Genomic DNA, 57,671 nt, shown 5'->3' on the forward strand with positions numbered 1-57,671 from the left:
GATTGTGCTGACGGTTCGGGGGTGCTTGTCAAGGCGGGAAAGATGCCTTGACAAGCACCCCCGAACCGCAGGGAGGCTTCGTATCGGGGTGCGGGGGAGGGGCTGGATGCCTCGAGTTTTGCGTGCACCGGTGCCGGTTGGGGGGCGTGAAGGGCTCCTTGAGGGAATCTAAGTACGTGAAGGGGTCCCTCACGGGCTCGGCTTGGTGCCGTTTTTCCGTGCTGTTGTGGGAAAGCCCGCCTAATGGTGCGGGCCGAACAGGTGATCATCTGTGCTCCGAGCGGCCTCACCTGCGGCTCTTGGCTGCCGGGGCGGCTCGTACTGAGACGTAAAACGCACACGCGCTGCGGGGGCTCCATGCGAAGCTGTTAGAGTCGGCGGCACGCTTCCGGGCCTGTTTGCCCTGAAGCGTTCCTGGCTTGCCAGTGAGTCAGACATCCCGCCGGTCTCGTACCGGCCAAGCCGATCGTCGGTTGGGACGACCGACGACGCCGAGGAGGTCCCCCGCGTGCTCAGCGCATTCCGCTCGGCTCTCGCGACGCCGGATCTACGCAAGAAGATCCTGTTCACGCTAGCCATCGTCGCGGTCTACCGGATCGGTGCAACCATCCCGGCTCCGGGGGTCTCGTTCGCCGCCGTGAAGGCCTGTACCGCACAGGCGGACCAGCAGGGCGTGTACCAGCTGCTCAACCTCTTCAGCGGCGGCGCGCTGCTGCAGCTGTCGCTGTTCGCGACGGGCATCATGCCCTACATCACCGCGAGCATCATCATCCAGCTGCTCACCGTGGTCATCCCGCGGTTCGAGGAGTTGAAGAAGGAAGGCCAGTCCGGCCAGAACAAGCTGACCCAGTACACCCGGTACCTCACGATCGCTCTGGCGATCCTGCAGGCCACCGGCGTGGTCGCGCTGGCCGACCGCGGCACGCTGTTCCAGGGCTGCTCGCAGCCGATCATCCCGGACAACAGCATCTACTCGCTGACGCTGATCGTGGTCACCATGACCGCCGGCACCGCGGTGATGATGTGGCTGGGCGAGCTGATCACCGAGCGCGGCGTCGGCAACGGCATGTCGGTGCTGATCTTCCTGAACATCGCGGCCCGCATCCCGGCCGAGGGCGCCAACATCATCAGCAACGGCGGCGGCATCGCGCTGGTCGTGGTCCTCGCCTTCGGACTGGTGATCATCGCCAGCGTCATCTTCGTCGAGCAGGGCCAGCGCCGGATCCCGGTGCAGTACGCCAAGCGCATGGTCGGCCGCCGGATGTACGGCGGCACCTCGACTTACCTGCCGATCAAGGTGAACCAGGCCGGTGTCATCCCGGTCATCTTCGCCTCGTCCCTGCTGTACCTGCCGCAGCTGCTCAGCCAGCTGATCGGCGACCCGAACAGCAACGCGGGCTGGCAGTCGTTCATTCAGAACTACCTGGTCAACCAGAGCAGCTGGGTGCACATCCTGCTCTACTTCCTGTTGATCATCTTCTTCACCTACTTCTACATCACGATCACGTTCAACGTGGACGAGCGTGCGGAAGAGATGAAGAAGTTCGGCGGCTTCATCCCGGGCATCCGGCCCGGCCGTCCCACCGCCGAGTACCTCAGCTTCGTGCTGGGCCGGATCACTCTCCCCGGCTCGCTGTACCTGGGCATCATCGCGATCCTCCCGAACTTCTTCCTGTCCCTCACCGGCAGCGGGAACAACCAGAACTTCCCGTTCGGTGGCACGGCTGTGCTGATCATGGTCGGCGTCGGGCTCGACACCGTGAAGCAGATCGAAAGCCAGCTGATGCAGCGCAACTACGAAGGGTTCTTGAAGTGACGCGACTGGTTCTCGTCGGACCGCCCGGCGCGGGCAAAGGCACGCAGGCGGTTGCCCTGTCCGAGCAGCTGCGGATCCCGCACATCTCGACCGGTGACCTCTTCCGGGCGCACGTCGGCCAGGAGACCCCGCTCGGCCAGGAGGCCAAGCGGTACCTGGACTCCGGCGAGCTGGTGCCGGACTCGGTGACCAACGAAATGGTCCGCGAGCGGCTGGCCGAGCCGGACGCGAAGGCGGGCTTCCTGCTCGACGGGTTCCCGCGCAACACCAAGCAGGCCGAGGTCCTCGGCGAGATGCTGAGCGAGGCCGACACCAAGCTCGACGCGGTCATCCAGCTCGACGTGGCCGAAGACGTCGTCGTCAACCGGCTCATGTCGCGCGGCCGCTCGGACGACACCGAGGATGTCATCCGCCGTCGCCAGCAGGTGTACGTGTCGGAGACTGCGCCGCTGCTCGAGTACTACGCCGACATCCTGGTGAAGGTCGACGGCGTCGGCGAGGTGCAGGAGATCTCGGACCGCGTGCTGAAAGCGCTGCGCGACCGCACGTGAATCTCGGAGGATTGCGTGTTCTGCAAGTGCTCCGCCGCGGGCGCATGATCGAGATCAAGACCCGTGGCGAGCTGGAGGCCATGCGGGCGGCCGGACTGGTGGTCGCCCGCACCCTGGCCGCCGTGCGCGAACTTGCCCGTCCCGGCGTCAGCACCGCGGAACTGGACGAGCTGGCCGAGCAGACGATCCGCGACGCCGGCGCGGTGCCCTCGTTCAAGGGCTACCACGGGTTCCCGGCGTCGATCTGCGCGTCGGTGAACGAGCAGATCGTGCACGGCATCCCGTCGGCCAAGCAGGTGCTCTCCGACGGCGACCTGATCTCGGTCGACTGCGGCGCGATCCTCGACGGCTGGCACGGCGACTCCGCGGTGACGCTGGAGATCGGCGAGGTCAGCGAGAAAGACCGGCAGTTGTCCGAGGCGACCAAGCGCGCCATGTGGGCGGGCATCGAGGCCGTTCGCGCCGGCTCCCGGCTCACCGACATCTCGTTCGCCGTGCAGACCGCCGCCCGCCAGGCGGGCGAGGACGACGGCCGCGAATACGGCGAGATCCTCGAGTACGGCGGCCACGGCATCGGCCGCCAGATGCACATGGAGCCGTTCCTGCCGAACGTCGGCAAACCCGGCAAGGGCCCGCGGCTCAAGCCCGGCATGGCGCTCGCGGTCGAACCCATGCTGACCGGCGGCAGCGGCGAAACCCTCGAACTGGACGACGGCTGGACGGTCGTCACCCTCGACGGCTCGCGCGCCGCGCACTGGGAGCACACCGTCGCCATCACCGAGGACGGCCCCTGGGTCCTCACCCTCCCCGAAGAGTCCTGAGCGGCCACTCACACGGGTCTTCTTGCCCCCCGGCCGACGGGGTACTGCACGGGTTGCGTACACTGTCAAGTCGGCGCGCTCATGCGCCGGTTCCAGCATGCTCGTGAATTCTCGCGAACCTCATGGACCCGGGGCCGAGTGTGGCCGAGCACCACCCAGTAAGCAAGGACTCGAGCTCAAAACCGATCACGCTGTGCACATCAAGCGTGCATCAGGGATTGCGGAGGACATGGCTAAGAAAGACGGGGCCATCGAGGTCGAAGGCCGCGTGGTCGAGCCGCTCCCCAACGCGATGTTCCGCGTCGAGTTGGAGAACGGCCACAAGGTCCTGGCACACATCAGCGGCAAGATGCGGCAGCACTACATCCGCATCCTGCCGGAGGACAGGGTTGTCGTGGAGCTGTCGCCCTACGACCTCTCCCGTGGTCGCATCGTCTACCGCTACAAGTGATCACGCCAGAGCCGAGCAGAGCAGGAAGCAGGAAGACGTGAAGGTCCAGCCGAGCGTCAAGAAGATCTGCGACAAGTGCAAGGTGATCCGCCGTCACGGCCGGATCATGGTGATCTGCGAGAACCTGCGTCACAAGCAGCGTCAGGGCTGAGAACCGCACTGCAGCAGGCCGCTTGACGGCTAACCCACCCTCCCCGTACCTGCCGGGCCGCGGAAGCGGTCCGGTGCACCCCCGGACTTCAGGCCGGGGCCGGGACACCCGGGGCGCAAGCCACGGGCACGACAGGCGAGTCGGTTCCGGAACCGGACGGGGAGCAGACCTGAAGACGAACCCGAAAAAGGAGCACCAGTGGCACGACTCGCTGGCGTCGACCTTCCCCGCGAGAAGCGGTTGGAAATCGCGCTGACTTACATCTACGGGATCGGCCGTACCCGCTCGAAGCAGATGATCGCTGCTGCCGAGCTGAACGCCGACACCCGCGTCAAGGACCTCAGCGACGAGGATCTCGTCAAGCTGAAGGACTACATCGACGAAAACTTCAAGGTCGAGGGTGACCTTCGCCGCGAGGTGAACGCCGACATCCGGCGCAAGATCGAGATCGGGACCTACCAGGGTCTGCGCTGGCGTCGTGGTCTGCCGGTGCGCGGTCAGCGGACCAAGACCAACGCCCGCACCCGCAAGGGCCCGAAGAAGACGGTCGCCGGCAAGAAGAAGGCTGGCAAGAAGTGAGCACCCAGGGCAAGAAGGTCGTTCGCATGGGCGGTTCCGTCCGTCGCTCCACGGCTTGTGTCTCGCCCAAGGCGCTCTACGCCCGCCCGATGGCGCTGCGGAACCTCTACACCGACGCCGGATCCATCATCCGCCGCGGGCAGCAGGAAGCCGTCGCCGCTCACCAGCAGAACGCGCGTTAACAGGAGAACCCTCAGAACATGCCACCCAAGAGCCGCACTGCGGGGGCCAAGAAGGTCCGCCGCAAGGAAAAGAAGAATGTCGCGCACGGTCACGCGCACATCAAGAGCACCTTCAACAACACCATCGTCTCCATCACGGACCCGACCGGCGCCGTGATCGCGTGGGCCTCGAGCGGCCACGTGGGCTTCAAGGGCTCGCGCAAGTCGACTCCGTTCGCCGCGCAGATGGCCGCCGAGAACGCCGCCCGCAAGGCGGCCGAGCACGGCATGAAGAAGGTCGACGTTTTCGTGAAGGGCCCGGGTTCGGGCCGCGAGACGGCGATCCGCTCGCTGCAGGCGGCCGGCCTCGAGGTCGGCACCATCCAGGACGTGACCCCGCAGCCTCACAACGGCTGCCGCCCGCCCAAGCGGCGCCGGGTCTGAGGAACGGGGAGGAGTACTAAGAAATGGCTCGTTACACCGGCCCCGCGACGCGTATTTCGCGTCGCCTCAAGGTTGACCTCATCGGCGGCGACCAGGCGTTCGAACGTCGCCCCTACCCGCCGGGCCAGCACGGCCGCGGGCGCATCAAGGAGTCCGAGTACCTCCTGCAGTCGCAGGAGAAGCAGAAGGCTCGCTACACCTACGGCGTGCTCGAGCGCCAGTTCGTCCGGTACTACAAGGAAGCCGTGCGGCGTCCGGGCAAGACCGGTGAGAACCTGCTGCAGATCCTCGAGTCCCGGCTGGACAACGTGATCTACCGCGCCGGCATCGCCCGCACCCGCCGTCAGGCGCGGCAGCTGGTGAGCCACGGCCACTTCCTGGTCAACGGCGTCAAGGTCAACGTGCCGTCCTACCAGGTGACCAAGTGGGACATCATCGACGTGCGGCCGAAGTCGATGGGCATGCTGCCCTTCGTCGCGGCCAAGGAGTCCTTCGGCGAGCGTCCGGTTCCGGCGTGGCTGCAGGTCGTCCCGTCGAACCTCCGCGTGCTGGTCCACCAGCTGCCGGAGCGCGCGCAGATCGACGTTCCGGTTCAGGAACAGCTGATCGTCGAGCTCTACTCGAAGTAACCGGTCTCTGCGACTGGTTACCGGGCGGCGGCGTCCCGTGCGCCGCCGCCACGCCATCCCTTCGACGTCATATGGCGGGCGTCGTCTGGAAAGGAAACAAGGAATGCTGATTTCCCAGCGGCCGGCTCTCAGCGAAGAGACGGTCAACGAGACCCGCTCCCGGTTCACCATCGAACCGCTGGAGCCCGGCTTCGGCTACACGCTCGGCAACTCGCTGCGGCGCACGCTGCTGTCGTCCATCCCGGGCGCGGCCGTGACGAGCATCCGCATCGACGGCGTGCTGCACGAATTCACCACCGTTCCCGGGGTGAAGGAAGACGTCACCGACATCATCCTGAACCTGAAGGAACTGGTCGTGTCCTCGGAAGAGGACGAGCCGGTCACCATGTACCTGCGCAAGCAGGGCCCGGGTGAGGTCACGGCTGCCGACATCGTGCCGCCCGCGGGCGTCACCGTGCACAACCCGGATCTGCACATCGCGTCGCTGAACGGCAAGGGCAAGCTCGAGATCGAGCTCGTCGTCGAGCGCGGCCGCGGGTACGTTCCGGCCCTGCAGAACAAGCAGGCGGGCGCGGAGATCGGCCGGATCCCGGTCGACTCGATCTACTCGCCGGTGCTGAAGGTGACTTACAAGGTCGAGGCCACCCGTGTCGAGCAGCGCACCGACTTCGACAAGCTGATCCTGGACGTCGAGACCAAGCCGTCGATCACCGCGCGCGACGCGGTGGCCTCGGCCGGCAAGACGCTGGTGGAGCTGTTCGGCCTCGCTCGCGAGCTGAACGTCGACGCCGAGGGCATCGAGATCGGCCCGTCGCCGCAGGAGGCGGACACCATCGCCGCCTACGCGATGCCGATCGAGGACCTGGACCTCACCGTCCGGTCGTACAACTGCCTGAAGCGCGAAGGCATCCACACCGTGGGCGAGCTGGTCTCGCGCAGCGAGGCGGACCTTCTCGACATCCGCAACTTCGGCGCCAAGTCGATCGACGAGGTCAAGCTGAAGCTGGTCGGCCTCGGCCTCGCGCTGAAGGACAGCCCGCCCGGGTTCGACCCGTCCGCGGCTGCCACCAGCTACGACGGCGAAGGCTGGTCGGAAGGGGTCGCCGGCATCGGCGGCGGGATTTCGGACGACGGCCACGATGATGGCCAGGACTACGCAGAGACCGAGCAGCTCTGAGGCCTCGTGCCCGGACGCTGTGAGCTGAACTAGGAGAAAGTCATGCCCACCCCTACCAAGGGAGCCCGGCTCGGCGGGTCCGCCGCGCACGAGCGGCTGATCCTGGCCAACCTGGCCACTCAGCTGTTCGAGCACGGCAAGATCACGACGACCGAGGCGAAGGCCAAGCGGGTCCGCCCGCTGGCTGAGAAGCTGATCACCAAGGCGAAGCGGGGCGACCTGCACAACCGTCGCCTGGTGCAGAAGGTCGTCCGGGACAAGGACGTCGTGCACAAGCTGTTCGCCGAGATCGGCCCGCACTTCGCGGAGCGCGCCGGCGGGTACACCCGCATCACCAAGACGATGCCGCGCAAGGGCGACAACGCCGCCATGGCCGTCATCGAACTGGTCGCGGAGAAGACCGTGACGTCCGAGGCCGAGCGGGCCCGCAAGACCAAGTTCGCCAAGGACGAGGTCGCCGCCGCTCCGGTCGCCGAGGAGGCCGCCGAGGCCCCCGCCGCGACCGAAGAGGCCCCGGCTGCCGAAGAGGCCGCCGCCCCGGCCGCGGACGAGGCCGCTGCTTCGGACGAGGCCGCTGCCTCCGACGACGCCGACGCCAAGAAGGACTGAGTCCTGCCGGCACTGTCTACATCGGACGAGCCCGCCGCTCCCCACGGGGAGGGCGGGCTCGTTCGTCTGCGTTTGGACGTGAGCTACGACGGCACGGACTTCTCCGGCTGGGCCCGCCAGCCCGGCCGCCGCACCGTGCAGGAGGAACTGGAGCAGGCCCTGCAGCGCCAGCCGCCGGGCAAGGCGGTGCCGAACTCCGTGGTCGTCGCGGGCCGCACGGACGCCGGGGTGCACGCGACCGGACAGGTCGTGCACGTCGACGTCGTCCCGTTCGAACCCGGTGCGCCGGGCCGGATTCCGGTGGATTCGCTGGGAATCCCGGACCTGACGCGGATGCGTGGCCGCTGGAACAAACTCTTGCCCGCCGATGCGCGGGTTTTGCGCGCACGCGTGGCGCCGACGGGTTTCGACGCCCGGTTCTCGGCCATCCGGCGGCACTACCGCTACCGCGTCTCAGATGCCCCGTGGGGAGTCGACCCGTTGCGCCGCAACGACACTCTCGCTTGGGGCCGTCCACTGTCGACAGAGCGGATGAACGCCGCCGCGCAGTCGTTGCTGGGCCTGCAGGACTTCGCCGCGTACTGCAAACAGCGAGAGGGCGGCACGACGATCCGCGAGCTGCAGCGCCTGGAGTGGACGCGGATCGACGAGTACCTGCTGGAAGTCCAGGTCAGCGCGGACGCGTTCTGTCATTCGATGGTCCGCAGCTTGGTCGGGGTACTGCTGCTCGTGGGGGACGGGCGGCGCGGAACCGACTGGCCTGGCCAGGTGCTGGCGAGTGGGACCCGGGACAGCGCGGTCGCCCCGGCGCACGGGCTGACGTTGACGGCGGTGGATTACCCCCCGGACGAGCTGCTGGCCGCGCGGGCGGAACAGACTCGGAACGTGCGGTCTTCGACCGAGCTTTAGGTCGAGGCTTCGTCGCTGAGCGCGGTGGCGCTGGTAAAGCCAGGGAGGGCCTACCTGTGGAGTTTCCGCAGGAAGGCCCTCCCGGACTATTCTCTGGCGAAAGCTCAGTCGCCCCGGCGAACCGGGCCGAGCAGTTGCTGTTCCTTCTGCGTCGTGACCAGCCGGAGCGGACGCCACAGGTTCGTGCCCAGCGCCACGATCTGGTCGTCCTTCAGCGTGGTCAGCTGACGCATCATCTGCGGCGGCAAGCGCCAGATCCGGGCGGCCAGTTCGGCCTGTCCGGCGGGCAGCCGCTGCATCAGCACGAGGTCCGCGGCGTTCGCCGTGGTGCCCGCCTGCGGGTGCAGGTACGGCAGCACGTACACCGTGGTCTGCCAGGGCGAACGGGGCGGGAACAGGTCCTGCGGGGTCGGGCCGCCGTCGGTCACCACGAGCAGCGGGGCGTCCTCAGACGGACGGGGCAGTTCGACCGGCGAGAGCCGGCGGATCTGCACCAGCGGCGACGGGCGTCCGTCGCGGCTTCCGGCGGCCTGCTGCAGCACTTGCCACGCCGCGGGACGTCCGGTCGCCACGACCACCCACGCACCGGTCGCCATGGCGCGCATCGCGACCTGGCGGGCCAGGTAGAGACCGCCGACGAGCACGATGCGGGTCGGCTGCGAGCGCAGCGCGGAGACGGTCAGCGGTTCGCCCTTGAGGCCGGAGCCGAGGACGACGCCGCCGCGGTCGCCGGACGGGCTGATCGCGTCGAGCATGGCCGGATCGACCGTGAATTCCGGCGCGATGCCCTGGTTCTGCCCGGCGTCGCGAAGTCGGGTGCTCATGCGGTCCCTCCGATCGGCAGCGTCGCGGAGAACGCCGAGATCTGCATGCCCTTCATCGGGGTCAGGTCGACGTCCAGCCGCTCCGCGATGCTCTGCAGCCGCTGGTCGGCGGCGTCCAGCTCGCGCGGGTTGCGGGCGCTGAGCCGCACCACGCCGCGCAGGCCGATGCGGCCCTCGTCCGCCGACGGAGAGATCGCCATGGCGACCGTCGCCGACAGCGCGCGCACGCTGGTCAGCCCGTTGAGGCTGCCGCTGATCTTGCCCTTGGGCCAGCCGGTGATCGCGTAGCTGGAGTGCCCGATGCCGGCCGCGGTGACGCCGGTCCAGCTCTCCTGCAGGCTGACCTTCTCGTTGGAACCGGCGACCGCGGTGAGCTCGGCCGCCGAGATGCTGGCGCGCAGCAGCTCGTCCGGGTCCAGCGGCCGGGTCGGCACGCCCTGCGACTCCAGTGCGTTGCGCACCCGCGACAGCGCACCGATCATCGCGCGGTGCGCTCCGACGACGCCGCCGCCGCGTTCCCGGATCGCGTCCGGGCAGCGCCGCGGGTCGAGCCGGACCGCGATCCACGTGGTCCGCCGGGCGGCCGCGGGCAGCGGGCCGAGCACCTCGAGGTAGGAGCTGAGCGCCGGGGCGTCCGCGGGCATCGCGGCCGAACCCGGGTAGCTGTGCCAGATCATCTGGATGGAGTCCAGCAGCACGCCGCGGTCTTCCAGGCACGGCGCGAGCGCGGAAAGCGGGAGGCTGGGCGCGCCGCCCGCCTGCGAGATCATCGCCGGCATCGGCTCGACGAGCAGGACCGCGGTCCAGGTGCCCTCGTTCCAGGCGATGCCGACTTCCTGCCGTTCGTGGTCGACGGCGTGCGCCACCACGAGATCCGGCACCGCCAGCCGCAACAGGCTGACGCGCGCGTCCTCCGGGCCGGTGATGGCGCTTTCCTCGGCCAGTTCCTCGATGCTGGTCGGCGGCGGAGGGGTCGCCACCCGGCCGTGCGAGCGGAACCGGTACCGCAGCGTCAGCGAGAGCCACTGGGTGAACCAGCGCCCGCCGACGCGCAGGAAGGCGAGGATGAGGCCGAGCACGGCGACGCCGATCGCGACGTACTTGAGCTGCGTGTTGATCGCCAGCAGCACGAGCCCGATCGCGACGCCGACTTCCAGCACGACGAGGTTGACCACGGGCAGCGGACCGAGCGAGATGCCGCCGGAGCGCCGCCGCGAGGGCGGTGCCATCCGGACCGCGGTCGCGGTGCCGCCGCCGGCCGGGGAGGGTTCGCTGCTTTCCGGGCCGCCGCCGCTGGGACCGCCCGGTCCGCCGGGTCCGCCAGGACCACCGCCGCTGGGACCACCAGGTCCGCCGGGGCCGCCACCGCCCGGGCCGCCCGGGCCGCCGGGGCCACCGCCGCCGGGGCCGCCAGGTCCGCCAGGTCCGCCGGGACGCGGACCGTTAGGCCCGCCGCCGGGACGGCCAGTCCGCGGGCCGGTGGGACCACCCGGTCCACCCGGCCCGCCAGGTCCGGCGGGGCCTCCGGGACCGCCCGGACCGCCGGGCTTGGGTCCGCCCGGACCGGGTTTGGGCCCGCCGGGACCGCCGGGTCCGCCCGGTTTGGGGCCGCCGGGTCCCGGAGCGCCGGGAACGCCGGGACCTCCGGGCTTGGGAACGCCGGGTCCGGGAGTGACCGGTCCGCCGGGTCGTCCGGGACCGCCCGGCACGCCGGGAGGGGGAGTGCGAGGGGGCAGGCCGGGGCCGCCGGGAGCCGCGCCGGGTCCGCCGGTTCTTCCGGGCCGCTGCGGCGGGCCCGGGGGACGTCCCCCGGGCGGCGGTGGCGGCCCCTGCGGACCAGGCGGACGTGGAGGCGTGCTGACGGACATCCGCGCGTTCTCTTCCCCTCGTGAGTGCTGCGTACCCGGAAAGCCGGTCCCGGGATGCCTGACCCTAACCGGAGTTGGTAGAAACCCCACACCAGACGGTCCCCGTACGGCTATCCTGCGGAACCGTACCGCGACGGGGAGGACTGTAGGTCGAGAATGCCATCAACACCCACGACTAAGTCTCAGGTTCAGGCATACAAGTTCGTCCTGCGCCGGATGCAGTCCGCGCTGGTCCGCCGCGACGCGGTGATGTTGCACGACCCGATGCGCTCCCACGGGCGAGCGACCGCGGTCGGCGTGATCCTCGGCGTGCTGGGCGCCGTCGTTTTCGTGCTGTGGGGCCTGTTGAGCCCCGCGCCCTCGGTGCCGTCGTCGGACAACATCGTGATCGGCGAGCAGTCCGGCACGGTGTATGTCGTCACGGGGAATCCGGCGCGGCTGATCCCGACGTTCAACCTCGCGTCGGCGCGGCTGATCCTCTTGGCGCAGAAGCAGCAGGGCGGCCAGGGACAGCAGGGCGGCCAAGGCGGCCAGCAGGCGACCGACGTGAAGAACCCGACTGTCGTCTCGGATGAACAGCTGAAGAACATGCCGCGCGAGAAGCTCACCGGCATTCCGGACGGCCCGCAGCTGATCCCGTCGGCGGATCAGCGGATTACCCCCAATTGGGCGGTCTGCGACGAGGTCGTGCTCGACCCGTCGCTGCCGCAGCCGGACTCGGTCAACAAGACCAACACGGACGTGATCGCCGGCGTCGACAAGCTCGGCAGCGAGCTGCAGGACAACCAGGCGCTGCTCGGCGACGCGGGCAACGGCAAGACCTACCTCATCTACCGGCTGCCCGCGACGCAGAGCCGGCCGAACGCGAACACCGTGCGCGCCGAGGTGTCGTCGAGCACCAGCGACCCGGTGCGGTCCGCGCTGCACCTGCCGACGAAGGCGCGCAAGGTGTCGCAGGCCCTTCTCAACGCGATCCCCGAGGTCACCAAGCTGATCCCGCCGCCGGTCGCGGGCGAGAACACGACGCCGCCGAGCAGCTTCGACGGCCTGACCGTCGGCGACGTCTTCTCGACCCAGCCCTCCGGTGGCGCGTTGGAGTTCTGGCTCATCGCCAAGAGCGGCATCCAGAAGGTTTCGCCCGCCGTCGCGGACATCGTGCGCACGGCCAAGAGCGGCGGCTCGGCCACCACCCCGACCTTGACTCTCGACAAGATCAACAACGTCAAGGTGCTGCAGAAGGACGACCCCGACTACGTCAAGGTCGACGACTACCCGAAGATCGTCCCGACCGTCCTCGACGCCACGCAGGGCTCCCCGGTGGCGTGCCTCGGCTGGTCGCTCAACGCCGACGGCACCCAGGCGCATACCTCGGTCTACATCAACAAGCAGATCCCGGTGGAGAAGAACGCCGACGGCACCTCGAAGATCCTCAGCGTCAGCAACACCGGCCCGAACGGCGTGCCGATCACCGGCTTCTACATGCCGACCGGATACGGCGCGGTGGTGCAGTCGGCCACCGAAACGGACAAGACCTTCGGCAAGGGCCCGATCCAGCTGATCTCCGACCGCGGCATCCGTTACGGCGTGCCGGACGTGGCGACCGCGGAAGCGCTGGGATTGAACAACCGGCTGCCCGCGCCGGAGTCGATCATCGGGCTCCTGCCGACCGGGGCGTCGCTGAACGTGCAGAACGTGATGAAGCAGTTCGATTCGGTGCCGATCGACCCGAACGCGGGCTCGTACAAACCGCAGGCGGCCGGACAGCAGCAACCCGCCGGGAACTGACGGCGGATTCCGTCCGTCACACTCGGACACGCACCGGGTGAGCGGAGGAATGAACGTGGCAGCGCCGGGAAGCAGTCCGGGAACCAGCGCCGTGCGGATCGACGGCGCGATCGTCGGCGGCTACGCGGCGAAGGTCGCGCGGGCCGCCGACGAACTGGAGACCGCAGCGGGCGGGGTGGGCGCGGGGGCGACTGCCGCCGAGGCGTACGGCGAGCTGGCCGAGCGACTCGGCGTGCCGGAGTCGTATGCACAGGCGGCGCAGGCGTTGCGCGGCCAGCTCGCCGCCGGGGTCGCCGCGCTGCGGTCGGTCACTGCGGCGCTGGAGCAGCTCACCGCCGGCCACACCGAGCGGGACGCCGACGCGGCGGAGCGGATCGAGCGCGCCGGGAGGATCTCGTGACCGAGCCGTCTTTGGCGTACGTCACCGAGCTGGCCCGCGAGCTGGGCGTGCCCGATCCGGTCGCCGCCTACTACCGGCCGCTCACCGGCCGCTGGGAGGAACTGGACGCGGAGGCCGGGAGGCTGCGCGGCGCGGCGCGCACGGCGGCCCGGGTGTCCGCGGACCTCGCGGAGGATCTCGGCCGGATCGACGCGTCGTGGTCCGGCCCGGACGCGGACGCGTTCGTCGCTTACCTCGGCGAAATCCGCGCCGCGAGCGAGGGGGCGGAGGACGCGCTCGACGCGCTCGCCGGCTCGGTCGACCAGCTCGCCGAATCGCTGCGCAAGATCGCCGGTGCGGCGGAAGAGGTGCTGGTCGACGCGGCTGATCTGCTGTCCGAATCGGCGATGCTGCCCAGCGGCGGCGCTTCCCGGGCCCGGTCGCAGATGCGGGAGACCGGACAGTCGCTGAAGTCCTTGCACGAGGCCGCGGAGGACGTGCTGCGCGAGTTCGGCCGGTTGTGCGCCGGAGTGGACGCACCGGCCGGGAGTCCGTCGAGCATCGAACTGCGGCACCACTATCCGGCGCGGCAATTCCGGCTGCACGACGCCGACGCGCCCGCGGGAACCAGCGCTGCCGGAGAGTCCACAGTGGCCTCTTCCGCGGCCGCCTCGGACGATTCGGTGCGCCCGTCCGCCGCGGAGGATTCCCACCACGGCAAGGAAACCGCCGCCGATCCGCGGCTGGAGCAAGGCCAGGCGGGCATTCCGCCCGTCGAACCCGCCGCTCCGGCCGGGCCGCCAGTGGCGGCGAACGAGGGCTCGGGCGCCTCGATGATGCCGATGATGGGCTTCGCCGGCATGGGCGGCGGAGGCGGTGGCGGCGGCGGTGCACAGCACAAATCGAGGCAGCGCACCCCGGCGAAGACATCCGAGATCTTCGGCGAGCCCCCGCAGGTGACTCCGCCGGTGATCGGTCAGGATCCGCCCGCGCGGCGGCCGGAGAAGGACGGTAAGCCGCCGAAATCCGCGAAATGACCAAGGAGGCCGCCGCCGCGACACCCGCGGCGAGCGGCCTTTTCCGCGCCGGAACCAAGAACGGAAAAAGGGCCGCTCTCGCGACGATCGCGGAGAGCGGCCCTTTTCGTGCTGGAAGTTATCGCGCCGGCGGCGACCCGGACCGGTTCCGCCGGATCGTGTGGACCACGAACAGCGTGATCAGCAGGGCCGCCACGCCGCCGCCGGTGCCGGCGAGCGCGACGATCATCGGGGTCGAGCTGATGCCGTCGGCGGGCGGCAGCTTGGCCTCCTGCACCACCGGCTTCGGCAGCGAGAGATTGCCGGTGTCGCCCGGCAAATTCGCGGTGAGCGCGGCCACCGGGTCGATCACGCCGTAGCCGACGAAGTTGTCGCGCCCGCCCGGAGCGGCGGGGTGCTGTGCGGTCGCCTTGAGCCGCTTGACCACGTCACGCGCGTTCATGTTCGGGAACATCGAGCGGACCAGCGCGGCGACGCCCGCCACGTACGGCGCGGCGAAGCTGGTGCCCTGAATCGGCGACGGGTTGCCGTTCGCGATGGTCAGGTTCGCGAGTCCGGTCGAGTGCTCCGCCGGGTCGAGCGACACGATCTTCGTGCCCGGCGCGGCCACGCCGACCCACGGGCCGTGCACGCTGAACGGCGCGACGCCGCCGTCCTCCTGGATGGCGCCGACGGACAGCACGTCGTCGGAGAACCACGGCGGGGTGACGATCGACTTCGGCTTGTTCGGGTCGGCCTGGTCGTTCTGCGGGCAGTTCTCCGAGACGTTGCCCGCGGCCGCGACGACCACGATGTTGTTCTCGGCCGCGTAGTGCACCGCGGCCTGGACCTTGCGCTCGCCCTCCTGGATGTCGCCGGGCGCGGTGCCGGCGCGGCAGTGGTCGACCGACATGTTGATCACGCCGGCCCGGTGGGTGTCGGCGATGCCGCGGATGATCTGCGCGAGCGTGTTCAGCGTGCCCGCGGTGCCTTCCTTCTGCAGCTGCCGGTTGTCGCCCTTGTTGTCCTGCTGGGGCGCGGTGCCGCTGCCGCCGCCGGTCCCGCCGCCCGAGGACGGGGGAAGCTGGTTGCCGCTGCTGGCCGGGGGCTGCTGGCTCTGTCCGCTCGCGGGCGGCTGGCTCGGGCCCCCGGACGGCGGAGCCGCGGGCGGCTGCGGGTTGTCGTCCTTGGCGTAGTTCTCGCTCAGCTGCCGGTAGGACACGATGTGCGCGTCCGGGGCCACGCCGATGAAGCCGACCTTCGGGTCCTGCGGGTTGCCCGCGATGATCCCGGCGACCTCGGTGCCGTGGCCGTCGCAGTCCTGCAGGCCCGGCTCCGCGCCGTTGTCCGGGGTGGCGACGTAGTCCCCGCCGCTTTCCACCCGGCCCTGGAACCACGGATGCGGCGTGACGCCGGTGTCGATCACGGCGACCTTCTGGTTGCCGCCGACCGATCCGGTCGCCGCGCGGACGATCTCCTGCGCCTTGTCCAGCTGCAGGTATTCCTGGCCCCACGGACGGAAGTTGATCTCGACGTTCTGCCCGAGACTCCGCTGCACGCACTCGTTTTTCTTTTTGTACGTGGTGTCCGGGCGGCCGGTGTCGGCGGGCGGCGCGTCGCCGGGACCCAGCGGCGGCGGGGTGGCCCAGGTGCCCGCGGGCGCGTCCGCCGTCTGCGCCGACGCCGGAGCGGCGGCGAACGGGGACATCAGCCCGAGCCCGGCGGCGAACAACGCCACCCCGGCCCGGCCGGGAAGGCCGAGCCGGCGCGGGAAAAGACGTCGGGAGCCCATCGCGGCGCTCACTTGAGGTTGAGGTGGCGCAGCGTCGAGTAGAGGTCCATCACGCCGAGGGCGAGCGGCAACACCACGGCGATGCAGATCGCCTCGATGATTTCCACGGTGCGCCGCAGCGGCGGCGAGAACCGCTGGTCCGGGAAGACCACGCCGACCACGAGGGCGGCCGCGGCGATCAGGATCAGCGCGCCGAAGACGTACAGCAGCCGCTGCTCCGCGGTGGCGGAGAAGAACAGCCAGCCGAGCAGGATGCCCGCCGCGGCGACCATGCCGGTGGTGAGCAGCGCGATCGCCTGCGCGCCGTTGGCGTAGGCCCGGGCGCGCAGCAGCAGGACCAGCGTGGCGATGACGCCGAGGATGATGCCGAAGGCGTTCGGCGCGGTGGCCGCGAGGATCGCCGCGACGGCCGTGGTTGCGCCGCAGCCGATCATCAGGCCGGTCATGTAGTCGTGCGCGACCGCGGTGCGCTGCTCGATCGCCTGGTAGTCCGGGAAGCCGGAGTCTTCCTTCAGTTCCTCGGCGGTGCTCGGCACGTACGGCAGCGGGAGCTTGGCGAGCCAGATGGTGGCGCGCGGCAGGAAGGAGATGCAGCCCAGCGCGACGGCGACCGTGCCCGCCGCGACCGACGCGGTGTCCGCGCTGGTCACGAGCGTCGCGACGAGGAAGGCGAGCGCGCCGAACACGCCCGCGGTGGCGGTCGCGATGAACACCCGGATGCCTGCGCCGACCACGAGGATGCAGACCGCCGAGACAATCAGCACCAGCACCGCGCCGAGCAGCAGGTTCGCCCGCACCGACAGTCCGGGCACGATGTAGAACCCGCTCACGAACGCCAGCGGGAGGCCGCCCGCGGAGGCGATCAGCACGCCGGTGGCCTCGGCCTGGTAGGCCTTGGCGAGCGTGGCTCCGACCGCGACGCAGGCGATCGCGCCGAGGCCGCCGGCGATCGCCGGGCCGAGCGCGGAGCCGCCGTAGAGGGAACCGCTGAAGAACAGGGCCAGCGCGGAGAAGAACAGGGCGAGCCCGCCCGCGGCGTGGCCGAACCGGCGCGCGGTTTCCTTCGTCCATGGGCGGAAGGTGTCCGGGTCGGCCTCCGCGATGGCGTCGACCACGTCGTCGTACATCGGCGGCGGCGGGTTCTCGTTCCGCTTGCGCAGCTGCAGCAGCTCGCCGTCGACCACGCCGAGGGACGCGAGCGTCCGGCTCGGGTCGAGCGGGGCGTCGCCGAGCTTGGCCAGCGCCCACCCGCCGTGCCGGGCCCCGCCGTCCGGAGTGACCTCCTTGGCCATCTCCAGAAGCATGGGCAGCAGGTCGGCGACCGCCACGTCGGCCGGAAGCGCGACGTCGATGCGCGTCGTCGGTGCGACCACCGTGACCCTGCTGAATACCGTCGTGCCCGTTGCCACTAGATCCCCCGCTCTGAAGAGTCAGCTCCCGGGGAACTTATACCGAACCTGGTGACAGGTTTCAGCGCGTCTCCGCAAATCGTCGGCGAAAGTACCCGTCCAGGCCGGGTTGGGCCAGTTCGACCAGCGGGTTCGTCCGGCTGGTCCGATAACTGTCGGTGGCGGTCCTTACACTCGGGCGCACTGGGAGGACGGGTCCGGCGGGGGCCCGGCGAGGGGAGTGAGATGCCGATCCTGGAGTTGGCCGGATTTCCGGGGCGACGTTCGATAGGTTGTCCCGCGCACCCGGGTGCAGGCGTCGAGCAGGAATAGAGGGGTCCTTCGATGAGCACGCTGCAGTTCAAGAAGTCGCCGCGGCTGGCCGCGCCGCGCCCGCCCGGCGGCGAGGTGCACCTCGAGCCGCCGCCCGAGGTGCCCCGCACGATCCCGGGAAACATCGTCGCCAAGGCGATTCCGGGCGTGATGATCTTCGCGTCGCTCGGGATGATGGTCTTCATGTTCACGGCGGGTGGGAAAAACCCGACCACGATCATGATGAGCGGCATGATGCTGATGGGCACCGTCGGCATGCTCGCCGGTGGCGGCGGCAAGGGCGGTGGCCAGAAGAAGGCCGAGATGGACGAGGACCGCAAGGACTACCTGCGGTATCTCGGCCAGATGCGCGATCGCGCCCGCGAGGCGATGGTCGACCAGCGCGCTGCTTTGGAGTGGGTGCACCCGGATCCGCAGTCGTTGTGGTCGTTGGCGGCGAGCCGCCGGATGTGGGAGCGGCGGCAGAACGACCAGGACTTCCTGCACCTGCGGGTCGGCCGCAGCTCGCACCGCTTGGCCACCCGGCTGGTCCCGCCCCAGACCGGCCCGGTGGACGAGCTGGAGCCGATCGCCACGTTGGCGCTGCGCCGGTTCGTGCGCGCGCATTCGATCGTGCCGGACCTGCCGACGCAGATCACGCTGCGCGGGTTCGCGGCGGTCAGCATGCAGGGCGAGCGCGGCCTGACTCGTGCGCTGACCCGCGCGATGCTGGCTCAGCTGGTCACGTTCCACAGCCCGGACGACGTGATGATCGCGGTGGCGACCGCGGGCCGGGCGAAGCAGGAGTGGGAGTGGGCGAAGTGGCTCCCGCACGCCCAGCACCCCACGCTGTCGGACGGCATCGGGCAGCTGCGGATGATGGCGGGCTCGCTCAAGCAGGTCGAGGACTGGCTGGACGAGGAGCTGCGCGACCGGCAGCGGTTCTCCCGCAACGCGACGCCGGCTCCGGACCAGCCGCACATCGTGATCGTGATCGACGACGCGGAGGTGACCCGCGAGGAGCAGATCATCCTCGAGGAGGGCCTGGTCGGGGTCACGCTGATCGATCTTTCCGACTCGATCGGCAACCTCGCCGCCCGCCGCGGCCTGCGGCTCGTGGTGGAAGAGGAGCGGCTGGGCGCGCGCAGCGCGGGCGGGGTCGAGTGGTTCGGGCGTCCGGACCGGCTCAGCGTGGTCGAGGTCGAGGCGCTGGCCCGGCTGATCGCGCCGTACCGCGTCGGCGGGGGCGGCGGCCAGGACGTCAGCGAGGAAGAGCCGCTGCTGTCCAACCCGTCGCTGCTGGAGCTGCTCGGGATTCCGGGCGACCCGATGACGTTCGACGTGCAGCAGGCGTGGCGGCCGCGGCCGATCCGCGACCGCTACCGGGTCCCGTTCGGGGTCGGCGAGTACGGCCAGCCGGTGGAGCTCGACATCAAGGAGGCCGCGGCCGAGGGGATGGGCCCGCACGGGCTGTGCATCGGCGCGACCGGTTCCGGCAAGTCGGAGTTCCTCCGGACGCTGGTGCTGGGGATGCTGGCGACGCACTCGTCGAGCACGCTGAACTTCGTCCTGGTCGACTTCAAGGGCGGTGCGACGTTCCTGGGGCTGGACAAGGCCCCGCACGTGTCGGCGGTGATCACCAACCTCGCGGACGAGGTCACGCTGGTCGACCGGATGAAGGACGCGCTGGCCGGGGAGATGAACCGCCGCCAGGAAGCGCTGAAGAACGGCGGCAACTTCAAGAACGTGTGGGAGTACGAGAAGGCGCGGGAGAACGGCGCCGACCTCGACCCGCTGCCGGCGCTGTTCATCGTGTGTGACGAGTTCTCCGAGCTGCTGGCGGCGAAGCCGGACTTCATCGACCTGTTCGTCGCGATCGGCCGGCTGGGCCGGTCGCTGCAGATGCACATGCTGCTCGCGTCGCAGCGGCTGGAAGAGGGCAAGCTGCGCGGTCTGGACTCGCACCTGTCCTACCGGATCGGCCTGAAGACGTTCTCCGCGGCGGAGTCGCGGGCGGCGATCGGCGTGCCGGACGCGTTCGAGCTGCCGTCGGTGCCCGGCGGCGGGTACCTGAAGTACGACACCTCGACCCTGGTGCGGTTCAAGGCGTCCTACGTGTCAGGCCCGTACCGGCCGGCGGGGATCAAGGCGGCGGGTCCGGCCGCGACGGTGGTGCGCGCGGACAAGCGGCCGCAGCTGTTCGTGCCGGACTTCGTGGAGCTGCCCAAGGAGCCCGAGCCGGAGCCGGTGGTCGAGGAAGAGGCTCCCAAGCAGCAGGAGTCGGAGGAGGCGGTCGAGCCCAGCGAGCTGGACGTGATCGTCAGCCGCCTGGTCGGGCAGGGCCCGCCGGCGCACGAGGTGTGGCTGCCGCCGCTGAACGAGCCGAACTCGCTCGACACGATGCTGCCGAACCTCAACCCCACCGACGACCGCGGGCTGTCCCCGGTCGGGTTCTTCGGCAACGGCAGGCTGCAGGTGCCGCTGGGCATCGTGGACCGGCCGTACGAGCAGCGGCGCGACCTGCTGTGGGCGGACTTCTCCGGCGCGCAGGGCCACGGCGTGATCGCGGGCGGGCCGCAGTCGGGCAAGTCGACCATGCTGCGGACGCTGATCATGTCGATGGCGCTCACCCACACGCCCGAGGAAGCGCAGTTCTACTGCCTCGACCTCGGCGGCGGCACCCTCGCCGGTCTCGCCGACCTCCCGCACGTGGGCGGGGTCGCGGTGGCCCGGCGCGAGCCGGACAAGGCGCGGCGGATCGTGGCCGAGCTGACCACGCTGCTGACCGAGCGCGAAGGCCGGTTCGGGGCACTGGGCGTGGACTCGATGACGGAGTTCCGCAACCGCAAGCGGCGCGGCGAGATCACGCCGGAGCAGGACCCGTTCGGCGACGCGTTCCTGATCGTGGACAACTGGCGGGCGCTGCGCGACGACTTCGAGGAGCTGGAGACGTCGATCACGCGGCTGGCCACCCAGGGTCTGGCCTACGGCGTGCACGTGATCATCTCGGCCAACCGGTGGGCCGACCTGCGGCCGGCGATCAAGGACATGCTCGGCACGCGGTTCGAGCTGCGCCTGGGCGACCCGACGGAGTCCGAAATGGACCGCCGGATCGCGGTCAACGTCCCGGCCGGGCGGCCGGGACGCGGCCTGACCCGCGACAAGCTGCACCTGCTGACCGGACTGCCGCGGATCGACGGGTCGAGCGATCCGGACACGGTCGCGGCGGGCGTCGCGGACGCGGTCGCGAAGATCCGCGGGGCGTGGCGCGGCCGGGTGGCCCCGCAGGTGCGCCTGCTGCCGGAGATGATCACCTACGAAGAGGTCCTGCAGCTGGACCAGAAGCGGGATTCGAAGCTCATCCCGATCGGCGTCAACGAGGAAGACCTCCAGCCGATCTACCTGGACTTCGACGCGGACCCGCACTTCTTCGCGTTCGCCGACGGCGAGTCCGGCAAGACGAACCTGCTGCGGCAGATCGCGCGCGGCATCGCCGAGCGGTACACGCCGCAGGAAGCGGTGATCCTGCTGGTCGACTACCGGCGCACGATGCTCGGGTTCCTCGAGGGCGATTCGCTGCTCGGCTATGCCGTGTCCTCGGCGCAGCTGGACAGCATGGTCCAGGACGTGCACGGGTCGATGACGCGGCGGCTGCCGGGTCCGGACGTCACCCAGGAGCAGCTCAAGACCCGGTCCTGGTGGACCGGTCCGGAGCTGTTCGTCCTGGTCGACGACTACGACCTGGTCGCGACCCAGTCCACCAACCCGCTCAAGCCGCTGTCGGAGTTCCTCGCCCAGGCCAAGGACGTCGGCCTGCACCTGGTCGTGGTCCGGCGCACCGGTGGCGCGTCGCGGGCGGCCTACGACCCGGTCATCGGCAAGCTCAAGGAACTCGCCGCACCGGGCATGGTGATGAACGGTTCCCGCGACGAGGGCGCGCTGATCGGCAACATCCGGCCCAGCGCCATGCCGCCGGGCCGGGGCAACATGCTCAGCCGCAAGAACGGCAAGCAGCTCGTGCAGGTGTCGTGGATCCAGCCCGACTGACCGACCGGGGAGCCGTCGCGGCTGACGGAAGGGGTGCCCGGTGACGGTGCGGGTCGCGGTCGATTTCGGGACCTCGAGCACCTGCGTCGTCGTGTCGGTCAACGGCCGCGAGCCGCAGGTCGTGGTGATCGACGGGCAGCCGCTGATGTCTTCGGCGGTGTACGCGGCGTCCGACGGCACCCTGTTCGTCGGCCAGGAGGCCGAACGGCAGGCGGCCGTCGACCCGTCGCGGTACGAGCCGAATCCGAAGCGGCGGATCGACGAGGGCGATCTGCTGCTCGGCGATTCGGTGCTGCGGGTCATCGACGTCGTCCACGCGGTGCTGGAGCGGGCGGTCGCCGAGGCCCGCCGGGTCGCCGGCGACGTCGAGGTGGACCTGCTGGTGCTCACCCATCCGGCGGACTGGGGCGCGATCCGCACCCGGCTGCTGCGCCAGGCGGCGGGACGGCTGGCGCGCGAGGTGGCGCTGGTGCCGGAGCCGGTGGCCGCGGCGGTGTACCACGCGGCCACCTTCGCCCCGGAGGCCTCGCCGGGCGGACGGACGGTCGAGTTCTCCGGCCGTCCGGGCGACGCGCTGGCGGTGCTCGACCTCGGCGGTGGCACGGTCGACGTCAGTGTCGTCCAGCGGTCGCCGGAGGCCGCGCGCGCGGCGCGGGTGCCGGGTGCGCCGCCGCAGCGGGGCGGGTTCCAGGTGCTGGCCACGCGCGGCGACCCGAGCTTCGGCGGGGCGGACATCGACCAGGCGTTGCTGGAGCACGTCGGGTCGCTGGTGTCCGGCACGGATCCGCAGGCGTGGCAGCAGCTGGTCGAGGGCCGCGAGCTGGCCGAGCGCCGGCGACGCCGGGTGCTGCGTCAGGACGTGCGCGGCGCGAAAGAGACGCTGTCGCGGCATACGTACACGGATGTGCCGCTGCCGCCGCCGTTCGCGGACGCGCACGTGACCCGAGCGGACCTGGAACGGCTGATCGGGCCCCAGCTCGGCCGGGTGGTGGAGCTGACCAGTGCCGCGATCGCCGATTCGGGCCTGCGTCCGAAGCAGCTCGCGGCGATTTTCCTGGTCGGCGGTTCGAGCCGGATCCCGATGATCTCCCGGCTGGTGCACGAGCGCACCGGCGTAGTGCCGACGAGCTTGGACCAGCCGGAGACCGTCGTGGCACGCGGCGCGCTCCGCGCGGTGCTGCTGGAACCCGACCGCGCCGGCGTGCTGCCTGGTTCGTCGATCCCAGGGCAAGCCGAGCATCGCACCGAGATCGTCCGCGGGGACGCTCCGATCCGGCGCGGCCCGGCACCGGTGCCGAACGCTGTGAACACGCCGCCGCGGAACGCTCCGATGCCGCCGCGCGGGTTTTCGTCCGCCGATCCGGCCCGGGGGCCGCACAGCGCGCCGTTCGGTGCGGTGGCACCCGCCGGCCCGAGTCCACTGCGGACTGGACCGGGCAACAACGCCTTGGGGCAGAACGGTTCCGGGAACGGAGCGTTCGCCGTTTCGAGCGCGGACTCACCGGGCGCCGCGGGCGGTAAGGCGAAGAAGCGCCGTCGGCTGTGGTTGATCACCGCCGCGGTGGCGGTCGTGGCACTGGTCGCGGGCGGAGTCGTCTACTTCGTCCGCAGCGGGGACAACTCGGAGCAGGGCCGCTCGTTCTCGCAATACGACTTCAGCCTCGTCGCGCCGAGCGACTGGATCCAGACCACCGACGAGGTCGCGGACCGGCAGGTCATCCTGCACCCGCAGGACGCGGCCAACGGCAACGATCTCGTGCTCGCGCAGGAGTTCGTGATGGACTACGACGCGACGGCCGACCGGCAGAAACTCGTCGAAGCTCTGCGGTCCGGGGTCAGCGGGAACGCGAACTACACTGCGTTCCGCCCCGATCTGACTTACGGTGGCCGGAACGTGATCGGCTATGTCGAGAGCAAACCGGAACGGATTACCGTCCGCTGGTATGTGCTAGTGCAAGGGCGGATCCGGGTGCACGTCGGCTGCCAGTACCAAACTCCCGCGGTACAGCAGCGCGTCGACGCCGCGTGCGAGCAAGTGGTGCGCACGCTGAAGATCACCAGCTGAAGGAGCGAGCGCCTGTGCCGTCCGAACCGGAATCCGCGCCGGCGGCCTTCACCCGAGCGGGACAGGACGCCGTCACCTTCTCGCGCCGCGTCGCGAGCACCGCGCTGGCGCGCAGCGAACGGCACCGCGGCGAAAACCGGGAACTGCTGAAGGAGTTCGGCAGGCGGCGGCTTTCCGGTGCCGCGGAACCCGCGCCGTCCGCGTTGCGCGGGGCCGCCCGCCGGTTCCGCGCGGCCCGCGGATTGCCGATGCCCGCCGAGCCCGTCGCCCTCGAGCCGGTTCCCGTTCGACCCAAGATTTCGCCCGAAGAGACCCGGACGAGTGAAGAGGACGAGGACTTTTCGCAGTCGCGAATCATGAGCCGGGACTCCTGAAACTTTCCGGGAACCGGCTGTGCGTGTGCTAACCACGCTGGTGGACAAGGTTTTTTCGCGCTCGCCCGGAAGCCGTTCACCCGGCCGTTGCCGTCCGGTTCCCTTGGCCCGCGTTCACGCAAGCAACTACTTGCGAAGAAGTCGCGACAAGTGTGAACCGAACTGGCAATGTCTTCGTCGTAGGTGCAGTGCCGGAAACACCAGCCGGTGCGCACAACCACTGACGAAGGGGGTAGCTCCCATGGCTGCTGGCGGTTTCACTGGGGATCCGAAGGAATTCACCGCGGCGGAGGGGCGCGTCGTCGACGCGACCAGCCGGATGAACAAGAACCTGAGCGACCTGCGCTCCAACATCGAGGCGACCCGCGCGGGCTGGGAAGGCGACGCGCAGCGTGCCTTCGACAACGTCATGCGCCGCTTCGACGACGCCGGTCGCGGCCTGAACGACGCGCTGCACCGCATCGGTGAGCTGCTCCAGGAAGCGGGTTCCACCTACGCCAAGAGCGAGGCTGCGCAGCACGAGCACATCAACTCGCTCAACAAGGGCTTCGGCGTTCTCGGCTGATCCAGTTCTTTCCGTTCCAGATTCGCCTTCATTTCTTCCATTCTTTCTTCTGACAGGAGTTCGACATGCCTGACGGCCGCATTGTTGTTGATCCGGGTACCATCCACCGCGCCGCGGAGGACTGCACCTCCACCGGTGGCGAGCTGAAGACGCTCTTCGACAACCTGAAGAGCGACCTCAACCCGCTGACCCACAGCTGGACCGGTGAAGCGAAGGACCAGTACATCCAGGCCCAGAACGAGTGGGACCAGAAGTTCGAGGAGCTGACCCAGCTCCTCGCGCAGATCGCCGCCGTGCTGCCGCAGATCGCGGACGGCTACCAGGCGACGGACCGCTCGGTGCAGAACCTGTTCTGAGCCAAGCTCCGAAACCACGGCGGGCCGGGCACCTTCGGGTGCCGGCCCGCCGTTTTCGTTTTCATGAGCGCTCGTCAGCGCGGAGCCCGGCAGAATATTCCGGCTCGCCGTAGTTCTCGCTCCGCACCCGAGTCCGCCGTTGAAAGGTGTTCTTGGCAGCTGGTCAGTGCGGTGCTCCGACGGAGTATTCCGGTTTGTCGTTGAGCACTCGCACGGTCACCTTCTTGGGTTGTCCGCCGACCTGGACGGTGCAGTCGAAGGTGGTGCCGTTCTCGATCGTCTGGCCCGACGGGCAGACGACGTTCTTCACGTCCGGTTCCCCGTAGTTCTCGTTCAGCACCCGGGAAACGCCCTCCTGCAACGACTTCTGGTCGAGAGTGTCGCCGCTGAACACTCCGGCCGCCCACGAGATCCCGGCCGCGGCGGCCAGCACCACCACGACCGCCCCGGCGATCAGGAACGGTTTCTTCGACCGCGGCTTTCCCGGTTTGGCCGAGGAAAACGCGCCGAGCCCGCCGTATTCGGACGGCTGGAACCCGCCGCCGTAAGGATTTCCGGACGGCTGCTGCCCAGGCTGCCCAGGCTGTCCCGGCTGGACCGGCGTCGGCTGGCTGGGCGCTTGGCCGGGGCCGCCGTACGGCGCGGGCGTCGGCTGGCTCTGCGGCTGGCCGTAGGGCTGGGCCGGATAACCCTGCTGCGGGTACTGCCCCTGCGGAAACTGTTGCGGTGCCGGAGGTTGCGCCCACTGGCCGCCCTGCCAGCCGGAGCTGTCCACTTCGGACGGGTAACCCGGCTGCTGCGGTGCGTTCGTCCCCGGCTGCCACCACTGCGGCTGCCCCTGCGGGTGCTGGTCGGGAGGCTGGGTCATCGGAGGTCACCTCGGGGATCGATCGGCGCGGGAGCCGGCGGGAGGGCGCGCATCAGCGCCCCTGCAGTTCGCCGAGCCGGCGGTAGAAGTCCTGTTTGGCCGCGTCGTCCGCGAGGACGGTGACCTGGGAGGCGTCCGGCACCGTCGGCAGGTCCGAGGGGGTGGCCTCGCCGGTGAACTTGAACTCGTAGCGCAGTTCGACCTTGTGCCCGTCGCCCTCGAACTTGGCCGCCATGGTGAACGCGGCGAGCGAACCGTCCGGCTTGAGCGTGATCGTGCTCGGCACGACGGCCTTGCGCAGTTCCGGCCCGACCTGGTTGAGCACCTTGTCCGGCAGCAGTTCGACGCGCCGGTCGAGGAAGATCGGGAACGGTACGTTCACGCTCAGCTGCTCAGTGCCGTCCGCGGAGCTCTTCGCGCCGCGCAACGCTTTCTTGTCCGCCTTGTACGCGCTGTCGACCGCGTCGCCCATCTTGCACGCGATCTGCACCCCGCCCCACGCGCACGGCTGGACGAGCCCGGCCTCCGGCTTGGGCATCGACACCCACGGAGTCGGCGCGAGCGACTTGTAGGCCGGGCCGAGGTAGAGGTACTCGACGGCGCCGTCGGCCGGGGTGAACGAGTCGAGGAACTCGTTCGGGTTCTTCTGCGACCGGTTGTGCACGATGCGGCTCTCCGGGCTGCCGGTGCGCGCGGAGGTGACGATGTTGTGCAGGTACTTGTCGTCGAACTTGAAATACCGGTCCGCGGAGTTGGTCACGTTGCGCGGCTCGACGATCGTGTCCGCGAGCTTCGACATGGCCTTCTCGAACTTCGCGCCGACGTACGCGGCGGCCTGGTCGCCGTCGGGCAGCGCGGTGCCGGCGCGGGCCTGCCCGCACGCCGTCGCGAGTGCCAGCACGGCGGCGACGGCGCCCGCCGTCCGTGCGGCTCGGGTCGTCCTCGCTCGTGTCTTCAACTGCTGTCCCCAGGTGCTCGTGGTGCCCGCGCGGAGTGCGCGGCCGAATCGTCTCATCCCGGCGAGTCGCGCGCGGCGGGATGGTGGTTCCGGGCCGCCGGTCAGGTAAGCTGTGACCGGCCGACGAGGCGCCTTCGCACCCCCCGATGCAGAGCAACGGGACCACAGGGGTATCTTCATATGTCGTTGTGCGTTGCGGCGCGTCAGCGCTCGGCCCGCACATTACCCACACGCAATGACGACGAGGTAGACCCTTGCCCACGTACAGCCCCAAGCCCGGCGACGTCACTCGTGCCTGGCACGTGATCGACGCCGAGGATGTCGTGCTCGGACGGCTCGCGACCGAGGTCGCCACTCTGCTGCGCGGCAAGCACAAGCCGACCTACGCCCCGCACGTGGACACCGGTGACTTCGTCATCATCGTCAACGCCGAGAAGGTCGCTCTCACCGGTAACAAGCGCGAGCAGAAGTTCGCCTACCGGCACAGCGGTTACCCCGGCGGTCTGCGGAAGCGCTCCTTCGGCGAGCTGCTCGACACCAAGCCCGAGCACCTCGTGGAGAAGGTGGTCAAGGGCATGCTGCCGAAGAACAAGCTCGGCCGCGCCATGGCCAAGAAGCTGAAGGTGTACGCCGGCCCGCAGCACCCGCACGCCGCGCAGCAGCCGCAGGCGCGCGAGATCACCAAGATCGCGCAGGTCGCGCAGTGAGTGAGGAACAGTTGACCAGCACCGAGACCGAGGTCGTCGCTTCGACCGAGACCCCCGCCGAGGCCGTGGCGACCAGCGAGTCCGCCGCCCCGCGCCCGTCGCGTGCCGCCGGTGGCAACGCGCAGACGGTCGGCCGCCGCAAGGAGGCCGTGGTCCGCGTCCGCGTCGTGCCGGGTACCGGTGAGTTCAAGCTCAACGGCAAGTCGCTCGAGGAGTACTTCCCGAACAAGGTGCACCAGCAGCTCATCCGCGAGCCGCTCGTGACCGTCGAGAAGCCGGACTCCTTCGACATCTTCGCCAACCTCAAGGGCGGCGGGATCTCGGGCCAGGCCGGCGCGCTGCGTCTCGCCATCGCCCGTGCGCTGGTCGAGGTCGACGCCGACGACCGCCCGGCCCTGAAGAAGGCCGGCTTCCTGACCCGTGACGCGCGCGCCACGGAGCGGAAGAAGTACGGCCTCAAGAAGGCCCGCAAGGCTCCGCAGTACTCCAAGCGCTGATCTTTCCGCTCCGGCGCAACCCTGGAAGCGCCCATCCGTCCATCGGATGGGCGCTTCCGGCGTTTTCCGGGCTGGTTGATGCGTTTTCCGCCGCTGGCACGACTGTCTTGGGGTAGGGCAGGGGATCACCCTCGCCGGGTCCGGCGCTAGGTTTGTCGAGGCCGGGCGCGTCCCGAGGCAGGTGAATCAAGACAAGGAGGTCGAGATGGCTCGACTGTTCGGCACCGACGGGGTACGCGGTCTGGCCAACGCCGACCTGACCCCCGAGCTGGCTCTGTCGGTCGCGGCGAGCGCCGCCCGGGTGCTGGCGGCCCACGACCGTTCGCACCGTCCGGTGGCCGTGGTCGGCCGCGACCCGCGGGCGAGCGGCGAGATGCTGGAGGCCGCCGTGGTGGCGGGCCTCGCGTCGGCCGGTGCGGACGTCCTGCGGCTCGGCGTGCTGCCGACGCCCGCTGTCGCGTACCTCGTCGGTGCGCTCGACGCGGACCTCGGCGTGATGATCTCCGCCTCGCACAACCCCATGCCGGACAACGGCATCAAGCTCTTCGCCGCCGGCGGGCACAAACTGCCGGACAGCATCGAGGACGAGATCGAAGCCGGCCTCGACGCGACCGGCGTCACGCGCCCGACCGGCGACGGCGTCGGCCGCGTGACCGACGTCCCAGAGGCGCTCGACCAGTACATCGAGCACCTGGTCGCCGCGACGCCGCACCCGCTGACCGGCCTGAAGGTCGTGGTGGATTGCGCGAACGGCGCGTCGTCCGCGGCCGCGCCCGAGGCGTACCGCCGGGCCGGCGCCGAGGTCGTGGCGCTGCACGCGGAGCCGGACGGCATCAACATCAACGACAGCTGTGGCTCGAACCACCCGGACCTGCTGCGCGCGGCGGTCGTCGAACACGGTGCCGACCTCGGCATCGGCCACGACGGAGACGCCGACCGCTGCGTGGCCGTCGACGCCGCCGGCGAACTGGTGGACGGCGACCAGATCATGGCGGTACTGGCGCTGGCGCTGGCCGAAGAAGGCGCGCTGGTGAAGGACACCCTGGTCGCCACCGTGATGAGCAACCTCGGCCTGCACCTGGCGATGAAGGCACACGGCATCACGGTCGTCACGACCGCGGTGGGTGACCGCTACGTGCTGGAGGAACTGCGCGCCTCCGGCCTGGCCCTCGGCGGCGAACAGTCCGGACACGTGGTCCTCCCCGCCCACGCCACGACCGGCGACGGCCTCCTGACCGCCCTGCGCCTGATGGCCCGGATGGCCGCCACGGGCAAACCGCTCGCCGAGCTGGCCTCGGTGATGAACCGGCTGCCGCAGGTGCTGGTCAACGTCCCGGTCGCGGACAAGGCAGCGGTAGCGGGCTCGCCCGAGGTCCGCGACGCGGTCGGCGAGGTCGAAGCCGAACTCGGCGAGGAAGGGCGGGTCCTGCTGCGCCCCTCGGGAACCGAACAGCTGGTGCGGGTCATGGTCGAAGCCCCGGCCCACGCCACGGCCCAGGCAGCGGCGGACCGGCTGGCCGGGGTCGTGTCGGCGGTCTCCTGACCGAAATATGGTGAATACTCTGCGCCACCAGTGATCCGGCAGGTACATTCCGCAATGCGGGACTGACCGGGGAGGGGCGATGTATCACCAGAGTGAGGTGCCTCCGCATTTCGCCAGAAGCCTGGCGGCGATGGAGGAGGTGCGGGCACAGTACAGCGCCGACCACGAGCGCGCGATCGCCGACGACGAGGCCCGGCAGGCCGCGTTCGCGAAGCTTGTCGAGGAACACCGCGCTCAGGACGCGCAGTCGCAGGCTGACCGTGAGGCCGCGCTCGCCGCTGCGGCCGAGGGAACCGAAGACGACCGGGCTGCGTCGGAACAGGCAGAACGGGCAGCCCAGCGGGTTGCCAAGCAGGTCGCCGAGGACGATGCGGCCGCCGCGATGTTCCGGGTCGAGGACGACACCGAACCGGTCTCGCCGGGGCCAGCCGCGCCGCCTCCGCCGCCCGCTTCGGCGAACCGGCGCCGGGCGTGGGAGGACGACGACTTCTCGGCCACCAACTGGATTGACGCAGAGTAGCCGCGGGCGCGAGGGGAGAGGGCGACGATGGCGAAATTCCACATTGAGCCGGACCAGGTCAAAAAGGTGGCGAACGACGTCTCGACGATGAGCACCTCGTTTAAGGAGATCAAGACTTACACCGCTCAGTCCCAGCTCGCCCCGGGACACTTCGGCAAGATTCCCGGTCTGTCCGAGGCCGCGGGCGCGTATGTCGCGAAGATGCAGGCACTCGGCGACTCCGCGGCGAAAGGCAGCACGTTTCTCGGCGGTTTCGCGGAACGGCTCAACACCTCGGTGACCTTGCACGGCGAGAACGAGCAAGAAAACGCCTGGGGCGTCACGAACGCCGGCAAGGGAGCCTGACCGTGACCCCTCCGGCGGACCAGGGCACCGGTCGTCTCGGCGACACGATCATCGCCCCGCTGCAGCCTCCCGCGGACGTCCATCTCGACGACACGTCCGACAACATTCTCCGGCCGCTCGCGGGTTTCCGGGAGAAGATGATCGGCAAACTCGTGCAGCCGTACACGCGGTGGATCCAGCATCCGTCGCGCAACCTCGGGCTGCGGTTCTCCCCGCCGTACGGCCAGGGGGACGAAGAGAACCGGCTGCTGAACGAACTCGGCGGCTTCGGATTCGGTTATCTCTGGGGCGCGCAGGGCCGCGCGGCGAACCTCGGCAAGGCGGCGAAAGCCGCGCAGGACGACACCGCTCAGGTCAAGCAAAACCTCACTGCTGCCTGGCAGGGCAAGGCGGCCGATTCGGCCGTCGAAAAGCTCGACGACTTCAGCAAAGCCTCCGGCGAATATCTCGGCACGGTCAACGGGTTCAGCCAGTTGCTGCAGCAGTTGTGGCAGACGGTTCGCAAGCCGATCATCGATTTGGGACAGCTGCCCGAAAACGGCGGACAGGCGCCCAAGAAGTTCCTCGACGCGCACAAGCCCGAGGACACCGACGGGCTGCTGATGTTCATGGACCGGCTCGACGACGCGATCAAGTGGGGCCGCCAGAGCTCGTCCCATTCGGGCATCGGGGATATGACCCTCCCCCACGTCGGGAACGCGCGGAGCAGCTCGGAAGTAGCGCGTAGCCAAGAGGATGGCACTGGCCCGATCAACGCGCAGGACATCCGGAGCATGTCGGTGGACCTGGACACCGGTTACGACTCCAAGTGGTCCGACATGTTCTGCCGTCAGATGGACGAGTACTGCCAGCAGTACTCGGATGCGATGGATTGCTTCCGGCAGTACATCCGCAACGCGCACACCGCGGCCACGAACGCCCTGCGCGCGTTCTCCGATGGCCTGAACGTGCCGACCGACCCGTTCGGCCGCCTGCAACTCGGTGCTGACAGCGGTACCGGTGGACACGACACCGGCAAGGGCCGGAACGACGGCGGTGGCGGGGACACCAAGCCGCGCTCGTCCGGCGGCGGGGGTGACACGAAACCACAGCAGGCCACGGTTCCTCCGCAGGTCGGTCCGGCCCCGGCACAGGCGCAGCCGCAGACGCCGCCCGCGCAGCCGGATCCGAACCAGAATCCGGTCACGCACAAGCCGCTCGAGGTGGATCCGTCGACCGGGCAGCCGTACCCGATCGACCCGCGCACCGGGGAAGCGGTCAAGACTGAGCACGAAGCGCCGGAGACCGTGACGGTCCAGCACGGCGAGCACAAGATCACCATGTCCGAGCCGGACGACCACGGGAAGATGGCGGTCTCGATCGGCGACGGGACCGGCCACGACAAGGCGTACCAGCTTGACTTCGGCGACCCGGCCGACAAAGCCCCGGGAACCGGCGCTGACGCGGCGCAAGGTGACCCGGCCGCTCATCCTCACGACGCTTCGGGACAGCCCGCGCACGACACCGCAGGCAAGCCGCACGACGCTCCCGGCGGCCCGATCCACCAACAACCGGACGGCACCGCGCCGACGACGGACCCGAACCAGGTGCACCGGCCTGGCCCGGACGGAAAGATCCACATCGAGGACGGCAACCTCAAGATCACCGCTGAGCGCCCGAACGGGCCGGACGGTCCGACCGTCGTGACGGTGGACGACGGATCCGGCGAGCCGACGAAATACACCCTCGACGACCACGGAAAGATCGATCCGGCTACCGGTCGGCCAGTCGACGGAGTGACCGGTCCGCAGCACGGCGGCGGTGCCGCGAGTCCGGCGGCTTCTGCCACTGAACTGCCTGCGGAGCACATCCGCGAAGGCCAGCGGGTCGTGGCGGACGCCAGCGCGGCTGCTGGACCGGCCCAGCCCGTGGTCGAGCACGCTGCCGCGATGCAGGAGCACTCGACGACCGGGCAGTCGGCGGCAGCCGACGGCGCCGACCACTCCGCTGCGGAGCAGACGGGACGGCACCACGCGCAGCCGATCGCCGCGCAGGCAGAAGCGACTCCGGCATACGGAACGCCCGCGGCGACCGGTCCGGACGAGTCCACTACGGCGCAATCGGTGCTGGACCCGTTCAGCAGCGACCCGGGGCTGGGACACGTCCCGGCGGATCATCCGGGCCCCGGGGACCCGGCGGTTCCGGCCGGTTGGGAGCAGGGCGGCGCGGATCACCCGGCCGAACTCGGCACCGCGCCGACCACCACCGACCAGCAGCACGGCCAGTCGATGGGCATGATGGGCGGCCCGATGATGGCCGGCGGCGGACAGGGCAACTCCGGCGACCAGGAACGCGGGTCCAGCGGTTACCGGGTCGACGGCGGCCTGTTCGGCACCGCGCCGGGCGGCAGCCGGATCAGTGGCTCGCTCGCTGAGGAGGACGAGGGGCGGCGCTGATCAGGCAGCCGGTTCCTCGTCCTCCGGAACCTCGATCGGCGCCCGCTTCACGTTGGCGTCCAGCAGCGGCAGGTACTTGTCCGTACCCGTCAGATGCGTGAGGAAGAACGCAGTGAACAGCGCCTTCGTCAGCTGCTGAGTCGCGCGCTGCGGTTTGCCCTGCAGCAGCAGCTGGCTCCAGTGCCGCCCCTCGGTCACCGCCAGGTGGGAGGACTTCGCCAGGGTCCGCAGCTGCACCGGGCCGGCCCACGCCTGCGCAATAGCGTCCGCGTGGCCTACCGCGGGGGCGACCAGGTCGCCGTCCACGGCCAAGTGCAGGCCGGGGGCGCTGATGACCTTCGCGGCTTCCGTCGCGGGCGGGAAGGTCTGTGCCGCGGCCACTGTCGCTACCGCGCGGACCTTCGGGCGGGCGTCGTCGCCTGCTTCGGCGGACTGGGCGGCTGCCAGCACTGCCGAGCCGCCGCCGGTGGAGTGGCCGGCCAGACCCAGTTTTTCCGGGTCGACGCTGATGCCGTCCGGGCCGAGGCGGACCGTGGTGATGACGTCGAGCGTCGTCAGCAGGTCGCCGGCCAGCAGGCGGTGCGACGGGAGCGGGCCGAGCTGGGTCGCGGGGGCCGCGGCGACCACGCCCCAGCTCGCGAGGTGGTGCAGCAGCTGCCGGTAGCGCGTGGCGGGCTGCATCCAGCCGTGCCCGAACGCGATGGCCGGCAGGCCGAGGCCTTGGCGCGGGGTGAACACGACGCCGGGCAGTCCGACCAGGGCGAGGTTGCCGCGCAAAACCTCGTGCGGACCCGGGTGGGACAGCTCCGTGAGCAGCTGCTTGGGCTTGCTGGCCATGCGCGTGACCTTACTGCCCGTGCCCGGTCCCGGCCCGGTGCGCCACCCCGATCGGTTCAGGGGTCCGCCGCCGCACCGCGCGCCGACCCGGTCAACGGTTGACCGGAAGACAGCTCGCCCAGCTCAGCGGCATTGAAAACCCCGCTCTAGGGACCGGAGTAGGGGACTGGACTTGTCTCGTTACGCTAGTTCGCGTGTGTGGAATCGTGGGATACGTCGGACACCGCCCGGCTCTGGACGTCGTGCTCGGTGGGCTGCGCCGCATGGAATACCGGGGCTACGACTCGGCAGGTGTGGCGGTGCTGGACGGCGCCGGCGCGCTGACCGTCGAGCGCAAGGCCGGCCGTCTGGCCAACCTGGAAGCCCGGCTCGACGAGGTCGGCCGCGACGCGTTCGCGGGCACCGCGGGCATGGGCCACACTCGCTGGGCCACGCACGGGGCCCCGATCGACCGCAACTCGCATCCGCACCGGGACACCACCGGTCGCGTCGCGGTGGTGCACAACGGGATCATCGAGAACTTCGCCGCGTTGCGCGCCGAGCTCGAGGCCGACGGCATCGAGATGGCCAGTGACACGGACACCGAAACCGCCGCCCACCTGGTCGCTCGCGCGTACGGCGAAGGCGACACCAAGGGCGACCTGGCGGCCAGCGTCGCCGCGGTGTGCCGCCGGCTGGAGGGCGCGTTCACGCTCGTCGTGACGCACGCGGACGAGCCGGACACGATCGTCGCCGCGCGCCGGTCGTCGCCGCTGGTGGTCGGGGTCGGCGAGGGCGAGCACTTCGTCGCTTCCGACGTCGCGGCGTTCATCGAGCATACCCGCGAGGCCGTCGAACTGGGCCAGGACCAGCTGGTCGTGATCACCCGCGACGGCTACCAGGTCACCGACTTCCACGGCGACGCCGCGCAGGCCAAGCCGTTCACCGTCGACTGGGACCTGTCGGCCGCCGAGAAGGGCGGCCACGAATACTTCATGCTCAAAGAGATCGAGGAGCAGCCGGAGGCGCTGGCGAACACGCTGCGCGGGCACTTCGAGGCCGGCCGGATCATCCTCGACGAGCAGCGCATTTCCGACCAGGACCTGCGCGACGTCGACAAGGTCTTCGTCGTCGCCTGCGGTTCGGCCTACCACTCCGGCCTCGTCGCCAAGTACGCCATCGAGCACTGGTGCCGGCTGCCGGTCGAGGTCGAGCTGGCGTCGGAGTTCCGCTACCGCGACCCGGTGCTCGACCGCGACACGCTCGTCGTCGCCGTCTCGCAGTCCGGCGAGACCGCGGACACCCTCGAAGCCGTGCGGCACGCCCGCGAGCAGAAGGCCCGCGTGCTGGCGGTCTGCAACACCAACGGCGCGCAGATCCCGCGCGAGTCCGACGCGGTGCTGTACACGCACGCCGGGCCGGAGATCGGCGTCGCGTCGACCAAGGCGTTCCTCGCGCAGATCGCCGCGAACTACCTCGTCGGCCTCGCGCTGGCGCAGGCGCGCGGCACGAAGTACCCGGACGAGGTCGCCCGCGAGTTCGCCGAGCTGGAAGCCATGCCGGCCGCGGTGCAGAAGGTGCTGTCCACTGTGGAGCCGACGCGGGAGATCGCGCGGCGGATCTCCGACTCGCGCGCGGTGCTGTTCCTCGGCCGCCACGTCGGATTCCCTGTGGCGCTGGAAGGCGCGCTGAAGCTGAAGGAACTCGCGTACATGCACGCGGAGGGCTTCGCGGCGGGCGAGCTGAAGCACGGTCCGATCGCGCTGATCGAAGAGGGCCTGCCGGTCGTTGTCGTGATGCCGTCGCCGAAGGGCCGCGCGGTGCTGCACTCGAAGCTGGTGTCGAACATCAGCGAGATCCAGGCACGGGGCGCGCGCACGATCGTGATCGCCGAGGAGGGCGACGAGACCGTGCGCCCGTTCGCCGACGAGCTGATCGAGGTGCCCGCGGTGCCGACGCTGCTGCAGCCGCTGGTTTCCACCGTGCCGCTGCAGGTGCTGGCCGCGGAGATCGCGAGTTCGCGCGGGTACGACATCGACAAGCCGCGTAACCTGGCGAAGTCCGTCACTGTCGAGTAGCGGGAGCCGCCGTGCAAGGAATCTGGACTACTGAACGGATTCGCGCGGCGGAAGACCTGCTGCTCGCCCGCACTCCGGACGGCGAGCTGATGCGCCGGGCCTCGTTCGGCCTTGCCGCCGAGGTGGCCGGGCTGCTGTCCGAGAGCACCGGTGGCGTGTCCGGGCGTCGGGTCGTACTGCTGGTCGGTTCGGGCAACAACGGCGGCGATGCGTTGTGGGCCGGCGCTTTCCTGCGTCGGCGCGGGGTCGCGGTGGCCGCGGTATTGCTGAAGCCGGAGAAGGCGCACCCGGCCGGATTGGCCGCGCTGCGGCGTTCCGGCGGCCGCGTGGTGTCCATAGCGGACAGTCCACAGTGGATCGAGAAGGCGGATGTCGTCGTGGACGGCATCGTCGGCATTTCGGCGCGCGGACCGTTGCGTCCGGAAGCGGCTGAACTGGTCGCGCGGATCGAAGCGCCGGTGGTGGCGGTGGATCTGCCGAGCGGGGTCGATCCGGACACCGGCGCGGTCGACGGCCCGCATGTCACGGCCGCGCGCACGGTCACCTTCGGTGCGCTCAAGCCCGTGCATGTGCTGGCACCGCAGGAATGCGGCGACGTGGTGCTGGTCGACATCGGCCTGCGGCCCTGGCTGGACGAGCCGGATCTTTGGCGGCTGGAGCTGTCCGACGTCGCCGCGGTGTGGCCGATTCCCGGGCCGGAGGACGACAAATACACCCAGGGCGTGGTCGGCATCGCCGCTGGCTCGGCGACGTATCCCGGCGCGGCGGTGCTCGCGTCCGGGTCCGCGGTCCGCGCGACGGCAGGGATGGTCCGCTACGCCGGGCACGCCGCGGACGTCGTGCGCTCGCGCTGGCCGGAGATCGTCGCGACCGGCTCGGTCACCGATGCGGGCCGAGTGCAGGCGTGGGTGGTCGGCCCGGGCATCGGCACCGGCGGCGAGGGCCGGGAAATCCTGCGGCACATCCTGGGGCAGGGCGTCCCGGTGTGCGCGGACGCCGACGCCACCACGATCATCGCGCACACCCCCGAAGTCCTCGACGCTCGTGACCCGGACACGCCGCTCGTGCTCACTCCGCACGCCGGTGAGTACGAACGCCTGATGGGCCGCCGCCCAGGCGCGGATCGAGTCGCGGCGGCGCGGGAAGCGGCGAAGAAGTACGACGCTGTCGTGCTGCTGAAAGGCCACTGCACGGTGGTCGCCGCTCCGGACGGTCGTGTCGCGGTGAACACTCCGCGCGGTTCGTGGCTGGCCACCGCGGGCTCCGGCGACGTGCTGACCGGCCTGGTCGGGTCGCTGCTCGCTGCCGGACTCGACCCGTGGTTGGCCGCCGCGGCCGCCGCGCAGGTGCATTCCCTGGCGGGCGCGCTCGCCGCCGAGGACGTGCCGACTTCCGCGTCTGGTCTGGTCGACGCCATCCCCGCCGCGCTCCGGCTGGTTCGCGCGACCGCATAGTTATCGAGTTACGTGTTAACTCGGCTCGCGATATCTGGTAAGAACAAGATGTGAGTCGAGACACGCCAGGACGGCCGAAGACGCGCCCGTCCGACGCCGCGGTGGAGCAGCGGCGCCAGGAGATCCTCGACTACGTCATCGACCAGGGCGAGGTCCGGATCGACGACCTCACCGCCCGGTTCGGCGTCAGCCTCATGACGATGCACCGCGACCTGGACGACCTCGCCGACAAGCGGTTGCTGCGGAAGCTGCGCGGCAAGGTCGAGGCCTATCCGGCGCTCACCATGGAGACCGCGAGCCGGTTCACGCTGCACTCGGCCGAGAAAGAAGCCCTCGCCGACCTCGCGATTCAGCAGGTCGAGCCCGGCCAGACGGTGTTCGTCGACGACTCCACCACGCTGTTCCCGCTGGTCGAACGGCTGGCCCAGGTCGAGCGCCTCACCGTCATCACCAACTCGCTGCAGGCCGCGCGGCTGCTGGGCAGCGGCGTTGAAGTGGTGCTCGCCGGTGGCCGTTACGACCCCGAATACGACTCCTGCTCCGGCCCCGACGTGCTCGAACTGCTCGAGCGCATTCGCGTGGACATCGCGTTCGTCTCGGTCAGCGCGGTCGCGGTGGGCAGGCTGTTCCACCCGGTCCGCGACTACGCCGAGCTGAAGAAGGCCGTGCTGCGCGCCGCGAACCGCAACGTGCTGGTGCTCGACCACTCGAAGTTCGGCCGCACCGCGACGTACGCGCACGGGAATGTCGGCGATTACGACCTCCTGATCACCAGCGAAGCCACTCCGACCGAGGAGATCGAGGCGGCGCTGAACGCGGGAACGGCGGTCGAGGCCGCGGAGTACGTCGAGGAGGGGCAGCCCTATGACAGCTGAGCTGGTGGCCGGGGTCGATTCGTCGACCCAGTCGACCAAGGTCGTGGTCTGCGACGCACGCACGGGCGAGGTCGTGCGCACCGGCCGGGCCCCGCATCCGGACGGCACGGAAGTCGACCCCGCGGCGTGGGCGCAAGCGTTTGCGGAGGCCACTCGGGACGTCCTCGACGGCGTGCGGGCGATCGGGATCGGCGGTCAGCAGCACGGCATGGTGACGCTCGACGAAGCCGGCGAGGTAGTCCGGCCGGCGTTGCTGTGGAACGACACCCGCTCCGCGCAGGCGGCCAAGGACCTCACCGAGGAACTCGGCGGACCCGGCGTGTGGGCCAAGTCGGTCGGGTTGGTGCCGGTCGCGAGCTTCACCGTCACCAAGCTCCGCTGGCTCGCCGAGCACGAGCCGGAGAACGCCGACCGCGTCGCCCGCGTCCTGCTGCCGCACGACTGGCTCACCTGGCGGCTGCTCGGGCGTCCGGAAACCGCGGTGACCGACCGCGGCGACGCTTCCGGCACCGGCTATTTCTCGCCGACCGACAACACATACCGCCACGACGTCCTCGCGCACGCGTTCGGCGGGCGTACTCCGGATCTGCCGACGGTGCTCGGCCCGTCCGACGTCGCCGGGCACACCAGCGACGGCATGCTCGTGTCCGCGGGCACCGGCGACAACATGGCCGCCGCGCTCGCCCTCGAACTGGCTCCGGGCGACGCGGTGATCTCCATCGGCACCAGCGGCACGGTGTTCGCCGTCACCGAGACCGGCGCGGCCGACGCGAGCGGACTGGTCGCCGGATTCGCCGACGCCACCGGCCGGTTCCTCCCGCTGACCGCCGCCCTCAACGCCGCCCGCGTGCTCACCGCGGGCGCGGCGATGCTCGGGGTCGATCTCGCCGAATTCGACCGGCTCGCATTGGCCGCCGAACCGGGCGCGGGCGGCCTCACGCTGCTGCCCTACCTCGACGGCGAGCGCACCCCGAACCTGCCCGGCGCGACCGGGTCGCTGCACGGTCTGACCAGGGCGAACATGACGCCGGAGAACGTCGCGCGGGCGACTGTCGAGGGCATGGTCTGCGGCTTGGCTGCCGGACTGGACGCGGTGCGCGCGCAGGGGATGGCCGTGCGGCGCGTGCTGCTGATCGGCGGCGGCGCGCAGTCCGCCGCGGTGCGGGCGATCGCGCCGATCGTGCTGGGCCTGCCCGTGGTGATCCCCGAGGTCGGCGAGTACGTCGCGCTGGGGGCCGCTCGACAAGCCGCCTGGGCGCTCGCGGGCAGCGCGGAACCGCCGGGGTGGCACGGAACGGAAAACCGGCTCGAGCTGGACGAGCCGGCCGGGGCGCTGCGCGCCGCGGGCATCGAAATCCAGCAACGCCACCTCGAGGCGCGCGAGGCCGCGCACGGGGTTTCCGCGAAATTGGGAGAGGACTGACCGATGGCCAGCATCACCTACGACAAGGCGACCCGGCGCTACTCCGGGACCGAGCGTCCCGCGGTCGACGCGCTGGACCTGGAGATCGCCGACGGCGAGTTCCTCGTGCTGGTCGGCCCGTCGGGTTCGGGCAAGTCCACCGCGCTGCGGATGCTCGCCGGCCTGGAGGACATCGACGAGGGCGCGGTCTGGATCGGCGACCGCGACGTCACCCAGCTGCCGCCGCGTTCGCGCGACATCGCGATGGTGTTCCAGAACTACGCGCTGTACCCGCACATGACGGTCGCGCAGAACATGGGCTTCGCGCTGAAGATCGCCGGGCGGCCGGCGTCGGAGATCAAGCAGAAGGTGCTCGACGCGGCGAAACTGCTGGACATCGAGCAGTACCTGGACCGCAAGCCGAAGGCGCTGTCCGGCGGTCAGCGGCAGCGCGTCGCGATGGGTCGCGCGATCGTGCGCGAGCCGCAGGTGTTCCTGATGGACGAGCCGTTGTCGAACCTCGACGCGAAGCTGCGCGTTTCGACCCGTACGCAGATCGCCGCGCTGCAGCGCCGGCTGGGCGTCACCACCGTGTACGTGACCCACGACCAGGTCGAGGCCATGACGATGGGTGACCGCGTCGCGGTGCTGTCGGACGGCCTGCTGCAGCAGTGCGACACCCCGCGCGCGCTGTACGACCGGCCCGCAAACGTTTTCGTCGCGGGGTTCATCGGCTCCCCGGCGATGAACCTCGTCGCCGCGAAGCTCACGGCGGACGGTGCCGAGGTCGGCGGCGTGCAGATCCCGCTCAAGCCCGAGGTCCGGTCCGCGGCCGACGGCGACACGGTCACCATCGGTTTCCGTCCGGAGTCGCTGGAGGTGACCACCGACACCGCCGGCGCGCTGCCGATCAAGGTCGAGCTGGTCGAGGAGCTGGGCTCGGACGCGTACGTCTACGGCAAGCTCGGCACCGGCGTCGAGGAGAGCGCGGAGGGCTCGTCACGCAACGTGGTCGCCCGCGTCGACCCGCGTACGCCGCCCGGCATGGGGGACACCCTGCACCTGCGGATCCGTCCGGACGAGCTGCACGTCTTCTCCGGTACCTCCGGGCAGCGTCTCTCCTGAGCCGACAGCGTGGGAAACTGGCAGTCGTTATGACTGCCAGTTTTCCGCACGCCGAGACCGTGATCGATCTCGGCGCACTGCGGCACAACGTTTCCTTGCTGGCCGCCCGGGCCCCCGGCGCGGCCGTGATGTGTGTGGTCAAGGGCGACGGATACGGCCACGGCGCGGTACCCGTCAGCCGTGCCGCGGTGGAGGCCGGGGCGAGTTGGCTCGGTACCTGCTCGCTGCGGGAAGCCCTCGACCTGCGGGCCGCGGGGCTGTCCGTGCGGCTGTTCAGCTGGCTGGACGTGCCGGAGATGGATTTCACCCCCGGGATTGAGGCGGACATCGACCTCGGCGTCAGCTCCCTCAGCGAGCTGGCGCGGGTCGACGCCGCGGCGGAACGTGCCGGAAAGCGCGCCCGGGTGCACCTCAAGATCGACACCGGGCTGTCCCGCAACGGCTGTCCGCCCGCCGCGTGGCCCGAGCTGGTCGAGGCGGCGGCCAAGGCGCGCGGCGTCGAGGTCGTGGCCATCTGGTCGCACCTGGCCTGCGCCGACGAACTGGGGCACGCGTCGATCGACGCGCAGGCGAAGCTGTTCGCCGAGGCCTACGACGCGGCTCGGGCGGCGGGTCTCGACCCGATCCGGCACCTGGCCAACTCCGCGGCCACGCTCACCCGGCCGGACCTGCATTTCGACCTGGTGCGCCCGGGCATCGCGATGTACGGCCTCAACCCGGTGCCCACCGACGACGACCTGCGCCCGGTGATGACGTTCCGGTCGACCGTGGTGCTCACCAAACCGCTGGCGGCCGGGGAATCCGTCTCCTACGGCCACACCTGGACCGCGCCGGAGGACACCACGCTCGCGCTCGTGCCGGTCGGATACGCCGACGGGGTACCGCGCACGCTGTCCGGCCGAATGGACGTCTGGCTCGGCGGGAAGCGGCGGCCGGTCGTCGGGCGGATCTGCATGGACCAGCTCGTGGTGAACGTCGGCAACGAGGACGTGCCTCGCATCGGCGACGAGGTCGTGCTGTTCGGGGCGGGCCGCTCCGGCGAACCGACCGCGCGCGAATGGGCGGACAAGCTCGGCACCATCGACTACGAGATCGTCACCTCGATGTACCGGCCGCGGGTCCGCCGCCGGTACGTGGGGGAGCGGGCGTGACTCCGTCGGCACGGCTGTGGGCGATCGCCGGGGGAGTCGGAGCGGTGGTAACGGGTGCGGCAGCGGCAGTTGTCGCTTCGCAGCAACGCAAATCGACTGAAGACCCGTTCGCCGACGAACCGTTAGGCGAGCTGAAGCCGGACCGCACGTCCACTGTCGCGGCGGAAGACGGCACGCCGCTGTCGGTCGAGGAGATCGATCCCGAAGACAGTGAACAACCCGAGCTGACTCTCGTCGGCGTACACGGCTTCGCGCTTTCGCGGCGCTCGTGGCACTTCCAGCGCCGTGACCTCGCTTCGCTGCGACTGCCGCGCGTACGGCAGGTCTACTTCGACCATCGCGGCCACGGCCTGTCCGGAGAAGCGTCGCCCGAGACGTCGACGATCGAACAGCTCGCGCACGACCTCGACAGCGTGCTTCGCGCGGTCGTGCCCGAAGGGCCGATTGTCCTCATGGGACATTCCATGGGCGGCATGGTGATCATGGAGCTGGCCGCGCAACGGCCAGACCTCTTCGAGGACCGCGTACGCGGCGTCGCCTTCATCGCGACCGCAGCCGGCGAAGTCGGCGCACGCGGGTTGCCGAGGCCGTTGCTGTCCAAGTACAACCCGCTCACGCGCGGCGTCGGCGAGCTGGCTGAATGGCAACCCGGGTTGGTCGAGTTCGTCCGCGCGGCCGGCGGTCAGCTGACCCGGCAGGCCGTGCGCCGGCTCGCGTTCGGCAGCCGCGACGTCTCGCCGCGCCTCGTCGACTTCATGCTGGAAATGCTGGCCGTCACTCCGGTGCGCGGGCTGCTCAACTTCGTGGACACCCTCGGCAGCCACCATCGGTACGCTGTGCTGGCCGGGCTGAAACACGCGCAGGTGCTGGTCATCGGCGGCGACTCGGACCGTTTCACGCCGTTCGCGCACGCCGAGCGCATCGCCGAAGAGCTGCCGGACGCCGAGCTGGTGCGCGTGCGCGGAGCCGGGCACATGGTGCAGCTCGAACAGCCCGAGCTGGTGAACAGCCATCTCATCGACCTGCTGCAGCGCTGCGCCGGAAGCGCCGCGCCGAACCGGCGAAACTGGTGGTGGACAAGGTGATTCTGGAGACCCCCGAGGACACGATGGCCTTCGGGCGGACGCTGGGCGCGGCCTTGCGCGCGGGCGATCTGGTGCTGCTGGACGGTCCGCTCGGGGCCGGGAAGACGACCCTGACCCGCGGCATCGCGGACGGGCTCGGCGTCGGCGGACGGGTCAGTTCGCCGACCTTCGTGCTGGCGCGAGTGCACACCGCCGGGGCGGCCGGAGTACCGCTGATCCACGTGGACGCGTACCGGCTCGGGGGCGATCTGTCCCAGCTGGACGACCTCGATCTGGACACCGACCTGGAATCGTCCGCGGTGGTCGTCGAATGGGGCGAGGGCAGCGCGGAACGGCTGTCCGAGGACCACCTGGTCGTCCGGCTGACCCGGCACGACGACGACACCCGGAGCGTCGTGCTGGAACCGCACGGCTCCTGGACCACCCGCGTCGACGACCTGCAAGCCGCCTAGCGCTTACCGCCCGGCAATCCCCTACGACCCGGTTTTCGACGGTTCCATTGTCAGCGCGTGGTTGAGGGCGGTCAGGAACGCCAGCAGCCGAGGGCCGAAGCGACGCAGGTCATTGTCCTGTTCGACGCCGCCGTACCAGGAGAGGCCGGCCTGGCCGTCGGCGTCCGGGTCCAAGTCGGCGAACGCGCCGAGCCAGCGTTCGGTGTCGCCGAGCACCACCGCGTACGGAAGGGAACGGGAGAACACCATCTCGCGGTCCGCCGGGCGTTCGATGTCTTCCGCGCGCACCCGGTGCAGGTAGCGCAACAGCCCGCGGATCTGGCCGGCGACCGCGCGGCCGCGGGCGGTGCGGGACGGCAGCAGCGCGCGAGCCGCGGCGAGACCCAGGCCGGCGAGCGCGACCGCGACGCCCAGCAGCGCGTGCCCGACGGTGAACGAGAGCACCGCCGTCGCGACCAAGCCGAGCACGAACAGCAGGATGCCGGGCAGCGCCAGCACTCCGCGCGAGGTGTCCGGACGACGCGAGAACCATTGGCTGGCAACGACGTCCCGGTACATGGAGTCCTGGATCGGTGCCGGGTCGAGATCGCTCAGCCGGGACAGCAGGACGGTGTCGGAGCCTTCCGGCAGCAGTGTTTCGTAGACCACCCGCTCGAAATCGCGCAGGTGCTCGTCCGGCGGGTTCCGCCGGGAGATCTGCCAGTCCGGACCGGGAAGCTCGGCCAGCCACAGGTAATTCCGCACCGCCAGATCGACGACGGTAGCCGCGATGTCCACCGGGTCCACCGACTCGTCCATCACGGTGCCAATCTGCCCGGGAAGCACCCCGTCCGGAGAAGCGAACCAAGTTCGGCCGTTTTCCCGCAACAGAACTTCGATTGTGGTATCGCCTGCGCTGGTCGCGAGTTCGTCTTGCTTTCGGCGCCGCCATACGAATAGCGCGGTGGCAATCAGCAAAACGGCAACCACGGCGAAGCCGATGACCGACGGCAAGGTGAGCGAGAATGCCGCCGCCAATGCGCTGGCCGGCACCAAATCGGCATTCGCCGGCGCGGTGCCCGGCGGCAGCCCGACGGACAGTTCCATCCGCGCGCCCGGCGGCAAATCGTTCTGCTGCAGCCGCAGCACGCCGGTGTGGTCGATCTCGGACAGCGTGCACGGCTGGTTCGCGCCGATCGAACAGGTCACCGGCGCCATCTGCCGGGCCGGGGCGAGGAAGGACGCCTTGATTGCCTTCACCGGCTGGTCGAAGCCGCCCGCGACGAGCGCGCGCACCTGCTGACCGCCGCCCTGGTCGGCGAGGGCGCCGGCGAGGGTGTAGACGACGGTGGATTCGCCCGCGCCGAAGGTGAGCGTGAGCTGGTCGTCGGCCTGCGCGACGGCACTGCCGCCGGTGGCCTTCGCGTCCCGCACCGTGTAGCGGAGGTCCTCCCCGTCGTCGGCGGGCAGCCGCAGCGGCAACGTGGACACCAGCCGCTGTCCACCGGGGACAGTCACGTTCTCGGTGACCTGGAAGCCGCCGTCGCGCAACAGTTTCAGTGCGATTTCCGCAGTCGCTCCGGGGGACGCTTGCGCATTCTCGGAATGCCATCCGGTTCCGGAGAAGGCCGCCGCCGGACTCGCGCCGGATAGCACCGCCAATGCCGCGATCGCCGCCGCGGAAACCCATTTCCTCGCCACGGCAGCAGAGCCTAGAGCACACCGGCTAGGCTGGGCGCCCCGGCAGGGAAAAGCCGGATTACGCGAATCACGCAATCGCAGGGGGAACGATGACCTGGCCACCGCAAGGCGGTCCTTATCCGGTGCCGCCGGGAGCCGCGCCGCTCCCGCCGCCGCGGCCGCTGCCGCCCGGGATGCCGCCGGGCGCCGGGATGCCAGGCGGCGGAACAGCGGGGCCGGGGACGCCGCCGGGACAGCAGTTTCCGGGCGGGCCGCCGATTCCGCCGGCACCGCAGTTCCCTCCCGGACCGCCGTTTCCCGCTGCCGGACCGGCAGTTCCGGTGCCGCCGCCGGCCGCGCCGTTGCCGCCACCGCAGGTCGCTCCGGCACCGGGACCATTCACCGCGTCCCCTGGTGCGCCCACGCGGGCATTCGGTCCGGTCGCCCGGTTCGACGGCTATCCCGCCGAGCGCCCGCCGAAGAAATCGCACGCCGGGGTGATCGTGCTGGTGTCCGTGCTCGGCGCGATCGTGCTGGTCGTCGGGGGACTGGCCGCGCTCGGTTCGGCCGTGCACAAAAACAAGCGCGTCGACGCGGCGAGCACCACGCCGCCGATGTATTCCTCGATCTCCAGGGAAACGCCGTCCACCCGGTACCCCACCGAAAGCACCACTTCGACCACGACCACCTCGACCACCAGCGAAACCCGCGAAACCACCAGCGACTCGGAACCGGCGTCCGAGGCCCCGCCGGCGCCCCGCGGCCCGCAACCGGTGAAGGAGACCGCGCGGAACCCGCTGTTCGCCAGCGCCGACGCCGGATTGCAGAACGTGGCGTGCGCGCTCAGCCGCTGGAGTTCGGACCGGGCCGGCGCGGAACGGTTCTTCCAGTCCGGCATCCGCTGCCTGAACACGGTGTGGGCGCCGGTGCTCGGCGACGCCGGCCTTCCGTTCGAGAGCCCGAACCTGGTGGTCGCGCAGTCCGGCCAGATGCAAAGCCCGTGCAGTTCGTCCGGTGACAATTTCGCCGCCTACTACTGCCCGACGAACGAGACCATCTACATGCCGATGGACAAGCTCCAGATCGAGGACTACGGCGCGCATCCCGGCATCTACCTCGCGGTGCTGGCCCACGAATACGGGCACCACGTGCAGAACCTGTCCGGCGTCGAGGAGGCGATGAGCGAACAGCGGTACGACGCGGGTGCCGACTCCAACGCCGGGCTGGAGCTGTCCCGCCGGCTGGAACTGCAGGCGCAGTGCTTCTCCGGCATGTTCCTCGGTGCGTCGTCGGCCGCGGGCGGGTCGATCGACCGCAACATCTACAACGAGGCCTGGAACTCCCAGGACCGCGGGGACCACGGCGACGGTCCGCGCGACCACGGCACCGACGAGCACGCCGTCGCCTGGTGGCGCCAGGGAGCGACGAAGAACCGCACCCAGCAGTGCAACACCTGGGCGGCGAATTCCTCCGACGTGGCCTGACCCGCCACGACCACGACACCCCGGGTCGACGAGCTGCAAGCAGCCTGAACGCGGCGAAGGGCCCCTCGGACTTCGAGAGGCCCTTCGCAGCTCGTCAGGCGACTACTGGCTGGCCTTGGCCGCCGCGTCCTCCGAAGCGGACAACGACGGAGCAGACCCCAGCAGCGGCCTCTTCGCGGTTTCCTTCAGCTTCATCAGCGTGAGCACGCCGACCGCGCCGGCGATCATCAGGTAGTACCCGGGCCACTTGAGATCCCCGGTCGCCAGCACCAGCGCGCTCATCACCAGCGACACCGTCCCGGCGAACGCGGACACGAAGATGTTGAACGAGATCGACAGCCCGCCGTAGCGGATCTCGGTCGGGAACAGCGCGGGCAGCGTGGACGGGCAGGTCGAGGAGAAGCAGATCAGCAGCAGCCCCATCAGGACCAGGCCGAGCAGCACCGAGATCAGCGACCCGCTCTTGAGCAGCAGCACCATCGGAAGGCCGAGCACGATCAGCCCGCCGGCGCCGACCCACAGGATCGGCTTGCGGCCGACCTTGTCGCTGAGCCTGCCCAGCAGCGGGATCAGCAGCACGCCCAGCCACAGCACGCCGATCTGCAGCCATTCCGCCGCGGTCGCCGAAATCGCCTGGCCGCCGTTCTGGGACATCGTGCGGTCGTCTTTGAGGTAGGTCGGCATGTAGCTGGTGAGCATGTAGTTGGTGACGTTCCAGGTCACCACGAGCCCGCCGGCCAGCAGCATCGTCGGCCAGTACTTCGTGAAGATCGTGCGGACCACGTGCTGGGACTGGGCGTCCTCGCGCTTGCCGGACTCGTCGAGCAGCTGCTGGAAGGCCGGGGTCTCCTCGAGCTTCGTCCGCAGGTACACCCCGACGATGCCGAGCGGAAGCGCCACCATGAACGGGATCCGCCAGCCCCAGGTGTCCATGAAGGCCGGCGTGGAAACCAGCGGGAGCACCGACGAGACGGTCGCGCCCAGCGCGTACCCGATGAAGGTGCCGAACTCCAGGAAGCTGCCGAAGTAGCCGCGGCGGCGGTCCGGGCTGTACTCGGCGATGAACGTCATCGCGCCGGCGTACTCGCCGCCGGTGGAGAAGCCCTGCAGCACTCGCGCGCAGACCAGCAGGATCGGCGCGGCCAGCCCGATCGAGGAGTAGGACGGGATCAGCCCGATGAGGAACGTCCCGGTCGCCATCAGGATGACGGTCACCGCGAGCACCTTGGTCCGGCCGATCTTGTCGCCGAGCGGGCCGAAGAACAGGCCGCCGAGCGGGCGCACCAGGAACGCCACCGCGAAGGTCGCGAACGTCGCGAGCTGGGCCAGTGCGGGATTGCCGGGCGGGAAGAACTGCGCCTCGATGGTCGTGGAGAGGTAGCCGTAGACCCCGAAATCGAACCACTCGGTGATGTTGCCGACCGCGGCCGCGCCGACCGCCCGGCGCATTGTCGCGTCGTCCGTGACGGTGGCGCCGCCCGACGGCCCCCTCCCGTCTGCTGCCTCTGTCACATCGCTCCCTTCGCTTGTGCAGGACTCACTGCGCAGAGCCCCCGACATCACCTACCGCGAGCGGTCCAAAGCCTAACGTGATGCGTCTCACTCCCGCCCGGGGGTAGCGGAGGTAACGCGGACCGGGGAGCATGCGTTGTAGCAGGTAGATACCTGTAACACCCCATCAACAACTCGCACGCGTCGGCCAGCGGATCACCCGGATTCGCCGACGGCGATGACGCATGCAACCCGTGAGGAGGAGCCGCAATGACGGCAGTATTCGTGGCCATCGCAAGCTGTGCAACCGCGGGAGTCGCTGTAGCGGCCACCCTCGCGTCCTACGCGCAGCGCAAGTGGCGGGTGCGCGCCGAGGCGTGACGCCCGCCTAGGGCTTCACAATCCCGATCGCCAGGCCGAGGCCGACCAGATCCTGCGGACGCAACCGCAGCTGGTCGGCCACGGCCGGCACTTCGGTCATCGGGCGTTTGAGGATCGCCGCCGCGGCTTCCGGGGAAGTGACCGAGAAGTAGGCGTCCGGGGCGATCCAGGTCGCGTCCGCGGCGGCGAAAGCCAGCGCGCCGCCGGATCCGCCTTCGCCGATCACCAGCGTCGTGACCGGCACCGCGGCGGTGACGATCGCTTCGAACAGTTCCGCGATCGCGGGCCCGATCCCGCCTTCTTCCGCTTCCGCGTCGTTCGCCGCGCCGGGAGTGTCCACCAAGGTCAGCACCGGAATCCGTAGCCGGGACGCCAGCCGGACGAGTCGTGCCGCGGTGCGAAAGCCCGCCGGACGCGTCGCGGTGCCGCACTGTGCGGCGTACGCGATCGCGCGGCCTTCTCGCCAGCCGAAGCCACATTGGACACCTTCGTCCACGTGTCCGGCGCGGTCGCCTTGTACGTTCTCTCGCCAGTCGAAGTACGCATCGAGGTACTCGGGGGCGCGCGCTCGCGAAGACGCGCGCGCTGCGCGTACAGCGTCCCAACCCGTTTCCGGCAGCGCGGTGTCGCGAAGGGCGTTCGGCGGGGGAGCGGGCTCTGTCGACGGCGAAGACAACAGCTGCAGCCATCGCGCGAGTACGTCACCCAGTTCTTCGGTCGCAACGAGACTGTCGACCTGGCCCCAGTCCAGCTTCGCTTCGACGGTGTACGCCTCTGCCGGAGACGTCGCTGGCCGCACGCGGGAACCCGCGAAGCCGACCTGCGCGTCTGGCAGTCCTAACACGACATCGGAACCGGCACCGAGCGTCGCCCAGCCCCCGCCGGTGGACGGGTCGCGCAGCACGGAGATCTGCGGGACACCGGCCGCGCGTGCTTCCGCGGCGGCGCGCGCGATGCGCTGGAGCTGGGAAAGCGCGCGCATGCCGTGCTGCATCCGGCTGCCGCCGGTCGCGACCAGCGACACCACCGGCAGTCCACGCTCCTTCGCGTGGGCGAAAGCGGCCTCGACGCGGTCGCCGGTCTGCTGTCCGATCGATCCGCCGAGGAAGCCGAACTCCCACGCGATCAAGACCGTCGGCACGTCGCCGATCCGGGCTTCCCCGACGACCACCGATTCGCTCTCGCCGGTGCGCGCGGCGGCTGCGGCCCGGGCCTCCGGATACCCCGGCCAGCCGAGCGGATCGTCCGCTGGCGCGTCCGGCAGGGGCAGGTCGGCGAACCCGGTGGAGAGTCCGGCCAGCAGCTCGCGCGCGGTGGTCCTCATCCCAGCGCTCGCTTCATGACCTTGCCCATGTCGTTGCGCGGCAACGCATCCAGGTACCGCACGACGCGGGGCCGCTTGTGCGGCGCGAGCAGTTTCGACACGTGGTCGGCGAGTTCCTCGACCGTCGGACGCTCGCCGTCCGGCACGACCCACGCGACGATCCGCTCGCCGAGATCGTCGTCCGGTTCACCGGTCACCGCGACCTCCGCGACGTTCGGGTGTTCCAGCAACGCGTTCTCGATCTCGCCCGCGCCGATCTTGTAGCCGCCGCTCTTGATCAGGTCGGTGGCTTTGCGGCCGACGATCCGGACGTAACCGTCGGGGTCGCGGGTCGCCATGTCGCCGGTGCGGAACCAGCCGCCGTCGAGCGCGGCGGCGGTCGCGTCCGGGCGGTTGAGGTATTCGGTGAACAGATTCGGCCCGCGAACCTGGATCTCGCCGACCGCGTCCGGCTCTTCCACCGGAGTCCCGGCCTCGTCGACCAGCCGCAAATCGACTCCGGCGAGCGGAACGCCGACCGAACCCGGCTTGCGCTCGCCGTCGGCGCGGACGCTGGTGTTCATCAGGGTTTCGGTCATGCCGTAGCGCTCCACGACCTGCTGCCCGGTCGCGGCGGTGATCCGCTGGTGGTCGTGCACCGGCAGCGCGGCCGAGCCGGAAACCAGCAGCCGCGCGGACTTGAGCGCGTTGGCGAGGGCTTCGTCGGTCGCGACGGCCTCGGCGATCCGGTGGTACATCGTCGGGACGCCGAACAGCATCGTCGCGCCGTTCGCGAGTTCCTCGGTGACGCCTTCGAGCGAGAACCGCCCCAGGTGCCGGACCGTTCCGCCGCGGCGCAGCGGGCCGAGGATGCCGAGGATCAGGCCGTGGACGTGGAACAGCGGCAGACCGTGCACGAGCACGTCGTCGGCGGTCCACTGCCAGGCGTCCTCAAGGGCGTCGAGCGTGCTCGAAATCGCGCGGCGGGGCAGCACGACGCCCTTGGGCGGGCCGGTCGTGCCGGAGGTGTAGACGATGAACGCGGGCGCTTCGGCGTCCGGCTCGGCGGCCGGCGGCTTCCCGTCGCCCTCCAGCGGAATGTCGTGCCGCGGCAGGTCGAGCGCGGCGGGCAGTTCGACGCCGGGTTCGGCGAGCACCAGCGCGGGCTCGCTGTCGGCGAGGATGTGGCCGAGTTCGCGTTCGCCGATCTTGGGGTTGAGCGGCACCACCGGAACCCCGGCGAGCAACGCGGCGACCACCGCGACGCTGGTGTGCAGCGTCGGTGTCGCCCACACCGCGACCCGGCGGTCCCGCGGCAGTTCGGCCGCCAGTGCCCCGGCGACCGCGCCGAGTTCGGCGTAGGTGAGCTTGCGGTCGCCGAAGCGCAGCGCTTCCTTGCCGGATCCGGCGGAGACTGCGGGAAACAGCGGATCGGGCACTTTCGCGGACCTCCTGCGTCACCGGCGACTGGAACCGCACCGTACCGCTTGGCGGCGCTCGCCACCTGCGACGCGATTCACAGCTCCCGATTATCAGGGGTACCCAGGTTCAGGCGAGATTATCGAGCAGCGCGCGCACCCGTTCGACCATCGTTTCGTACCGGGCCGGGGCGACGTTCACGTACCGTTCGCCGCCGTCGGTTTCGGAGAACGAGAACAGGTAGCGCCCGTGCTCGGTGTCGTAATACGTGCAGACGTCGCGCCCGCTGATCCGCCGCCCGCCGAGCCCGTCGCGAACCCCCGCGGTGATCTGGCCGCCGCCGGCGCGAGGCAACGCGGCGATGTCGAGCAGGTGCCGGACGTCCTTCCGGGCCGGACCGCCGTCGATGGCCAGGTTCAACGCCGATTCCGGCACCGACACCGCCTGCCCCTCCGCGGGCCGGACGCGCGGCAGCTCCCGGATCAAGTCTTCCGCCAGCGCTTCGGGCCGCGCTGGCCGCACCACGACCGTGCTGGTCGACGGCATGTGGCAGGCGAGCACCGCGTCCTTGCCCAAGGCCGCGACGACCAGCCGATACCGCCGATCCCGCCCGCTCTCGACGGTCGCCGACAACTCACTGGCCCCACGGCACAACACGGTCATGGTCCGGGCGAACGTCTCGTCCAGACCGCCGCGGCCCCAGACCCCTTGGCCGGCCATCGCGCTGACCGCGGCTTCGCGGTACGCGCGCGTCTCCTCGGGATCGCGCCAAAGCGGGTCGGGCGCGAGCGCCGTAGGGAGGGAAACCCCAGCCAGTTCCGCCGCGAGGGGCAGGCAATCGGCCGGGAGCACCACCTCGCGGGTGAGCACGAGCATCGTCAGAGCCCGATCACCGGCGGAACCGCCTTGGGAAGATCCCCGATGAGCGCGCCGTCCGGGTCCTGCTCGACGAGGTAGTCGGCGGTCTCGTGGACGAGGTCTTCTTCCTCTTCGCCTTTCTGCCCGTGCCCCATCGCGCCCATGCCCGGTGCTCCGGCGCGCCCGTTGGCCGCGGCCCCGCCTCGCGCGGCGGCTTCGCCGCTGCCGAAGGGACCGGTGCCGGTTCCGCCTCCGCGACCGACGCTGTTGCCCGCGTTGCCGGGGTTTCCGGCGTTTCCGCTTCCGGGGCCGCCGCTGCTGCCTGGTCCGCCTGCGTTGCCGCCGCCGATCCCGGGGAAGCCTGGGCTGAACAGACCGCCAGTGGGGTTGGGATTGTTGACCGACCAGGAGTTGGGATTGCTGCTGGTGGTGGTGGGGTTGCTGACGCTCGTCAGATCCGGCGGAACGTAACTGGACGTCCGAGTGTCGTCGGGCACGTCAACCTGCGGAGGCGTGACGTGCCGCCCCGACTCCGGCGGATTCCCGGGCGGCGGGGCGTAACGCTCCGGGTCCCACCGGTGGGTCTCCGAAGGAGGCAGAGTCCCCGGCGGACCAGTGCGATCGTCGGTGTGGTCGCGGTGGCCGCCGGTGCCGCCGGTGCTGCTGGTTGTGCCGGTGTGGTCGCCGACGTACCCGCCCTCGGAGTAAGTGCCAGCCGTCCCGCCGGGGCCGCCCGGGGTGTAGTGCGCGGGCAAATGCGCGTTCCCGGTGCCGCCGGGCTGAGTGACGGTGAAGTCACCGCCGGCGGAGGGAAGTGCGAGCTGCCCGTATTGCGACGGGTCTGCCCAGCGAGCGGAGTTTTCCGTCGACTGCTGGTGGTAAGCGTTGTAGCTTTCGGTGACCGCCTCCGCTTTCCGCTTCCATTCGTCGATCTGGTCCTGTCGATTCGAAAGGAATGAAAACGGGGTGCCGGAAACCCAGTCGTCGGCTGGTTTCTCGCCGACGTCGCCGACTGACTGGATTTTGGCGTGCAGGGTGTTGAACGACTCCCCTTGCCCTTGGTACAGACTCTGAGCTTCCTGCAAGTGCTCGCCGCTGACTTGGCTGGCCTGGACCAGCGGCCCAGCGCCGGTGTACGCCTGACCGGCGGCGTCTCCCTGCCAGTATTCGCTCATCGAGCCTTGCAGCTCGCGCATGTGGTTAGCGATGTCTTGGTGCAATGCGGAAAGCTGGCTGCTCACGCCGCCGCCGGCGAACATGCCGCCGGAGCCGCTCCCGTGCTTGACCAGATCGACAATCTGCTGAGGGGTGTAAGTCGTTCCCATCACGCACCCGCCTTGATCGTGGCTAAAGCCGCCTTGGCCGCATTGAGAGCGACCGAACACGGGTCGCCGTAAGACGGCGACTGTTTGAAGAGGAGGGCTGAACTGGTGAATGCCTCGTCGTCGCGGACGCCGACCGCGACTTGACAGCCGCCGTCCGCGCGGTTGTCGAGGACGTTCGTGAACACCGCCGGGTAGCCGTCGATCGAGGGCGCCGGTTCGAAATAACCAGTGCTGCTCCGGTTCTGGTAAACCGTGGCGAGGCCGCCCTGCCCGGGGAGCAGGCCGATGGCCAGCGAGCTGTTCGCGCTGTCGTTCCAATTGCAGACCGGGGCGACATTGCCGGCGATCTGGCGACTGCGGACCGCGTTGAACGTTTGCGTCGCCTGAGCCGGGGTGAGAACCGAGCAAGGGTTCTGCTCGTACTTGGCGACGTCAAGCGGGGCTGGCACCTTGGGCACGTCTGACGCGGCGTTGCTCGAGGACGCGGGCGGGTTTGACGACGCCGGAGCAGGCTGGCCGCTGTTCGGCGAGGAGCACGCGGTGAGGGCGAGCAGCAGGAAGCCGGCGGCGCTCGCAGCAGTGGCGATCGGTTTCACCAGGTCATCCTTGCTTACGAAGGCCAGCCGTGTTGGCGTGCTCTTGACCTTCGTACTTGGCGATGGCGTTCTTCAGCTGATCGGCGTAGCCCTGGGCGTACTTCAGTTGCTGCTGGAGGCTTGCCAAGTACGCCGCGGCGTGCCGGTCGGCAGCTTGTTTCTGAAGGCCGCTGGCATCGTCGTTGGCGGGCTTCCGCACAGCTGGAAGCTGTGTGGCCAGCTGGGTGGCGTCGGAGAGCTTGTCCGCGATCCCCTGCCACTGAGGCTGCAGTTTCCGCATCGCGTCGATGTCCATGTTGAACCCGCCGCCCGCTGCCGCGGCGTTCACCTTGGCGTCTTCGGCCGCGCGCTGCTGGTAGATGCGCGTGCCGTTGGCGTTCATCGCTTCGCCGAACTGCTTGTCCTGGCGGTCGCGTTTGGCTTGCTCTTCCGGGTCGACGTAGCCCGCGCGCCCGTCTGCCGGCTGGCTGCTGCTGGACGACTCCCCATTGCCCACGATGACGCTCCCCCTCGCTCCCGGCGGCGCTGTCTGCGGCTGCCACCGATGCTGTGACTCAGCTTAATCGGTCGAGGTTCCGCGTGCGGACAAAATCCCCCAAGCCGGGCAGGCCGCAAGCGGAGCGGTCGGACAGCAGCCGCATCGGGTACGGCCCCGAAAGTCAGTGCGGTCACGGAAAGTAATCACCCAGGCGCCCCGAAGCTGACCCGCCCGCTCCGTGGTCCCCATGAGACCAGCGCTATCCTGGGAAATCGTGCTGGTATTGGCGATCGACACGGCTACTCCGGCGGTAACGGCGGGCATCGTTGCCGTCGACGAGGCTGAGCTTGTCACCCGGGCGGACCGCGTCACGGTGGATCCTCGGGCGCACGGCGAGCTGATCGCCCCGCATGCGCTGGCTGCCGCGGAAGCGGCTGGGGTCGCGCTGCGCGAACTCGACGCGATCGTGTGCGGCGTAGGGCCGGGGCCCTTCACCGGACTGCGCGCCGGCATGGCGACAGCGGCTGCGTACGCGCACGCGCTCGGCATCCCGGCGTACCCGGTGTGCAGTCTCGACGCGATCGCTGCGGATGTCGTACGCACGGAGAAGCCGTTTCTCGTCTTCACGGACGCGCGGCGTCGCGAGGTCTACTGGGCTGCGTACGACGCTTCGGGTGCGCGCACGGACGGTCCGCACGTACAGCGGCCTGCGGACATCGAGACGGACATTCGCGTTGCCGCGGGCGACGGTGCGTTGCAGTACGCGGCAGCGGTAGGCGTGGTGCCGATCGAGCCGCGGTTTCCGTCGCCGGCTGGCTTGGTGCGCGTCGCGCGTACGGCGCTTCTCGAGCGCGCGGAGCCGGAGCCGTTGACGCCGCTGTACCTGCGCCGCCCGGACGCTGTCGAGCCCACTGCGCGCAAGAGGGTGACCGTGCTGTGAAGCTCGACCAGTTGCGCCGCGCTGACGTCGCGAGGTGCGCGGAGATCGAGAAGATCCTCTTTCCCGGCGACGACCCGTGGAGCGCGCGCGCCTTCCATTCCGAGCTCGACCAGGGGCATTACTACCTGGCGGCGCGGTCGGACGACGGGGAAACCCTGCTTGGCTACGCAGGTCTCGCCGTGGTCGGGCGGCGCGGGGATTACGAGGCGAACGTCCACACGATCGGCGTGGTGCCGGAGGCGCAAGGGCAGGGCATCGGCAAGGCGCTGCTGCGTGCGTTGCTGGCCCGCGCGGACGAACTGCACGCGCCGGTATTCCTCGAAGTGCGGACGGACAACGACCCCGCCGTGAAGCTGTACGAGGCGCACGGGTTCCAGAAACTCGGCATCCGGAAGCGCTACTACCAGCCCTCCGGCGCTGACGCGTTCACCATGGCCCGCCCCGCGCAGGCCCCGGCACGAGACGAGGTGGCCGGCTGATGGCGCGCGTCATCATGGGCATCGAAAGCTCCTGCGACGAGACCGGGGTCGGCCTCGTCCGGCTGCACGACGACGGCACGGTCGAGCTGCTCGCCGACGAGGTGGCGTCCAGTGTGGACCAGCACGCGCGCTTCGGCGGGGTCGTGCCGGAGGTCGCCAGCCGGGCGCACCTCGAGGCGATGGTGCCGACCGCGGAACGCGCGTTCGCCACGGCCGGGCTGAAACTGTCCGATGTGGACGCTATCGCGGTGACGGCCGGGCCCGGGCTCGCGGGCGCGTTGCTGGTAGGCGTTTCGGCGGCGAAGGCGTATGCGACCGCGCTGGACGTGCCGCTGTACGGCGTGAACCACCTCGCCGGGCACATCGCGGTGGACACCCTGCAGCACGGCCCGTTGCCGGCACCGGTGCTGGCGTTGCTGGTTTCCGGCGGTCACACGCAACTGTTGCGAGTGGACGACATCGCGTCGAGCATCACCGAAATCGGGTCCACTGTGGACGACGCGGCGGGCGAGGCGTACGACAAGGTCGCGCGCGTACTGGACCTTCCGTACCCGGGCGGGCCGCCGATCGACAAGGCGGCCAAACAGGGCGACCCGAAGGCGATCCCGTTCCCGCGCGGCATGACCGGCCCAAGGGACGCGAAGTTCGACTTTTCCTTCTCCGGCTTGAAAACCGCGGTGGCACGCTGGGTGGAGAACGCTGAGCGGGCTGGCGACGAAGTGCCGGTGAACGACGTCGCGGCGTCCTTTCAGGAAGCGGTCGCGGACGTGCTCACCGCGAAGGCGATCCGTGCCGCGCGCGAGCAAGGCATTGGCACCCTGGTGATTTCCGGTGGCGTGGCAGCGAATTCGCGGCTTTCCGAGCTGGCAGCGGAACGATGCGCGGACGCGGGCATTGAGCTGCGCGTGCCGCGCCCTCGCTTGTGCACGGACAACGGCGCGATGATCGCCGCGTTGGGCGCGCACGTGGTGGCGGCTGATCGACCCGTGGCCCCGCTGGACTTCTCGGCCAACCCGGGCCTTCCGGTCAATGTTGTGTCCCTTTAGGACTCACCAGAGCGGCGGAGTTGGCGGACACCCCCAGCAACGCCTCGATCGCCGACGCCGACAGCGCGGCGGCGGAACCGTCCCCGTACGGATTCGCTGACACCGCAGCGCTGAGCTCGCCGCGGAGAATTCGCGCGGCGGTATCGGTGATCCGTTCGGTGTCCGTGCCGACCAGCCAGGCGCAACCGGCTTCGACGGCCTCCGGACGTTCCGTCGTGTCGCGCAGCACCAGTACCGGGGTGCCGAAGGTCGGTGCTTCTTCTTGAATGCCACCGGAATCCGTCAGCACCAGCGACGCCAACCGCAGCGCACGTACAAGATCCGGGTACTCCAGCGGCTCGGTCACCGTCACTCGCGTGACGCCGCCCAGCACTTCCTCGACCTGCTCCCGCACAGCCGGATTCGGATGCACCGGGAAGAGCACCTGTACCCGCGGATGGGCGTCGACGATCTGGCGCACGGCAGTCAGCGTGCGCGTCAACGGCTCGCCCCACGACTCGCGGCGGTGCGACGTCACCAGCACCAGTTGCTCGCCCGCTTCGGCGATTCCCATTTCGAGCAAGGCAAGCGCCGGATCGCGAGCGGGCAAATCGCGAGCGGCCACCGCAAGCACTGCGTCCACGACGGTGTTGCCAGTACGCGTGATCCGCTCCGCTGGCACGCCTTCGGCGAGCAACGCGGCACCCGCGGCCGCCGTCGGGACCAGGTGCAACGCGGCGATCCGCGAGATCATCTGCCGCGTTCCCTCCTCGGGGAACGGGGCCGCCAGGTCGTTCGTGCGCAGACCGGCTTCGAGATGCACCACCGGAATGCCGAGCCAGAACGCGGCGAG

At 70.1% G+C, this 57,671-nt stretch carries 54 protein-coding genes (1 of these 54 running past the window's edge); 38 read left to right on the top strand and 16 right to left on the bottom strand.

Going from position 1 to position 57,671, the window contains the following annotated elements; all coding sequences use genetic code 11:
- Nucleotides 1-508 precede the first annotated feature (508 nt).
- The 12 genes from secY to truA all read left to right on the top strand — a co-directional run bounded on the left by secY (nt 509) and on the right by truA (nt 8,298).
- Nucleotides 509-1,816, top strand: a complete 1,308-nt coding sequence (gene secY, locus L942_RS34875; protein ID WP_037368504.1) for a preprotein translocase subunit SecY — start codon at nt 509-511, stop codon at nt 1,814-1,816.
- Nucleotides 1,813-2,367 carry an adenylate kinase gene (locus tag L942_RS34880; RefSeq protein WP_037368506.1) on the top strand — a complete coding sequence of 185 codons (555 nt, stop codon included), beginning with the start codon at nt 1,813-1,815 and terminating at the stop codon, nt 2,365-2,367. The genes secY and L942_RS34880 overlap by 4 nt, the downstream gene beginning before the upstream one ends.
- Nucleotides 2,368-2,411: 44 nt before the next feature.
- On the top strand, nt 2,412-3,188 hold the full coding sequence (map, locus tag L942_RS34885; RefSeq protein ID WP_037368509.1) for a type I methionyl aminopeptidase: 777 nt from the start codon (nt 2,412-2,414) through the stop codon (nt 3,186-3,188).
- Between the two features lie 229 nt (nt 3,189-3,417).
- Nucleotides 3,418-3,639: a translation initiation factor IF-1 gene (gene infA, locus L942_RS34890; RefSeq protein WP_004558881.1), complete on the top strand. Its 222-nt coding sequence runs from the start codon at nt 3,418-3,420 to the stop codon at nt 3,637-3,639.
- Between the two features lie 37 nt (nt 3,640-3,676).
- The gene (gene rpmJ / locus L942_RS34895; RefSeq protein ID WP_004558882.1) at nt 3,677-3,790 is read left to right on the top strand and encodes a 50S ribosomal protein L36; all 114 of its coding nucleotides are present in this window, start codon (nt 3,677-3,679) and stop codon (nt 3,788-3,790) included.
- A 198-nt stretch (nt 3,791-3,988) separates the two neighbouring features.
- Nucleotides 3,989-4,369 (top strand): 30S ribosomal protein S13, encoded by a 381-nt coding sequence (rpsM, locus tag L942_RS34900; RefSeq protein WP_009072337.1) that lies wholly within the window; start codon nt 3,989-3,991, stop codon nt 4,367-4,369.
- Nucleotides 4,366-4,551, top strand: coding sequence for a hypothetical protein (locus tag L942_RS34905; protein ID WP_037368511.1), 186 nt, complete (start codon nt 4,366-4,368; stop codon nt 4,549-4,551). Before rpsM ends, L942_RS34905 begins: the two co-directional genes overlap by 4 nt.
- A gap of 18 nt (nt 4,552-4,569) precedes the next feature.
- Nucleotides 4,570-4,974, top strand: coding sequence for a 30S ribosomal protein S11 (rpsK, locus tag L942_RS34910; RefSeq protein WP_009072340.1), 405 nt, complete (start codon nt 4,570-4,572; stop codon nt 4,972-4,974).
- A gap of 23 nt (nt 4,975-4,997) precedes the next feature.
- Nucleotides 4,998-5,603, top strand: a complete 606-nt coding sequence (gene rpsD / locus L942_RS34915; protein WP_037368514.1) for a 30S ribosomal protein S4 — start codon at nt 4,998-5,000, stop codon at nt 5,601-5,603.
- Between the two features lie 103 nt (nt 5,604-5,706).
- Nucleotides 5,707-6,780: a DNA-directed RNA polymerase subunit alpha gene (locus L942_RS34920; RefSeq protein ID WP_037368516.1), complete on the top strand. Its 1,074-nt coding sequence runs from the start codon at nt 5,707-5,709 to the stop codon at nt 6,778-6,780.
- A gap of 42 nt (nt 6,781-6,822) precedes the next feature.
- Nucleotides 6,823-7,389, top strand: coding sequence for a 50S ribosomal protein L17 (rplQ, locus tag L942_RS34925; RefSeq protein ID WP_037368519.1), 567 nt, complete (start codon nt 6,823-6,825; stop codon nt 7,387-7,389).
- Between the two features lie 72 nt (nt 7,390-7,461).
- Nucleotides 7,462-8,298, top strand: a complete 837-nt coding sequence (gene truA, locus L942_RS34930; protein ID WP_106965148.1) for a tRNA pseudouridine(38-40) synthase TruA — start codon at nt 7,462-7,464, stop codon at nt 8,296-8,298.
- Between the two features lie 104 nt (nt 8,299-8,402).
- Here the strand turns inward: truA and L942_RS34935 are convergent, their stop codons facing one another.
- Nucleotides 8,403-9,122, bottom strand: a complete 720-nt coding sequence (locus tag L942_RS34935) for a hypothetical protein (RefSeq protein ID WP_037368522.1) — start codon at nt 9,120-9,122, stop codon at nt 8,403-8,405.
- A complete protein-coding gene (gene eccE / locus L942_RS34940) occupies nt 9,119-10,351 on the bottom strand; it encodes a type VII secretion protein EccE (protein ID WP_037368524.1) in 1,233 nt (410 codons plus the stop codon). Before eccE ends, L942_RS34935 begins: the two co-directional genes overlap by 4 nt.
- A 795-nt stretch (nt 10,352-11,146) precedes the next feature.
- Here eccE and eccB point away from each other — a divergent pair.
- The 3 genes from eccB to L942_RS34960 are packed head-to-tail and all read left to right on the top strand — an operon-like array spanning nt 11,147 to nt 14,191.
- Nucleotides 11,147-12,775, top strand: coding sequence for a type VII secretion protein EccB (eccB, locus tag L942_RS34950; RefSeq protein WP_081655362.1), 1,629 nt, complete (start codon nt 11,147-11,149; stop codon nt 12,773-12,775).
- Nucleotides 12,776-12,830: 55 nt separating this feature from the next.
- The gene (locus L942_RS34955) at nt 12,831-13,175 is read left to right on the top strand and encodes a hypothetical protein (RefSeq protein ID WP_235079592.1); all 345 of its coding nucleotides are present in this window, start codon (nt 12,831-12,833) and stop codon (nt 13,173-13,175) included.
- Nucleotides 13,172-14,191, top strand: coding sequence for a WXG100 family type VII secretion target (locus L942_RS34960; RefSeq protein ID WP_037368529.1), 1,020 nt, complete (start codon nt 13,172-13,174; stop codon nt 14,189-14,191). The genes L942_RS34955 and L942_RS34960 overlap by 4 nt, the downstream gene beginning before the upstream one ends.
- A 118-nt stretch (nt 14,192-14,309) precedes the next feature.
- Here L942_RS34960 and L942_RS34965 read toward each other — a convergent pair whose 3' ends face one another.
- Together L942_RS34965 and eccD are read right to left on the bottom strand one after the other, a co-directional pair.
- Nucleotides 14,310-15,962, bottom strand: a complete 1,653-nt coding sequence (locus tag L942_RS34965) for a S8 family serine peptidase (RefSeq protein ID WP_051166470.1) — start codon at nt 15,960-15,962, stop codon at nt 14,310-14,312.
- An 8-nt stretch (nt 15,963-15,970) separates the two neighbouring features.
- Complete coding sequence (gene eccD / locus L942_RS34970; protein WP_037368533.1) at nt 15,971-17,371, bottom strand: type VII secretion integral membrane protein EccD; 1,401 nt, start codon at nt 17,369-17,371, stop codon at nt 15,971-15,973.
- Between the two features lie 324 nt (nt 17,372-17,695).
- Here eccD and L942_RS34975 point away from each other — a divergent pair, with 324 nt between their 5' ends.
- The 5 genes from L942_RS34975 (at nt 17,696) to L942_RS34995 (ending at nt 25,069) form a co-directional block, all read left to right on the top strand.
- On the top strand, nt 17,696-21,709 hold the full coding sequence (locus L942_RS34975; protein ID WP_037368535.1) for a type VII secretion protein EccC: 4,014 nt from the start codon (nt 17,696-17,698) through the stop codon (nt 21,707-21,709).
- A 40-nt stretch (nt 21,710-21,749) separates the two neighbouring features.
- The gene (locus L942_RS34980) at nt 21,750-23,774 is read left to right on the top strand and encodes a type VII secretion-associated protein (protein WP_037368538.1); all 2,025 of its coding nucleotides are present in this window, start codon (nt 21,750-21,752) and stop codon (nt 23,772-23,774) included.
- Between the two features lie 14 nt (nt 23,775-23,788).
- The gene (locus L942_RS34985; RefSeq protein WP_037368541.1) at nt 23,789-24,148 is read left to right on the top strand and encodes a hypothetical protein; all 360 of its coding nucleotides are present in this window, start codon (nt 23,789-23,791) and stop codon (nt 24,146-24,148) included.
- A 241-nt stretch (nt 24,149-24,389) separates the two neighbouring features.
- Nucleotides 24,390-24,713, top strand: coding sequence for a WXG100 family type VII secretion target (locus tag L942_RS34990; RefSeq protein ID WP_037368543.1), 324 nt, complete (start codon nt 24,390-24,392; stop codon nt 24,711-24,713).
- A gap of 65 nt (nt 24,714-24,778) precedes the next feature.
- Entirely contained in the window at nt 24,779-25,069 is a 291-nt protein-coding gene (locus tag L942_RS34995) for a WXG100 family type VII secretion target (RefSeq protein WP_037368545.1), read from the top strand.
- Nucleotides 25,070-25,232: 163 nt separating this feature from the next.
- On the opposite strand, the gene L942_RS35000 is transcribed toward L942_RS34995, so the two are convergent.
- Nucleotides 25,233-25,937 (bottom strand): DUF4333 domain-containing protein, encoded by a 705-nt coding sequence (locus L942_RS35000; protein WP_037368547.1) that lies wholly within the window; start codon nt 25,935-25,937, stop codon nt 25,233-25,235.
- Nucleotides 25,938-25,989: 52 nt separating this feature from the next.
- Nucleotides 25,990-26,838 carry a hypothetical protein gene (locus tag L942_RS35005; RefSeq protein ID WP_037368549.1) on the bottom strand — a complete coding sequence of 283 codons (849 nt, stop codon included), beginning with the start codon at nt 26,836-26,838 and terminating at the stop codon, nt 25,990-25,992.
- Nucleotides 26,839-27,149: 311 nt separating this feature from the next.
- On the opposite strand from L942_RS35005, the gene rplM reads away from it, so the two are divergent.
- From rplM to L942_RS42335, 6 genes are all read left to right on the top strand, one after another.
- Complete coding sequence (gene rplM / locus L942_RS35010) at nt 27,150-27,602, top strand: 50S ribosomal protein L13 (protein ID WP_009072361.1); 453 nt, start codon at nt 27,150-27,152, stop codon at nt 27,600-27,602.
- Between the two features lie 11 nt (nt 27,603-27,613).
- Entirely contained in the window at nt 27,614-28,099 is a 486-nt protein-coding gene (rpsI, locus tag L942_RS35015) for a 30S ribosomal protein S9 (protein WP_037368551.1), read from the top strand.
- A gap of 205 nt (nt 28,100-28,304) precedes the next feature.
- Entirely contained in the window at nt 28,305-29,642 is a 1,338-nt protein-coding gene (gene glmM / locus L942_RS35020) for a phosphoglucosamine mutase (RefSeq protein WP_037368553.1), read from the top strand.
- A gap of 79 nt (nt 29,643-29,721) precedes the next feature.
- Complete coding sequence (locus tag L942_RS35025; RefSeq protein WP_158684584.1) at nt 29,722-30,162, top strand: hypothetical protein; 441 nt, start codon at nt 29,722-29,724, stop codon at nt 30,160-30,162.
- A 27-nt stretch (nt 30,163-30,189) separates the two neighbouring features.
- On the top strand, nt 30,190-30,507 hold the full coding sequence (locus L942_RS35030) for a hypothetical protein (RefSeq protein ID WP_037368558.1): 318 nt from the start codon (nt 30,190-30,192) through the stop codon (nt 30,505-30,507).
- Nucleotides 30,508-30,509: 2 nt separating this feature from the next.
- Nucleotides 30,510-32,942, top strand: coding sequence for a hypothetical protein (locus L942_RS42335; protein WP_051166471.1), 2,433 nt, complete (start codon nt 30,510-30,512; stop codon nt 32,940-32,942).
- Here L942_RS42335 and L942_RS35040 read toward each other — a convergent pair whose 3' ends face one another.
- On the bottom strand, nt 32,943-33,779 hold the full coding sequence (locus tag L942_RS35040) for a dienelactone hydrolase family protein (protein WP_037368560.1): 837 nt from the start codon (nt 33,777-33,779) through the stop codon (nt 32,943-32,945).
- Nucleotides 33,780-33,973: 194 nt separating this feature from the next.
- On the opposite strand from L942_RS35040, the gene glmS reads away from it, so the two are divergent.
- The 8 genes from glmS to tsaE are packed head-to-tail and all read left to right on the top strand — an operon-like array spanning nt 33,974 to nt 43,380.
- The gene (gene glmS / locus L942_RS35045; protein WP_037368563.1) at nt 33,974-35,836 is read left to right on the top strand and encodes a glutamine--fructose-6-phosphate transaminase (isomerizing); all 1,863 of its coding nucleotides are present in this window, start codon (nt 33,974-33,976) and stop codon (nt 35,834-35,836) included.
- A gap of 11 nt (nt 35,837-35,847) precedes the next feature.
- The gene (locus tag L942_RS35050; protein WP_037368565.1) at nt 35,848-37,290 is read left to right on the top strand and encodes a bifunctional ADP-dependent NAD(P)H-hydrate dehydratase/NAD(P)H-hydrate epimerase; all 1,443 of its coding nucleotides are present in this window, start codon (nt 35,848-35,850) and stop codon (nt 37,288-37,290) included.
- 50 nt (nt 37,291-37,340) lie between these two features.
- Nucleotides 37,341-38,165, top strand: coding sequence for a DeoR/GlpR family DNA-binding transcription regulator (locus L942_RS35055; RefSeq protein ID WP_037368567.1), 825 nt, complete (start codon nt 37,341-37,343; stop codon nt 38,163-38,165).
- Nucleotides 38,155-39,588, top strand: coding sequence for a xylulokinase (xylB, locus tag L942_RS35060; protein ID WP_037368570.1), 1,434 nt, complete (start codon nt 38,155-38,157; stop codon nt 39,586-39,588). Before L942_RS35055 ends, xylB begins: the two co-directional genes overlap by 11 nt.
- 3 nt (nt 39,589-39,591) lie before the next feature.
- Complete coding sequence (locus tag L942_RS35065) at nt 39,592-40,692, top strand: ABC transporter ATP-binding protein (RefSeq protein ID WP_037368572.1); 1,101 nt, start codon at nt 39,592-39,594, stop codon at nt 40,690-40,692.
- Between the two features lie 29 nt (nt 40,693-40,721).
- The gene (alr, locus tag L942_RS35070; protein ID WP_037368574.1) at nt 40,722-41,843 is read left to right on the top strand and encodes an alanine racemase; all 1,122 of its coding nucleotides are present in this window, start codon (nt 40,722-40,724) and stop codon (nt 41,841-41,843) included.
- On the top strand, nt 41,840-42,928 hold the full coding sequence (locus tag L942_RS35075; RefSeq protein WP_037368577.1) for an alpha/beta fold hydrolase: 1,089 nt from the start codon (nt 41,840-41,842) through the stop codon (nt 42,926-42,928). The genes alr and L942_RS35075 overlap by 4 nt, the downstream gene beginning before the upstream one ends.
- Nucleotides 42,925-43,380, top strand: a complete 456-nt coding sequence (tsaE, locus tag L942_RS35080; RefSeq protein ID WP_268745757.1) for a tRNA (adenosine(37)-N6)-threonylcarbamoyltransferase complex ATPase subunit type 1 TsaE — start codon at nt 42,925-42,927, stop codon at nt 43,378-43,380. Before L942_RS35075 ends, tsaE begins: the two co-directional genes overlap by 4 nt.
- A gap of 21 nt (nt 43,381-43,401) precedes the next feature.
- Here tsaE and L942_RS35085 read toward each other — a convergent pair whose 3' ends face one another.
- A complete protein-coding gene (locus L942_RS35085; protein ID WP_037368580.1) occupies nt 43,402-45,060 on the bottom strand; it encodes a DUF2207 family protein in 1,659 nt (552 codons plus the stop codon).
- Nucleotides 45,061-45,149: 89 nt separating this feature from the next.
- Here L942_RS35085 and L942_RS35090 point away from each other — a divergent pair, with 89 nt between their 5' ends.
- Nucleotides 45,150-46,523, top strand: coding sequence for a neutral zinc metallopeptidase (locus L942_RS35090; protein WP_268745758.1), 1,374 nt, complete (start codon nt 45,150-45,152; stop codon nt 46,521-46,523).
- Nucleotides 46,524-46,625: 102 nt separating this feature from the next.
- Here the strand turns inward: L942_RS35090 and L942_RS35095 are convergent, their stop codons facing one another.
- From L942_RS35095 to L942_RS35125, 7 genes are all read right to left on the bottom strand, one after another.
- Nucleotides 46,626-48,035 (bottom strand): MFS transporter, encoded by a 1,410-nt coding sequence (locus tag L942_RS35095; RefSeq protein WP_037368582.1) that lies wholly within the window; start codon nt 48,033-48,035, stop codon nt 46,626-46,628.
- Nucleotides 48,036-48,402: 367 nt separating this feature from the next.
- Complete coding sequence (locus tag L942_RS35100; protein ID WP_037368584.1) at nt 48,403-49,719, bottom strand: carboxyl transferase domain-containing protein; 1,317 nt, start codon at nt 49,717-49,719, stop codon at nt 48,403-48,405.
- Nucleotides 49,716-51,137: an acyl-CoA synthetase gene (locus tag L942_RS35105; protein WP_037368586.1), complete on the bottom strand. Its 1,422-nt coding sequence runs from the start codon at nt 51,135-51,137 to the stop codon at nt 49,716-49,718. Before L942_RS35105 ends, L942_RS35100 begins: the two co-directional genes overlap by 4 nt.
- 109 nt (nt 51,138-51,246) lie before the next feature.
- Complete coding sequence (locus L942_RS35110; RefSeq protein WP_037368588.1) at nt 51,247-51,993, bottom strand: ESX secretion-associated protein EspG; 747 nt, start codon at nt 51,991-51,993, stop codon at nt 51,247-51,249.
- Between the two features lie 2 nt (nt 51,994-51,995).
- Nucleotides 51,996-53,300: a hypothetical protein gene (locus L942_RS35115; RefSeq protein WP_037368590.1), complete on the bottom strand. Its 1,305-nt coding sequence runs from the start codon at nt 53,298-53,300 to the stop codon at nt 51,996-51,998.
- Nucleotides 53,300-53,896, bottom strand: coding sequence for a DUF3558 domain-containing protein (locus L942_RS35120; RefSeq protein ID WP_037368593.1), 597 nt, complete (start codon nt 53,894-53,896; stop codon nt 53,300-53,302). The genes L942_RS35115 and L942_RS35120 overlap by 1 nt, the downstream gene beginning before the upstream one ends.
- 4 nt (nt 53,897-53,900) lie before the next feature.
- Nucleotides 53,901-54,392 (bottom strand): PE domain-containing protein, encoded by a 492-nt coding sequence (locus L942_RS35125; RefSeq protein ID WP_037368596.1) that lies wholly within the window; start codon nt 54,390-54,392, stop codon nt 53,901-53,903.
- Nucleotides 54,393-54,648: 256 nt separating this feature from the next.
- Here L942_RS35125 and tsaB point away from each other — a divergent pair, with 256 nt between their 5' ends.
- The 3 genes from tsaB to tsaD are packed head-to-tail and all read left to right on the top strand — an operon-like array spanning nt 54,649 to nt 56,839.
- Entirely contained in the window at nt 54,649-55,314 is a 666-nt protein-coding gene (tsaB, locus tag L942_RS35130; RefSeq protein ID WP_037368598.1) for a tRNA (adenosine(37)-N6)-threonylcarbamoyltransferase complex dimerization subunit type 1 TsaB, read from the top strand.
- Nucleotides 55,311-55,793: a ribosomal protein S18-alanine N-acetyltransferase gene (rimI, locus tag L942_RS35135; protein ID WP_037368600.1), complete on the top strand. Its 483-nt coding sequence runs from the start codon at nt 55,311-55,313 to the stop codon at nt 55,791-55,793. Before tsaB ends, rimI begins: the two co-directional genes overlap by 4 nt.
- On the top strand, nt 55,793-56,839 hold the full coding sequence (tsaD, locus tag L942_RS35140) for a tRNA (adenosine(37)-N6)-threonylcarbamoyltransferase complex transferase subunit TsaD (protein WP_037368602.1): 1,047 nt from the start codon (nt 55,793-55,795) through the stop codon (nt 56,837-56,839). The genes rimI and tsaD overlap by 1 nt, the downstream gene beginning before the upstream one ends.
- On the opposite strand, the gene wecB is transcribed toward tsaD, so the two are convergent.
- Nucleotides 56,820-57,671, bottom strand: the 3' portion of a protein-coding gene (wecB, locus tag L942_RS35145) for a non-hydrolyzing UDP-N-acetylglucosamine 2-epimerase (protein WP_037368693.1). The gene runs 312 nt beyond the window's last position; only the last 852 of its 1,164 coding nucleotides appear in the window; its start codon lies off the right edge, out of view — the gene reads right to left on this strand; its stop codon occupies nt 56,820-56,822. The two genes, tsaD and wecB, sit on opposite strands and share 20 nt — an antisense overlap.

It is taken from the genome of Amycolatopsis orientalis DSM 43388 (assembly GCF_000411975.1).
GTDB lineage: Bacteria > Actinomycetota > Actinomycetes > Mycobacteriales > Pseudonocardiaceae > Amycolatopsis > Amycolatopsis orientalis_D.

Bases quoted from the DNA above. Each gene is read 5' to 3' on its own strand.
- L942_RS35115 (WP_037368590.1), bottom strand. From the start codon at position 53,300: ATGGGAACGACTTACACCCCTCAGCAGATTGTCGATCTGGTCAAGCAC.
- map (WP_037368509.1), top strand. From the start codon at position 2,412: ATGATCGAGATCAAGACCCGTGGCGAGCTGGAGGCCATGCGGGCGGCC.
- L942_RS35090 (WP_268745758.1), top strand. From the start codon at position 45,150: ATGACCTGGCCACCGCAAGGCGGTCCTTATCCGGTGCCGCCGGGAGCC.
- L942_RS34995 (WP_037368545.1), top strand. From the start codon at position 24,779: ATGCCTGACGGCCGCATTGTTGTTGATCCGGGTACCATCCACCGCGCC.
- L942_RS34975 (WP_037368535.1), top strand. From the start codon at position 17,696: ATGAGCACGCTGCAGTTCAAGAAGTCGCCGCGGCTGGCCGCGCCGCGC.
- L942_RS35100 (WP_037368584.1), bottom strand. From the start codon at position 49,719: ATGAGGACCACCGCGCGCGAGCTGCTGGCCGGACTCTCCACCGGGTTC.
- L942_RS34990 (WP_037368543.1), top strand. From the start codon at position 24,390: ATGGCTGCTGGCGGTTTCACTGGGGATCCGAAGGAATTCACCGCGGCG.
- L942_RS35025 (WP_158684584.1), top strand. From the start codon at position 29,722: ATGTATCACCAGAGTGAGGTGCCTCCGCATTTCGCCAGAAGCCTGGCG.
- L942_RS35000 (WP_037368547.1), bottom strand. From the start codon at position 25,937: ATGACCCAGCCTCCCGACCAGCACCCGCAGGGGCAGCCGCAGTGGTGG.
- L942_RS35030 (WP_037368558.1), top strand. From the start codon at position 30,190: ATGGCGAAATTCCACATTGAGCCGGACCAGGTCAAAAAGGTGGCGAAC.
- infA (WP_004558881.1), top strand. From the start codon at position 3,418: ATGGCTAAGAAAGACGGGGCCATCGAGGTCGAAGGCCGCGTGGTCGAG.
- L942_RS34920 (WP_037368516.1), top strand. From the start codon at position 5,707: ATGCTGATTTCCCAGCGGCCGGCTCTCAGCGAAGAGACGGTCAACGAG.
- eccB (WP_081655362.1), top strand. From the start codon at position 11,147: ATGCCATCAACACCCACGACTAAGTCTCAGGTTCAGGCATACAAGTTC.
- glmM (WP_037368553.1), top strand. From the start codon at position 28,305: ATGGCTCGACTGTTCGGCACCGACGGGGTACGCGGTCTGGCCAACGCC.
- L942_RS35110 (WP_037368588.1), bottom strand. From the start codon at position 51,993: ATGCTCGTGCTCACCCGCGAGGTGGTGCTCCCGGCCGATTGCCTGCCC.
- L942_RS34965 (WP_051166470.1), bottom strand. From the start codon at position 15,962: ATGGGCTCCCGACGTCTTTTCCCGCGCCGGCTCGGCCTTCCCGGCCGG.
- tsaD (WP_037368602.1), top strand. From the start codon at position 55,793: ATGGCGCGCGTCATCATGGGCATCGAAAGCTCCTGCGACGAGACCGGG.
- rplQ (WP_037368519.1), top strand. From the start codon at position 6,823: ATGCCCACCCCTACCAAGGGAGCCCGGCTCGGCGGGTCCGCCGCGCAC.
- rpsK (WP_009072340.1), top strand. From the start codon at position 4,570: ATGCCACCCAAGAGCCGCACTGCGGGGGCCAAGAAGGTCCGCCGCAAG.
- L942_RS35040 (WP_037368560.1), bottom strand. From the start codon at position 33,779: ATGGCCAGCAAGCCCAAGCAGCTGCTCACGGAGCTGTCCCACCCGGGT.
- L942_RS35065 (WP_037368572.1), top strand. From the start codon at position 39,592: ATGGCCAGCATCACCTACGACAAGGCGACCCGGCGCTACTCCGGGACC.
- xylB (WP_037368570.1), top strand. From the start codon at position 38,155: ATGACAGCTGAGCTGGTGGCCGGGGTCGATTCGTCGACCCAGTCGACC.
- alr (WP_037368574.1), top strand. From the start codon at position 40,722: ATGACTGCCAGTTTTCCGCACGCCGAGACCGTGATCGATCTCGGCGCA.
- eccE (WP_037368524.1), bottom strand. From the start codon at position 10,351: ATGGCACCGCCCTCGCGGCGGCGCTCCGGCGGCATCTCGCTCGGTCCG.
- L942_RS34935 (WP_037368522.1), bottom strand. From the start codon at position 9,122: ATGAGCACCCGACTTCGCGACGCCGGGCAGAACCAGGGCATCGCGCCG.
- rpsD (WP_037368514.1), top strand. From the start codon at position 4,998: ATGGCTCGTTACACCGGCCCCGCGACGCGTATTTCGCGTCGCCTCAAG.